Source organism: Micromonospora sp. WMMD737, from assembly GCF_049179055.1.
Lineage (GTDB): Bacteria > Actinomycetota > Actinomycetes > Mycobacteriales > Micromonosporaceae > Micromonospora > Micromonospora reichwaldensis.
In genome coordinates this window covers 688,940-746,610 of the sequence record NZ_JBMHMH010000001.1, presented here as the reverse complement: position 1 = coordinate 746,610, position 57,671 = coordinate 688,940, and the positions used below count along the sequence as shown (strand labels likewise).

Genomic DNA, 57,671 nt, shown 5'->3' with positions numbered 1-57,671 from the left:
AGCCCTTTCGTGGGGTCGCCGTCGCGCAGCGTCCAGTCGAGCGCGGCCACGATCGTGTCGTGCTCGGCGCCGATGCCGGCCAGCCACTCGGTGTGCGCCGGGCCGTCCAGCGGCGGCGGCGACGCGAGCCGGCGCTCCCAGCCGGCGACCAGCCTACCGTACGCCTCGGCCCGCTCGACCGGGTCGAGTCGTTCGCGGGCGTACTCGCGGATGGTCTCGATCAGGCGGTAGCGGCCCTGCCCGAACTCCACCATGGACCGGTCGACCAGCTGGGTCAGCGGGTCGAGCGGGTCCGCTCCGGCCACCTCGGCCGCGCCCGCCAGGTCGAAGCCGCCGGCGAACACGCCGAGCTGCCGCAGCAGTTTCTGCTGTGGCTCGTCGAGCAGGTCGTAGCCCCAGTCGATGGCCGCTCGCATGGTCCGGTGCCGGGGCACCGGCGACGTGCCGGTCAGCAGGTCGAGACGCCGGTCGAGGCGCGACATGATCTCGGAGAGCGGCACCGCGCGCAGCCGGGCGGCGGCCAGCTCGATGGCGAGCGGCAGCCCGTCGAGCCGGCGGCACAGCTCGGCGGCCACGGGCTGCTCGGCCGGGGCCAGTCCGGCGCCACCGCGCGCCGCGGCCACCCGGTCGGCGAGCAGCCGCATCGCGTCCGTGCGTGGATCGGTCGCGCCGACGGGCGGCGTGGCAAGCCCGCCCAGCGTGAGGATCACCTCCCCGCTGAGGCCGAGCTGCTCCCGGCTGGTCGCCACCAGCCGCAGGCCGGGGCAGGCGGCGAGCAGCGCGTGGGCGAGTGCCGCCGCGTCCGCCCGGACGTGCTCGCAGTTGTCCAGCACCACCAGGACGCGGCCGGTGAGCTGCCGGACGACCGTGTCGCGCACCGCCACGCCGGGCTCCTCGCGGATGCCGGTGGCCGCGGCGAGCCGGGCGTCGAGCGGGCCGTCGCGGTGCTCGGCCAGCTCGACGACGTGCACCGCGTCGTGGTCCTCGGCCACCTCGCGAGCCAGCTCCAGGCTGAGCCGGGTCTTGCCGGCGCCGCCCGGTCCGACGATGGTCAGCAGCCGGGCGGCGCCGAGCAGGTCGATCGCCCGGTCCAACTCGAAGCGGCGGCCGACGAACCGGTTGCGCCGCGCGGGCACCCCGGGCGCCGGCCGGTCGAGGGTGGGGTCCCGCCGGCGTACGGCGGCGGCCAGCGCGCCGAGTTCCGGGCCGGGGTGGGCGCCCAGCTCGCCGAGGGCGGCGGTGACTTCGTCGTACGCGGTCAGCGCGTCGCCGGCCCGGCCGGACCGGTACAGCGCGAGCATCAACTGCCGGACGAGCCCCTCGGCGGTGGGCTGTTCGGCGACCCAACCGGCCAGCTCGGTGGCCGCCGCGACGTGCCGGCCCTCCGCCAGTGCCCGCCGCGCCCAGTCGAGCCGGGCCGAGAGCCGCAGCTCGGCGAGCCGGGCGGCCGCCGCTGCCACGCAGTGTCCGGCCCGCACCCCGTCGTACGCGTCGCCACGCCACAGCCCGAGCGCACCCGTCTGCTCGAACTCGGCGGCGTCGAGGGTGGCGTCGGTCAGATCGAGCCGATAGCCGCCGGAGGTGGTGCGCAACCGGTCGCCCACCACCTTGCGAAGCGCCGAGGCGTGCATCTGCAACGTCGCCATTGCCGTCGACGGGACGCCCGCCGGCCACAGCTCGGCCAGCAGTCGTTCGCTCGTGACCGACCGGCCGCCCGCGGCGAGCAGCACGGCGAGCAGTGCCCGTGGTTTCGGCGCCAGGGCCGCCTCGCCGTCCGGCGTGCACACCCGCACCGGGCCCAGTACCTCGAACCGCACGCGCACCTCCGCCTCGTGTCTGGCGCAATCCTGGCGCGCCGGTCAAGCTTGCCGCAGGACCGGCCAGGAGTGTAGGCCGGCGCTGCGTCCGCAGGCTGATGCGACCGAGCGCCACCGCCCCTCCGCGGGCGGGTGCGGTGACGTCACCACGACGCCTTGCGCACCCCGGGCAGCTCACCGCGCAGGGCCAGCTCGCGGAACCGCACCCGGGACAGTCCGAACCGGGACAGCACGCCGCGCGGGCGGCCGTCGATCTGGTCGCGGGAGCGCAGTCGTACGGGGCTGGAGTCCCGGGGCAGGCGGTTGAGTCGACGTGCCGCGTCGGCTCGTACGTCCGGGTCGGTGTCCGGGTGGGCGACCGCCCGCTTCAGCTCGCCCCGCGCCTCGGCGTACCGGGCGACGAGGGTCTCGCGGCGCGCCTGCCGACGGCCGAGGCTCCTGCGGGCCATCAGCGTGCCTCGCGGAACTCGACGTGCCGGCGTACGACCGGGTCGTACTTGCGCAGCACCAGCCGGTCCGGGTCGTTGCGGCGGTTCTTGCGGGTCACGTACGTGTAGCCGGTGCCGGCGGTGCTGCGCAGCCGGACGATCGGGGGTACGTCGGTCTGCCGGGCCATCAGAGCCGCACTCCCCGGCCGCGCAGCTCGGCGACCACGCGCTCGATGCCCTTGCGGTCGACGGTCTTCAGTGCCCTGGCCGTCAGGGTCAGGCCGACCCACCGTCGCTCCGACGGCAGCCAGTAGCGGTGGTTCTGCAGGTTCGGGTTCCAGCGGCGGCGGGTGCGCCGGTGGGAGTGGGACACGGCGTTGCCGAAACTCGGACGCGCGCCGGTGACGTCACAACGTCTGGACACGGTGGTCGCTCCTTCTCAGGTGATGCATGGGAATGACAACGGTTTTCATTTCTACACCATTCGTCCGGGCGGATCCGCGCCGGGTCGCGACTCGCGCCAGCGACCGCCGTCTGCCTAGAATGACAATCGTTTCCATTAAGCCGAGAGGAACATGATGACGTCGTCCCCGCAGGCCCCCATCCGCGTCGAGACGGCCGACGCCGGTAACCGCCCGTCGCTGACCGTGCTGTCCGGGTTCTGGCCGGCGGCGACCTTCGCCGTCGCCCGTACGCTGCTCGCCGCCGACCCGTCGCTGCTGCTGGTGCGACACGACCTCGCCGGCATCCGCGACGGCGTCGTCCGCCGGGTGGTCCGCACCGGCACCGGCATCGTCGAGGACGAGCGGATCGCCCTGGCGCACGGCTGCGCCTCCTGCACGCTGCGGGAGGACGTGCTGCCCACCCTCGCCCGGCTCACCCGGGACAACCCCGGCCGGGACCTGGTGCTGATGCTGCCCGAGGTGGTGGAACCCGAGGCGGTCGCCGCCGCCTGCGCCCACCACCTCGTCGACGGCACACCGGTCACCGACCTCATCCGGGTCGACTCCTACGTCACCGTCCTCGACGCCGAGCACCTGCTCGACGGCCTGGCCAGCACCGACGACCTCGCCACGCTCGGCATCCAGGCCGCCGAGGACGACCACCGCGGTCTCGCCGACGTCGTGGTCCGGCAGATCGAGTACGCCGACACCCTGGTGCTCTGGGGGCGGTCCCGGGAGGGAGAGTTCGACACCGGCAGGATCGCGGTCCTGCTCCAGCGGATGGCGCCGTGGGCGGCGCACTTCCGGGTCGACGGCGATCTCGTCGACGCCGACGCGCTCACCCGCCAACTGCGCCACACCCACCGGCACCGGCCGGAGACCCCCGGCGTCCTCGCCCGGGGCCTACAGGGCTTCGCGCTGGGCACGCACGAGCCGGAGGCCGACTGCGGGGTCGTCTCCGCCGTCTTCCGCGCCCGTCGCCCGTTCCACCCGCGGCGGCTGCACGACGTCCTGGAGGACGTGAACGCCGACGTGCTCCGCTCCCGGGGCCACCTCTGGCTGGCCAGCCAACCCGACACCGTCGTGGCCTGGGAGTTCGCCGGCGGCGGCCTGGCGATGGGGCCCCTCGGGCACTGGCTGGTGAGCCTCCCCGAACCCGGCTGGGAGCACGTCTGCGATCAGCGCCGGCTCGCCGCCGCCCTGGAGTGGGACCCCTACTACGGCGACCGGCACCAGCACCTGGTCTTCATCGGCCTCGACGTCGATCCCGTCGCGCTGCACCGCGCCCTCGCCGACTGCCTGCTGACCGACGCCGAACTCGCCGACGGCGAGGAGGTCTGGCGGACCTACCACGACCCGTTCGCCGGCTGCTTCCCCCTCGGCGGGGCGGAGCCGTCCAGGCACGGCCCGGGCGGCACGGGTTGAACGCCCAGTTCACGTGCCACGATACGCATTTGACAATGGATTTCGTTACCGGGAGAGTGATTCGGCGTGACGCTCTCCACGACCGTCGGCCTCGTGGTCGACCCGGACGCCCCTGCCGCCGGCGCCCCTCGTCCGTCACGGCGAACGGGTGGCACGGTGGCCGCTCTGCTGGTCCTGCTGGCCGTCTCGCTCGTGGTGGTGATCGGCCTCGGACCGGTCGCCATCGCGCCCGGCGAGACGGCCCGGTACCTCTGGGCCGCGCTCACCGGCGGCCGCATCCACGCCGACGAGGTGACCACGTACCAGATCATCTGGCAGATCCGCACGCCACGGGTGTTGCTCGCGGCGATCGTCGGGGCGGGCCTGTCCGCGGTCGGTGTGGCGATCCAGTCCCTGGTGCGCAACGCCCTGGCCGATCCGTACGTGCTCGGGGTCTCCTCCGGCGCCTCGGTCGGCGCCGTCTCGGTCACGGTCGCCGGCGGGCTCGGCGCGCTCGGCATCTACGCGGTCTCCGCTGGCGCCTTCCTCGGCGCGATGGCCGCCGCGGCGCTTGTCTACCTGGCCGCGTACAGCCGCACCGGCATCACGCCTCTGCGCCTCGTGCTGACCGGCGTGGTCATGTCGTTCGGCTTCCAGGCACTGATGGCGGTGATCATCTACTTCACTCCGGACAGCGAGGCGACCGCCACCATGCTGTTCTGGTCCATGGGCAGCTTCGGCGCGGCGACCTGGGGCGGCCTGCCGGTGGCCGCGGCCACCGTCCTCGTCGGAGGGGTCGTCCTGCACCGGCACAGCCGCACCCTCGACGTGCTGACCTTCGGCGACGAGGCGTCCCTCAGTCTGGGCGTCGACACCACCCGGGCACGTCGGCGGCTGTTCGTCGTCACCTCACTGGTCACCGGTGCGCTGGTGGCGGTCAGCGGAGCGGTCGCGTTCGTCGGCCTGGTGTTGCCGCACCTGGTCCGGATCGTGGTCGGCGCCTCGCACCACCGGGTGCTGGTCGTCGCGCCGCTGGCCGGTGCCGTGTTCATGGTCTGGGTCGACCTGGTCTCCCGCACCCTGGTGGCTCCCCGGGAACTGCCACTGGGCGTGATCACCGCTCTGATCGGCGTACCGGTGTTCCTCGCGCTGATGCGCCGCCGTGGCTACCTGTTCGGCGGCCGGTGATGGAGCTTCGACTCGACGGCGTCACGGTGGAGATCGACGGGAACGTCATCGTCCGGGACCTGTCGCTCGACGTGCCGGACGGGCGGATCGTCGGGCTGATCGGACCGAACGGATCCGGCAAGTCGACCGCGTTGCGCTGCGTCTACCGTGCGCTGCGGCCGAGCCGCGGCGTGGTGTGGCTCGGCTCCGACGACCTGTCCACCCTCAAGCTGCGCCGCAGCGCCAGGTCGGTCGCCGCGCTCACCCAGGACGGCGGCACGGACCTCGACTTCACCGTCGCCGAGACGGTGGCTCTCGGCCGTGCCCCGCACCTGCGCGGCAACCAGCCCCTCAGCGAGCGGGAGCGGGGCCTGTGTCGATGGGCCATGGCACAGCTCGACGTGCTGCACCTGGCCGACCGGGGGATGCTCGCGCTGTCGGGCGGTGAGCGGCAACGGGTGTTCGTCGCCCGCGCCCTCGTGCAGGAGCCGCAGGTCCTGGTGCTCGACGAGCCGACCAACCACCTGGACGTCCGGCACCAGATCGAACTGCTGTCCCTGCTGCGCGGCTCAGGGCTCACCGTCCTCGTCGTGCTGCACGACCTGAACCTCGCCGCAGCGGCCTGCGACCGGCTCGGCGTGCTGTCCGGAGGCCGGCTCGTCGCCACCGGAACTCCCGCCGAGGTCCTGACCGCCGATCTGATCCGCGAGGTGTTCGGCGTCGTGGTCAGCGTCGTGACGCACCCGCTGACCGGTGATCCACAACTGCTCTATTCCCTGGACTCAGCACAATCTTCGAAAGGAATCCCCAGATGAACGTTTCCCGGCGGCGGACCGCAGTCCGTACCGCGTTGGCGTCGTTGACCGCCACGGCGCTGCTCGCCGGTTGTGGCGCCGAGGTCGAACCGAGCGGAAGCGGGGTGCGGAAGGTCACCGTCAACCGGTGCGGCGAACCGGTGGAATACACCACCCCGCGACGCGCCGTCGTCTACGAGGGCGGTAGCGCCGACAAGATGTTCGCCCTCGGCCTCACCGAGCACGTCCACGGATACGTGATGCCTCCGGCCAATCCGCCGGTGACCGAGTCCCCCTGGGCCGCCGAGTACGCCAAGGTGAAGTTCCTCAGCGACGACCTGCTCAACCGGGAACTCCTGGTGGAGGCCAAGGCCGACTTCGTCGTCGCCGGCTGGAACTCCGGGCTCAGCGACAAGCGCGGCACCTCTCCGGAGATCCTCGACGGGCTGGGCATCCAGAGCTTCATGCACGCCGAGTCCTGCTTCAACTATCCGAACCACCCCGAGCGGCACGCCCCGTTCGACGGCCTCTACACCGACCTGGAGCGACTCGGCCAGATCTTCGGTGTGCAACAGCGGGCCGCCACCGTGGTGGCCGACTTGAAGCGACGCGTCGGGGCGGTCAGGACCCAGGCTCCGAGCACCCGGACCCCGGTGTTCCTCTACGACTCGGGCACCGACCAGCCGTTCACGGCCGGCAGGCAGGTGCCGCCGAACGACATCATCTCCTTCGCGGGTGGCCGGAACATCTTCGCCGACCTCGACGGCCGTTGGACGCAGGTCGGCTGGGAGGCGGTCGTCCAGGCCCGACCGGAGGTGATCATCATCCTCGACTACCAGGATCAACCGGCCGCGCAGAAGATCAAATTCTTGAAGACGTCGCCCAAGACCAGGAATCTGCCAGCGGTGGTCAACGACCGCTTCTTCATCCTCGACTACAACGAGGGCATCAGCAGCCCTCGCAACGTCGACGGGCTGGAGAAGTTCGCCGCGTACCTGCGCGACCTGCAGTCCTGACCGTGGAGCCCGCAGATCAGCGCACGTGACGCGGACCGGCCCACGATCCGGCGAAAGGCGGTGGTGGCCCTCGCCGACCGGCGGGGGCCTCCCTCCGCCGCCGCCGTCGTCCGGGCCGAGCGGCCGAATCCACGATGGCTGACCGCGCGAGAGCTTGGCCTGATCCCCGCAGGCCAGGCTCTCGCGTTCGCGCGGGCCGGCACCCACGAGCCGTCCGGCCCCGCGGTGCCGTGGCCCCTCAGGATGCGGACTGCAGGGCCGGGTCGGTTGCTGCGGCCGTGGGGGCCGGGGCGGCGTTCCAGTCCATGCGCGACCACGGCAGCTTCATGTCGGCCAGTTCGGTGATCTGGTGGGGTTGCAGGTCGTGTGCGGCGACGGCCTGGGCGTGTCGGGTGTAGGCGGCGTCGACGTAGCGGTGGCCGGTGTCGGGGGCCAGTAGGACGACGTGCCGCCGGGGGTCCGCACGTCGCTCGAAGCGTGCGGCCAGGTAGGCGGCGCCCGTCGACAGGCCGGCGAAGACGGCGTGTTCGCGTAGCAGGGCGATACTGCCGGCCAGTGCGGCGTCGAAGCCGATCCAGTGCAGCGTGTCGTAGAGAGTGTGCCGGACGTTGGCGAAGGGGATGGCACTGCCGATGCCGGCGATGATGATCTCGGGGTCGCGGACGTGGTCGCTGCCGAAGGTGACGCTGTCGAACGGCTGGACGCCGACGAGGGAGACGTCGAGGGTGGCGTCGCGCAGGTAGGTGGCCAGCGCGCCGGTGGAAGCCCCGGTGCCCACGCCGCCGACGATCGTCAGGGGCTGCCCGTCGAGTTCCCGGCCGATCAGGGCGGCGATGGGGCGGTAGCCCAGGTAGTGGATGTCGTCGTGGTACTGCCGCATCCAGTGGTGGCGCGGCTGCGCGCGAAGGATCTCCCGCACCCGCGCGACTCGGCGGTCCTGGTCCAGCTTCAGGTCGGTCGTCGGTGGCATGGGTTCCACGGTGGCGCCGAGGATCTCCAGCTGGGTGCGCAGCGTGACGTCGACGGTGGTGGAGGCGACGATGTGGCAGCGCAGGCCGTGGCGGTGGCAGGCCAGGGCCAGCGCGTGGGCGTAGATGCCGCTGGAGCTGTCCACGAGGGTGTCGCCGGGCGCGATCACGCCCTGGTGCAGCAGGTGGCGTACCGCGGCGAGCGCGGAGGCCACCTTCATGGTCTCGAAGCGTACGCAGGTGGTGTGCTCGTCCAGCTGGATCAGTGCGGGTCTGCTCAGTGTCTCGCTGATGTGCTCGTCCACGTCTTCCCCTTGGGGTGGTCAGGACTGGGCGCGGTACCGGTACAGCACGGTCCGCTCGGCGCTGAACTGTGAGAACGGGAACGGCTCCGCCGACAGCGCGGTGACGCCTGCGCCGAGGAAGTGTCGGGCCACCGCGCTGGCGGTCTGGGCGTAGACGACCAGCGGGACGCCCCGGTCGCGGCAGGTGTGCAGGATCTCGTCGAAGGTGCCGTTGCCGATGGTCATGCCGGTGGCCACGACGGCGTCGGCGACGCCGAGGACGTCGCGCATGTCGGGGGTGACGGGGTCGCCCCACTGGGTGGTGCGCAGGGTGAGGTCGCAGGGCAGGCACTCGGCGCCGCGTGCGCGGATGGCGGCCACGAGCGGGTTGACCACGCCGATCAGCGCGACCTTCGCGCCGGGCGTGACGTCGAGGAGTCCGGCGACCGCGGCGTCGCGCGCCCGCGCCCGCGCCTCCGGCGTGCCGGCGGGCAGCACGACGGGCTCGGCGTCGGAGTCCCGGTGGGGACGCACGTGGGCCAGGTACGCGTCGAGGGCCGCCACCCGCACCGCAGGCGGCGCGTCGGTGAGCAGGTGGGCGACGGGCGCGCCGGAGTATCGGGCGCACACCGCCGGTTCCACCTCGCCGTCGGCGAAGGCGCACCCGCCGATGGCGGTGCCGACGCGGGCGAGCACGTACTGGTTGCGGTAGGTGGTGTTCCCGCCGGCGAGGCGGGTGCCGTGGTGCACCCAGAACACGCTGGTGGCCGCGACGGCTGCGGGGTCGGGGCCGTGCTGGCCGTCGAGGACCGCCGTCACCAGCCCGGCCAGGGCCGTCATCGCTGGTTGCGGGTGAGTCGGAACAGGAACGTGACGACGCCGTCGTGCCAGTCGTGGCCGACGGCGGGCGGGTTGAAGGTCACGACGTCGGGCCGGGTGCCGTCGGGCAGCGCGTCGAACAGGTCGGACACCAGCGGGACGAAGCGGGTGTCGGGTCGCGGCAGTGCCGGTGGCAGGTCGGCCAGGCTGATGTTCATGGTCCTCCCTCGGGTCAGCGGGCGGGCTGCGGTCGGTGCGGCGTGCTGGAGAAGGTCGGTCGTCGGCGGCACCTGTCGGCCGCCGGGACGAGACCAACCGCGACCGTTACTATAATGACAATCATTGTCAGGTCAAGGCCGAGGAATCGATGCGTATGCTTGACGACACCGTGCAGACCCGCCCGGAGCCGCACTCGATGCTGCGGAGCACGTCCTTCGTCCGGCTGTGGACGGGTACGACGGCCTCGGGCATGGCCACGTGGGCCCTGCCGTTCATCCTCGGGTTGGCGGTGCTCGACCGGTCGCTGACCGCCATCGAACTGGGCGTGCTGCTGGCCGCACGGACCGTGGGGTTCCTCGTCGCCGTCCCGATCGGCGGCGTGCTCGCCGACCGGCACTCGCGCCGGCGAGTGGTGCTGTGGTCGGGCCTGCTCGGCGCCCTCGCCGCCCCGGTGATGGTGCTCGGCATGGGCCGGTCGCTCGCCCTGACGGCCGTGGCGGCAACCGTGATGGGTGCGGGACAGGGCGCGTGCCGGCCCGCCTTCCAGGCGCTGACCGCCGAGGTGGTCCCCGAACCACGACGGCAGCAGGCCAACGCCGCGATCACCCTCGCCGTACGGGTCACCACCCTCGTCGCCCCGGGCCTGACCGCGCTACTGGCCCTGGTCGTTCCCGTTCCGATGCTCCTGCTCGGCGTCGGCGGCCTGTGGCTGGCAGCCGCCCTGATCCCACCCGCCGGGATCGGCCGACCCGACACGCCCGTCGCCAGGCCCGGAATCCTGACCGAGTTCACCGACGGCGTACGCGAGGCACGCCGCCACCCCTGGTTCCTCGCGGGCCTGGCCGCGCTGACCGCGGTCATCGCCACCGGATACTCCGCCACCGGAGTGGTCCTGCCACTGGTCAGCCGCGACCGCTACGGCACCGAGGCCGTGCTCGCCGCCGCCATGACCGCGTACACCCTCGGGGCGCTCGCCGGCGCCGTGCTGATCGGGCGCTGGCGCCCGCCGGCACCGGGCTGGACCGCCCTGGCCGGGCTCGCCCTGTACGGGCTCGTACCGCTCAGCCTGCTCCTGCCGGTGCACCCCGTGCTGGTCGTCTCCGCCTACGTGCTCGCCGGACTCGGCATCGAACTGTTCAACGTCCCCTGGTTCACCGCCACCCAGCGCGAGGTCGAGCCGACGAAGCTCGCCCGGGTGTCCTCGCTGGACTTCCTCCTGTCCTACGGACTCGCGCCTGCCGGGCTGGCGCTCATCGCTCCCGCGATCGACCGTTTCGGCGCGGCCGGCATCCTCGCCGGGTGTGCCGTGGTGTGCTTCGCCGCGCCCGCCGCCGCGGCGCTCGTGCCTTCCTCGCGTCGGTTCACCGTGCGGCCATGATCGCCGACCGCGGGGTCGACCGACCGGGGCGGCCGGCACGGACACCCCGAAGCGGTGGCTGTCGGTCCGCTTCGGCATGCCGGTCGGGGGTATCGCCACATACTGGAGGGCCCGGGTCGGGGCGACGACCCGCGGTGACGGCGGGGCAGGTGTGACGACCGGGATCCGGAGGGGAGCGCGTCGTGGTGGACCGGATCGCCGACCCGTGGGGTGAACGGACCCCGTACGGGCCGGGGCAGGAGTGGCCGGTGCGGGTGGACCGGTTCCTCGACGGTGACCTGACCGAGGCGGACGTGGACCGGTGGGTGCAGTCGGCGTCGGTGCTGCACTCCAACGGCGACGCGCTGGACATCGCGGTCGCCGACGGCTCTGGAACGTCGATGTCGACGTCATCCCGCACTGGGCGCCCCCGACGCACGCCATGCAGGTGGGACGGCCATCCAGCTCACGTGGCTGCGCACCCGGATGAAGGCCGCCGCGCCCCAGGCGCTCGTCGTCGCCGACTGACCGCCGCCGAGCCGCCTCCAGATCGCGGCCCCGCGCCCGATCGGCGGGGCCGCCGCGGGGCAGTAGGTGGCGATGGACGAACAGGTGATGGTGTTCGCCCGGCACCGGCCACCCGTGACGCCGCCGGATGGGCGGCGGGGCGGGTGGCCGGTGCTCGTCGGGTCAGGTCGGGAGCCGTCGGTCAGCTGTTCAGCCTGGCCAGCAGCGCGTTGGCCATGCCCTGCTCGCCCCTGGCGTTCGGGTGGAAGGGGGCGGCGGCGTTCTGCGGGACCAGCCCTTCGACCCAGCGGGTGCCGCTGCTCTTGCACGTGTCGCGGCCGATCGACGGGGCGTAGACGTCGGCGTAGGTGGCGTTGTTCGCGGCGGCGGTGCTGGCGAGCATCCCGTTCAGGGACTTGTGGACGCTGCGCAGGTACGGCACGTCCTGGTAGGCGATCGGGACCACCGGCCAGCAGCCGTAGCCGCTGTCCGGCACGATCGCCGGGTAGCCGAGCACCACGACCCGGGCGCCCGGCGCGGCGCGGTGGACGGCCTGCAGCACGGCGGTCACCTTCGGCGCCGTGGCGGCGATCCTGGCCTGCAACTGGTCGACGCCACCGGCGGTGTACCGGTTCTTGCACGGAGACCCGAGGGGGCTGCTCAGGCTCGCCTCGGCGCAGTCGGTGATGATGCCGGAGAAGCCGATGTCGTTGCCGCCGATCTGCACGGTGACCAGCGTCGTGTCCGGGGTGATCGCGCTGAGCTGCGGCGGCAACGAGATGCCCAGTGCGCCGCTGCCGCCGACGAGGATGTCCTCGGTGGTGGCGCCGGAGCAGCTCACGTCGGCGAACGCCGACGAGCCGACGGACGTGGCGACCAGCGACGGGTAGTTGCGGCTGGAGCGCAGGCAGTTCAGGTCGACCTGGGTGGGGATCAGCGGGCCGGAGGTGTACGAGTCGCCCAGGGCGACGTAGCGCCCGGTGGGCGCGGCGGCGTTGGCCGGTGCGGCGAGGGTGAGCAGCACACCGGCGGTGGCCGCGGCGAACGCGGCCAGCCGGCTGGCGGCCCGGAGGAACGGCAGGCGGGGACGGGTCATGGCATCTCCCAGCGGGGATCATGGTGGGTGCCGTGATTCTGTCCGCGCCGTCGTCGCACGTCAATATCGACGTCCTTTGCTGCCGCAGGCCGCCGGGCGGGACGCGGCGGCGACTCGGCCACCCCCTTCCGCGCGCGGGAAGGTCCGACGCACTAGCATTGCCGCAGTCCGGGACGGCTCTGCTGAAACGAGGCGAAATGCGTTGGCTCCAGCGACTGCTGGGCGGCGGGCGGGTCCAGCTCGATCCGGAACGGCAGCAGGCTCTGCTCCGCGACGTCCAGCACCGGTACGGCGCCCACGCGCAGCTCCGGTTCCCCGAGCAGGTCCAGGCCGTCGCCGGGATGCTCAACGGCGACGACGACGGCGTGGTGGTGGCGGCCCGGATCGTGAGCCAGGTCGCCGACGAGGCCTACGTGGACCTGCAGGCCCAGGCCCAGGACGTCCACCGACGAACGGGCCGCCGGCTCCTGGTGCACCGCCGCAACTACCGGCCGCTGTGGCTGGAGGCCGGCCGAGCCCTGCGCTGGCCGCTGTTCGCGTTGCCGAGCGGCTTGCACCCGTACGCCCAGGTGGCCGCCGCCGTCGCGGTGCTCGGCCGCCAGGCGGACCGGCTCGACCGGGTGACCGACCCGAATCCTCTCGTGACCCACGTGTTCGAGGTGCTCGACCTCACCACCGCCGGCTGGGAGTACGGCCGGGTGCGGGTGGACACCGACGCCGCCGCCCTCGCCGACGGACTGATCACGAGCGCCGGACAGATCCTCGCGGCCATGGACGACCCGCCCCGGCTGCCACCTCCGGTGCGTGAGCTCATGCGCCGCAACAACACCCTCGACGTGCACGATCCGGCCAGCCCTCGGGTGGTGGGCGGGTTCAACCCCGGCGCGCGGATGCGCGAGCAACTGCTGGCCTGAGGACATCGCGGCGCGGCCTCGCCCGGGCCCGCGCCACCGGGGCCGGGCGAACGCCGATCACCTGTCGGCGCTGGCGCCACTCCGGCCGCAGCGGACGGACGCGCGCGGCCGATCACACATTGACATCCGGCGTCCCTCCACTCCAGACTGGCGCCACAACTCCACCAACGCGCGTGCGTGCGGGGGAAGTCCGGTCGAAGTCCGGCGCTGGCCCGCAACGGTAGGCCGTCGAGATTCACCTCCGACGGCGAGCCCGAATACCCGACGTACACGCAGCATCCGCTCCCCACCCGTCGTGGCCCACGGGTCGGAGTCCCGGTCGACCCCCGCGCTGCGACGGTCGTCCGGGCTTCTGACGACCGCCGGGCCGGAAAGGCGCTTCCGATGGTCGTCCGCCTGAGCCGGCACCGCCTGCTCACCCTGTTCTGCGGTGTGCTCGCCGCCCTCACCCTCGCCACCTTCACCGTTGCCGCACCGGCATCCGCCCACGTCTCCCCCGCCCCGACCGCCGGGATCGGCCGGTCGGAGGCCGCGGCCGGCTGGCTGGCCCGCCAACTCGTCGACGGCGAACGCCTCGAGGTCGTCTTCGACGGTGTCACCTACCCCGACCAGGGCCTCACCCTCGACGCGGTGTTCGCCTTCGCCGCTGCCGGCGTCGCCGACGACTCGGGGGCCCGGGCGCTCGCCTGGGTCACCCGGCCGGACATCCGCGACGCCTACCTCGGCGACGGCACGACCGAGGCGTACGCGGGCGCGACCGCCAAGCTCGCCCTCGCCGTCCAGGTGCGCGGCGGCGACCCCACCGACGTCGGCGGCGTGGACCTGATCGCCCGGCTGCGCTCGCTGCAGGCCCCCACCGGCCGGTTCACCGACCGCTCGGCGTACGGGGACTACAGCAACACCTTCAGCCAGTCCTTCGCCCTGCTCGCCCTGGGCCGCACCGCGCAGGGCACGCCTCCGGCGGCCGCCGCCTGGCTGGCCGCCACCCGCTGCCCGGACGGCGGCTACCCGCTGCTGCCCGCACAGCCGGTCTGCACCTCCGACGTGGACGCCACCGCGCTCGCGGTGCAGGCGCTGCGGGTCACCGGCCGCCCGACCGACGCCACCGCCGGGCTGCGCTGGCTGCTGTCCGTGCAGCGCGCCGACGGCGGTTTCGCCAACGCCGCCGGCATCCCGAACGCCAACAGTACCGGCCTCGCCGCGCAGGCGCTGCGCGACGGCAACCGGCCGCTGGCCTGGGCCCGCGCGCGGGTGTTCCTCGCCGGACTACAGGTCGGCTGCGCCGGGGCGCCGGCCGACCGGGGCGCGGTCGACTTCGACGGCGGCGCCTTCGACCCCGGCACCGCCGCCCGGGCCACCGGCCAGGCCGTCCTCGGCCTGACCGGCATCGGGTACGCCCGGCTGTCCGCGGCCGGCGCCACCCCGGGCGCACCGGTCCCCGCCTGCCCGTGACCCGTCCCGTCGCCCCACCGATTTCAGGAGGAACCGTGTTCCGTCACCGATCCACCGTCCGCACCCGGCTCGCCGGCCTGTTGGCAGCCGCCGTCGCCGCCGTCGCCCTCACCGCCGTCGAACCCGCCCCCCGGGCCGGGTACGCCGCGGCCTGCACCGGCACCTCCGGCGTCACCGTCGTGGTCGACTTCGCCGCGCTCGGCGGTGGCGTCCAGGTCGGTTGTGCTCCGGGCGACCCGGCCACCGGGCTGGCCGCCCTCCAGGGCGCCGGCTTCACGGTGACTGGCACCCAGCGCTGGGGGCTGGCGTTCGTCTGCCGGATCAACGGCAAGCCGACCGCCACGGCCGATCCGTGCGTCAACACCCCGCCCGCCACGGCGTACTGGTCGTACTGGCATGCCCCCGGCGGCGGCGCCTGGTCCTACAGCACGTCCGGCGCGAGCAGCTACAACCCGGCCCCGGGGACCGTCGAGGGCTGGTCGTTCGGCGCGGGCGCCCCGCCGAGCATCGCCGCGCCCTGACCGTAGCCCACACGGGGTGTCACCGTAGTGGTGCACCGGGTGCCGGCCACCTCCCCTGGCGTCGCGCGACGTGCGGGCGGTACGGTGTCGGCACCCGGTGCACGCCGGGCTACAACTGCATACGTCCCGAGTGGGGGGAAGCCGGTGCGAAGCCGGCGCTGACCCGCAACCGTGAGCGAGGCCCCGGCCTCGCGAGCCGGAATGCCTCGCCCGGGACGAGCGGCTTCCACTGTCGAGGTTTACAGGGTGAAGTCCGGGCCACCGAGGTCCGCTCCACCCCGCTCATCGCATCACGCGAGCGGGGTGTCGCTGTCCCCGGGTGCTTTCCGGAGCTTCCACCGACCGCTCTGCGAAAGGCACCCCTCATGTCCCGGTCCCGTTCCCGGCGTCTCGGCGCCGGCGTCGTAGCCGCCACAGCGGCGACGATCGCCGCGCTCACCGCCGTACCCCTGACTGTCGTGGCCGCGCCCGCCCCGGCCCACGCCGCCGCCGCGCGCGACGCCGCCTCCTGGCTGGCCGGCGAGTTTGCCGACGGGGTGCTGCCCGGCCCGTTCGGCGGTCCGGACTGGGGTCTGACCATCGACGGGCTCCTCGCCCTCTCCGCCACCGGGGTGGACGCGCCGGTCCGTCAGGCCGCGACGGCGCAGGTCGCGGCGCACGTGCGGTCCTACAACAGCCTCGACGACTGGGGCATCCCCGGCTTCATCGACGGCGGGTCGACCGCGAAGCTGCTGTACGCCGCCTCCGCCGCCGGAGCCGATCCCACCGACTTCGGCGGCTTCGACCTGCGGACGGAGACCCTGTCGCTGGTCGCCGGGGCGGACGCCGGACACCAGCGGGGGCGGATCACCAGCCGCACCACCGCCGACACCGGTCCGGACGCCAGCAACGCCTTCGACCAGTCCTTCGCCGTGCTCGGCCTGGCTCGCAGCGGCGACGTACCGCAGGACACCGTCGACTTCCTCATCCGCCAGCAGTGCGCGGCCGGTGGGTTCCGGCTCTACCCCGACACCGCCGACGGCCCGTCCCCGTCCTGCGACGAGCAGGCCGGTGCCACCCTCGACGTCGACTCGACCGCGATGGCCGTGCAGGCGCTGCTCGCCGCCGCTGCCGACGGCGCCGCCGGCGCCACCGCGGCGGCCGCCAAGGGCGTGGCCTGGCTGGTGGATCAGCAGCGCGCCGACGGTTCGTTCGGCGGCTCCGGCCCGACCACCGGCGCGAACTCCAACAGCACCGGCCTGGCCGGACAGGCCCTCGCCGCCGCCGGCCGCGACGCCGAGGCCGCGCGGGCCGCCGGCGCGTTGGCCGCACTCCAGCTCACCGCGGCGAACGGCGGCGCGGCCGCCGCCGATGCGGGCGCCGTCGCCTACAACACCGACAGCCTGACGACGGCCGTCGCGTCCGGGATCACCGACACCGACCGGGACCAGTGGCGTCGAGGCACCGCGCAGGCCGTGCTCGGCCTCGTCCAGGTGCCGCTGGGTCGCATCGGCCTCGACCCGCCGCCGTCGTCGCCCGGGCCGACCCCGACCGGCACGGCCCCGCCCACCGCCACCGCCTCCCCCAGCGCCACCACCTCCCCGGTGCCCACCGGGTCACCGACGCCCACCGCGACGGCCGTCCCGACACCGAGCCCGTCCGCGACCACCGTGCCGTCGACCCCGTCCGCCACGGCGTCGACGACCGCCGCCCCGGGCCCGACCCCGACCACCCCGGGCCTGGGCGGGCTGCCGACGACCGGCGCGGCGATCACCAGCTACGTGCTGATCGCGTTGCTGCTGGTCGGCGGCGGGGTGCTGCTCGTCGTCCTCGGCCGTCGGCGGGCGGCGTGACCGTCCGGGCCGCCCGCGCCGTTCTGGTCGTCGCCCTCACCGCCGCCGGCACGATGGTCGGATCGGGCACCCCCGCGAGGGCCGCCGGATCGGCCGGTTACTGCCCCGACGCCTCCGGCGTGACAGTGGTGGTCGACTTCAACGAGCTCGGCGGCGGGACCGTGGTGCGGTGCGCCCGGGGCGAGCAGTCCACCGGGCTGGCGGCGCTCAAGAACGCCGGGTTCCAGATGACCGGCACGCTGCGCTGGGGCGAGGGGTTCGTCTGCCGGATCGAGGGCAAGCCGTCGACGGCGTCCGAGAAGTGCGTCGACACGCCTCCCGCCAGCGCCTACTGGTCGTACTGGCACGCGACCAGCGGCGGCAGCTGGACGTACAGCGACAAGGGTGTGCTCAACCGCAAGCCGCCGGCCGGCAGCTTCGAGGGCTGGTCGTTCTCCCTCAACCGCAACGCCAGCGACGCGCCCCGACCGGGCGCCGCACCGAGGCGTCCCGCGCCACCGCCGCCTCCACCGTCCCCTCGGCCCCCGGCACCGCCCACCCGGGGCGGCCCGGTCGCGCCACCGCCGGCAGGAGACGGTCCACCGGTCGCGCCACCACCCGCCACCGCCGGCCGCCCCGGCGCGGCAGGACCGGTGCCGGGCTCCGCCGGGCCCGCGCCGCTCCCCACCGGTACGCCGACGGCCGGCGGCCCGCTCCCGACAACGGACGCGGGCGTCGCCACGCCACCCGCGAGCGCTGCCGTCAGCCCACCGGCGGGCGGTACCGTCGACCAGCCGGTGGTGACCGAGGTCGCCGCGCCCCGTGCCGCTCGCGGGATCCCGCTGGGGACGGCGGCCGGCGTGCTGCTGCTGGTCGCGCTCGGCGTGGGCGGCCTGCTGGCCGCACGGCGGCGGCGGACCGTCGAGCCGGATGACTGACCCGAGCACCCGCCACGTGGAGAGGCCCGCCGGAGCGGACCGGGCACGGTCGGTGGGACGGGCGACGCGCCTGCCCCGGGCGCTGCACCCCGGCGCATGGTGGCTGTGGGCGCTCGGCCTGGCCACCGCGGCCAGCCACACCACCAACCCGTTGCCGCTGGGCCTGCTCGTCGCCGTCGCCGCGCTGGTGGTCGTCCGGCGGCGGGGAGACGCGCCGTGGGCGCTGGCGTTCCGGATGTACCTGGTGCTCGGCGCGGTGATCGTGGCGATGCGGGTGCTGTTCCGGATCGTGTTCGGCGGCGGGCAGGGCGACCACGTGCTCGTCCGGCTACCCGAGATCCCCCTGCCCGCGTGGGCGGCGGGAATCCGCCTCTTCGGGCCGGTCGCCGCCGAGCAGCTCCTCGGCGGGTTCTACGACGGGCTGAGGCTGGCCACGATGCTGGTCTGCCTGGGCGCGGCGAACGCCCTGGCCAACCCGAAGCGGCTGCTCAAAGCCGTGCCCGGGGCCCTGTACGCGGTGGGCACGGCCGTGGTGGTGGCCCTGTCGGTCGCCCCGCAACTGGTGGAGAGCGTGCTGCGGGTCCGCCGGGCGCGGCGGCTGCGGGGCGCCTCCGGCCGGGGAGTACGGGCGTTGCGGGGCATCGCGCTGCCGGTGCTGGCCGACGCGCTGGACCGGTCGCTGGCACTTGCCGCGGCGATGGACTCCCGGGGCTACGGCCGCACCCCGGCGGTGCCGGCCGGGCAACGCGCCGTCACCGGTGCGCTGGTGCTCGGCGGGCTGGTCGGCGTCTGCGCCGGCACGTACGGGCTGCTCGACGCCACCGGCCCCGCGTACCTGGGTCTGCCGATGCTCCTCGTCGGCCTGTCGACCGCCGTGGCCGGCATGCTGCTGGCCGGCCGTCGGGTGCGGCGCAGCCGCTACCGGCCGGACCGCTGGCGGAGCGCGGAACTGCTCGTGGCCGGCTGCGGGGTGGGCGCCGCCGCGCTGACGGTGCTGGCCGGTTCGGTCGATCCGGAGCTTCTCTACCCGCCGGTGAGCCCCCTCACCTGGCCCGAGCTGACGCCGCTGACGCTGCTCGCCGTCGTGGTCGCGGCGGCGCCGGCCTGGTTGGCGCCGCCTCCCGCGCTCGCGCGGACGTCCGCCGCGCGCACCGCCGGCACGCCGACCGCACCCCGCGGTCCGGTCGACGCCGCGCCGGCGGACGGAGCGGGTCGGCTGGCGTCGTCGTCCCCCGCACCGGGAGGCCCTTCGTGATCGACTTCGACCGGGTGACCGTCCGCTACGCCGGGAGCGACCGCCCGACCCTGCGGGACGTGACGCTGCGCATCGACGAGGGCGAGCTCTGCCTGGTCGTCGGTCGCACCGGCACGGGCAAGTCCACGCTGCTGCGGGCGATCAACGGGCTGGTGCCGCACTTCACCGGCGGCACCCTGCACGGCAGCGTGACGGTCGACGGCCGGGACACCCGCCGTCATCCGCCGCGCGACCTCGCCGACGTCGTCGGCGTGGTCGGGCAGGATCCGCTGTCCGGGTTCGTCACCGACACCGTCGAGGAGGAGCTCGCCTACGGGATGGAGCAGCTCGCCCTGCCGGCGCCGGTGATGCGCAAACGGGTCGAGGAGACCCTCGACCTGCTGGGCATCGCCGAGCTTCGCGACCGGCCGCTGCGGACGCTGTCCGGCGGGCAGCAGCAGCGCGTCGCCATCGGGTCGGTCCTCACCGCCCACCCGCGGGTGCTGGTGCTCGACGAGCCCACCTCCGCGCTGGACCCCACCGCGGCGGAGGACGTGCTCGCCGTGGTGACCCGGCTGGTGCACGACCTCGGCGTGACGGTGGTGCTGGCCGAGCACCGGCTGGAACGGGTCGTGCAGTACGCCGACCGGCTGCTCTACCTGCCGGGCGACGGTCGGGTGGTGGACGGGGAGCCGGCCGCCGTGCTCGCCGACGTCGACATCGCACCGCCGCTGGTCGAGCTGGGCCGTCTCGCCGGCTGGACGCCGCTGCCGCTGTCCGTACGCGATGCCCGCCGGCGCGCGGCCGCCCTGCGCCACCGGCTCGCCGACGCCGCCGTGCCGGCCGCGGCGACGGTCCCGGACGCGCCCCCCGTCCTGACGGCCCGCGACGTCGTCGTGCGCTACCCGGGGACGGTCGCCGTGGCCGGCGTCGACCTGGAGCTGTCTCCCGGGCGGATCGTGGCGTTGATGGGGCGCAACGGCTCGGGCAAGTCGAGCCTGCTCTGGGCGGTGCAGGGCAGCGGCCCCCGCCAGGGCGGCACCGTCGCCGTCGTCGGCGCGCAGGGCACCGTCGACCCGAAGGCCCTGCCGCCGGCCCGGGCCCGCCGGCATGTCGGTCTGGTCCCGCAGACCCCCGGTGACCTGCTGTACCTGGAGACGGTGGAGGCCGAGTGCGACCAGGCCGACCGGGAGACCGGAGCACCGGCCGGCACCTGTCGGGCGATGCTCGACCAGCTCACCCCGGGGCTGCCCGCCGACCGGCACCCACGTGACCTCTCCGAGGGGCAGCGGCTCGCGCTCGCGCTCGCCGTCCAGCTCACCGCCGCCCCGCCGGTGGTCCTGCTCGACGAGCCGACCCGCGGCCTGGACTACCGCGCCAAGCGGCAGTTCACCGCCGTCGTCCGACGGCTGGCCGCCGACGGCCGGGCGGTGCTGATCGCGACGCACGACGTCGAGCTCGTCGCGGCCCTCGCCGACCAGGTCGTGGTGATGGCCGAGGGGGACATCGTCGCGGCCGGCACCACGGCGGAGGTCATGCTCGCCTCGCCGGCGTTCGCCCCGCAGGTGGCCAAGGTCCTCGCCCCCGCGCCGTGGCTGACCGTGGAGCAGGTCGCGGCCGCACTGGCCACGACCGAGGAGCCGGGGTGAGCGTGCTGCGGGTCGCCCCGCGTACCGCCGTCGTGCTGGTTCTGGCCTCGGCCGCCGCACTGGCGACCTTCACCTGGCCGTTCTTCGTTCCCGCCCAACCCGAGAGCACCGCCCGCACGGGCGAGGCGCCGCTGGTGTTCCTCGTGGTGCTGCCGGTCCTCGTGGCGCTGGTGCTGGCCGAGCTCAGCTCCGGAGGCATCGACAGCAAGGCGTTGGCGATGCTCGGGGTGCTCGCGGCCGTCAACGCCGCGCTGCGCCCGCTCGGCGCCGGCACTGCGGGCATCGAGACGGTGTTCTTCCTCCTCGTACTCGCCGGCCGGGTGTTCGGGCCCGGATTCGGCTTCCTGCTCGGCTCGACGTCGCTGTTCGCCTCCGCGCTGCTCACCGCGGGGGTCGGGCCGTGGCTGCCGTTCCAGATGCTGGCAGCGTCCTGGATCGGTCTCGGCGCCGGCCTGCTACCGGCGAGGCTGCGGGGCCGGGCCGAGATCGCTGCCCTGGCCGGCTACGGCGTCCTCGCGGCCTACGGCTACGGACTGTTGATGAACCTGTGGTTCTGGCCGTTCAGCATCGGCGCGGACACCCAGCTCTCCTACGTCGCCGGAGCGCCGCTGCTGGAGAACCTGCACCGCTTCGCCGTCTTCACGGCGGTCACCTCCACCTTCGGCTGGGACACCGGACGCGCGATCACCACCGCCGTGGCGATCGTCCTCGCCGGCCCCGCGGTGCTCGCCGCGCTGCGCCGCGCCGCCCGGCGGGCCGCGTTCGACGCACCGGTCACCTTCGCCGCGCCCGAACCACAGCCGGATCCACCCCGCACGGGTGGGGACGACCGGGCCGGTCCGTTCCGGCCGGTGGCCGGAGCCGCAACCACCGACCCACCGGGCGACGTCGCCTGATCTGGCCCTAGACCGCGCGGGCCACGCAGATCCTGGCGTCGAGGCGGGGCCCGGCCTCGTAGAGCATGTACTCCACGCCGCCGTCGGTGCCGAACGTCGGCGACGCCACCCGGCCGTTGTCCGACGCGATCGGCCGGTGGAACACGCCGAGGTGGACCTCCCCGTCGAAGTTGTTGCCGACCTCGGTCAGGTACATGTTGCCGCTGCTGCCGTGGTACGCCACGTACGCGGTGCCGTTGCGCTTCACCAGGTGCGGCGCGGAGATGTCGGTGAGCCCGTCGCCCGACGGCGACACCAGCGGGTTCGGGGAGAACTGCCAGCCGCTCCACCCGTTCGGCGACCAGCCCCAGAAGATCTTGCGGGTGCCCGGCCGGATCGTGTGGGCGCCCATGAACACCATCACGTAGCGGTTTCCCTTGCCGGCCACCGAGTGCTCGAAGACCCGCGCGTACGAGGTCTCGGTCGTGTTGGGCACCAGGTTCGTCGACAGGATCGGCGTCTCGTCGGTGAAGCGGACGCCGTCGGCCGAGCGGGCGACCCGGGTCGTGTGGTTCTCGCCGTGGAAGTACAGGTAGAACTGCCGGGTCGGCGCGTCCCACACGACGTGCGGCGACGACACGTGGCTCACCGTCGTGGACGGCAGCACCCGGTCGACGACGGGATTGTTGGCGTACTCGGTGTAGGGGCCCTCGAGCCGGTTGGCGTAGGCGAGGCAGATCCCGCCGGGCGCGTCGTGCGGCGCGTAGTAGAGGTAGTAGCGGCCGAGGGCGCCGCTGATCTTGTCGTAGACCCCGCGCACGCAGGGGAAGATGAACTCGCCGGTCGGGTTGTAACGCAACGGCCTGTCGAACGCGTCGCGCACGTACCGGTAGTTGGGGAAGCCGGCCGGTGCGGCGAGCGCCGGCGTGGAGGCCGTGACGAGGCCGGCGCCGGTGGTCGCGGTCGCGAGGCCGGCGACCGCCGCGCCACGCAGCAGGGTGCGTCGGGAGAAGGAGCCTTCCGGGGTACGCGGCATCGCGTTCCCTCCGTTCGTGGGGCGCGCCGACGGGCGCAGGGGGTGCGGGCAGGCGTCACTCGACCCCGCGCGGAGCGACCGGACGGTGTGGACGCTCGGCGCGGAACGGGTTCGTCGATCGATGAGTCTGCGCGCGCCGTCTCGGCGGCGTCAAGATGCTAATACGAATTAGCAAGCGCTCCGGCGGGTCTTGGCCGGGCCGGCCGGCTCGGTCACCTGACGGGAGACCCGCCGTCGACCGGGATGGTGTGGCCGTGGATGAAGGAGGCGTCGTCGCTCGCGAGGAAACAGACCGCCCGGGCCACCTCGTGGGGTTCGCCGTACCGGCCCGCGGGGGCCTGCATGGTCAGGTCGTAGAACGGGAAGTCGCTGGTGATCTCCGCGCCCTCGAACGCTGCCGTCTTGATCACGCCGGGCCCGATGCCCACGGCGCGGATGCCCCGGTGGCCGTAGTCGTAGGCGATCTGCTTGGTCAGCCCGATGACGCCGTGCTTGGCCGTGGTGTATTCGGCCCCGACCTCGCTGGCGACCAGACCGGAGGCGGAGGAAACGTTGATCACGACGCCGCTGCCGCGCTCCAGCATGTGGGGAAGCACGGCCTTCGTCGCGAGGAAGACGCCCTTGAGGTCGACGGCCATGACGCGCTCCCACTGGCTGGTCTCGATCTCGAGCAGCGGGAGGTAGGCGCCGAACACGCCGGCGTTGTTCACCAGCACGTCGACGTGGCCGTACGCGTCGACGGCGGCCCTCACCATGGCGTCGACCGAAGCCTCGTCGGTGACGTCCGCCGCCACCCCGGTCGCGTCTCCCCCGGCGTCACGAATCCGCTCGACCGTCGCGTTGGCGCGTTCCAGGGAGAGGTCGGACACGACGATCTTCGCCCCTTCCTGGGCGAGTTCCACGCACATGGATTGGCCGAGACCGGAACCGACCTGCTCGGGGCTGTATCCGCCCCCCGTGACGAGCACGACCTTGTCCGTGAGTCCACGCACGACCCGTCCCCCGTCCGTTTTCGACCATGCGGGTTCAATCTAGTCCCGCGTCACGGACGCCCACCGGGTTTCCCCGATGTGCCCGAGGATCGCCCGGCGGGCGGGTCGTGGACGTGAGAGTTGCCACGCGTGCGTTCCCCTCGCCCGAGAGCCCCGGCACCCGCCCGGGTTCGGACGGGTGCCGGGGCTCTCGGCCAGGTGGCGTAGGTGGCGACCGGACCACCCGCCGCCACCGGCCCGGGTTCCCGCAGGTCAGCCGAGCGGCGGGGCGGTCCAGGAGGAGCGGATCAGCTCCCGCTCGGCGGCGGCGAGGTGGGCGGTCGCGGCGAGCCAGGCCCACGCGTACCGGTCCGGGTCGGGATCGGTACGCCGGCCGAACGCGTCCCGGCCGCGCCGGTCGGACTCGTCGGCCAGGGCGGTGGTGAGGGCGGCGGCGGTGGTGAAGCCGGCGCGGCGCAGCGGGCCAGCCAGGCCGGTGCCGTCGCCGCGGGCCGCCTCGGCGACGGCGCGGCGACCGCCCGAGACGGCCAGCTCCACCAGCCGGCGGACCCGCCACAGCGGGGACTCCGCCACCGCGTCGGCGCCCATGGCCAGGACGGGTCCGGCCGTCTCCGCCGGGTCGCGCGGTGGCAGGTGGCCGCCCTGGAGCTCGTCGTAGCCGAGGTCCGCCCGGCCGTGCCAGTCCGTTGGCAGTCGCAGCGTGGCGGCGGCACCGGGCACCGGGCCGACCGCGAGCGGTCGCAGCGTGCTGGCCCGGTCCGGGTCCAGCCGGCCGACCACCCGGACCCGCAGGCCGGGCCGGGAGGCGAGCCGCCGCAGGTTGGCCACGTGGGCCAGCATCGGGTGGGCGTCGACCGGCACCAGCCGGATCAGCGGCCCGTCCGGCACCGGCGCCCGCTCGCCTCCTTCGTCGGTGGCGGGGGCCAGCTCGCGGGCCAGCACCTGGTCACCGACGGCGCCCACCACCATCAGGTCACCGCCGAACAGCGCGGTCCCCGCCCGGGCCGGGTCCTCCGGGTCGTCGGTGGCGAGTTGCGCGGTCACCACCTCGGCGAGCGGGCGGGCGAACAGTCGCGCCAGCGGCCCGGTGGACCAGTCGGCCCCGGCGAGCGGGGTGGCGCGGACCCCCTTACCGGCGCCGAGCCGGCCGTCCGGGGAGACGGTGGTGCCGGTGATCCGCAGGCCGCCACGGGCCAGTACCGCGTGGTTGACCGCGACCGCGCCCATCTCGGTGACCGCCCGGGCGCAGTCGCGTGCCCGGTCCGGGCCGCCCGGTTTCACGTCGCCGAAGGAGAGCTGTCGCCCGTCGGCGGCGACCAGGTGGGTGACCACCCCGGCGTACCCGGTCGCGCTGATCACCGGTTCCCGGCAGACGCCGTGCACCTCCAGGGTGCCGTCCGGCTGGTAGGCCCGCCGCAGGACGCCGACCAGCGCCGGGTCGGCGTCGCCGGCGGCCAGCCGGCCCGCGACGTACAGCAGGTCGTGCAGCACCTCGACCAGCTCGGCCAACCGGTGGCCGTTCTGCCGTCCCCGGTGTGCGCGCAGCCCACGTACCGTGCGCAGCGCGGCGCTCTCGGCCCGCGGCAGACCGGCCAGGCGGGCGCCGTGGGCGGCCCGCAGCAGTTCGGCCTGGGGCACCGCCCCGGCCGCCGGCACGCCGGCCGCGAGCACCGCGGCGGCCGCCCGCCACAGCGCGCCGGCCGCGGCCCGCTGCGCCTTCGTCGGCGCCGCGCCAGCCGACTTCCTGGTACGCGCGGTGCGGCCGGTCCTGCCGGACGCCGTACCGGCGCTGTCCGGCGTCGGGGACGCCGCGGCGGTGGACGCCGGATCGGGGTGGGCGGCCGGGTCGGCGACGGGGCAGGCGAGCAGGACGGCGGTGCGGTGCAGGCAGCGGGGCGCCAGCAGGCAGCTGCACCGCGCCTGGTCCGGGTCGATGACCGCGCCCGTCGCTCCGAGCGTCAGGGTGACCAGCGACTCCGGGCCGCAGTCGACCGACACGCCGCCGTCGACCGGGCCGACCGGTACGCCGGCCAGCCGTTCGACGGCGGCGTCCAGTCGCCGGTGCAGCCGGGGCGGCAGGGCCGCCACCGCCGCGGCGGCGACCGCCGGCAGCACCGGCGGCAACCGGTCGGTGTCCACGGCGGTGGCTGTGCGGTCCGTCAACGTGATCCTCCGCGGATGCGGTCGCCCACCCAGCGGGCGAGTTCGAGCGGGCTGAGAGCGGCGACCGGCATCCCGGCCGCGACGAGCTGCTCGGCGACCGGCACCGAGTAGCAGGGCGCTCCCCTGTCGTTCAGCGCGGCGCAGCCGAGCAGGTGCACGCCGGAGTTGACAAGCGTGCGGACCTCGCCGAGCAGCCCGGCGAGCGCATACCCCTCCTCGAAGTCGCTGACCACCGCGACGATGGTGCGGCTCGGCACGGTCACCAGCGAGCGGGCGGCGGCCAGCCCGGCGGCGATGTGCGTACCGCCGCCGACGCGCACCTCCAGCAGCAGCGACAGCGGGTCGTCGACCCGGTCGGTCAGGTCGACCACCTCGGTGGAGAAGGCGAGGAAGTGGGTGGACAGGGTGGGCACCCCGGCCAGTACGGCGGCGGTCAACGCCGACCACACCACCGACGCCTCCATCGAGCCGGACACGTCGACCACCAGCACCAGCCGCCAGTCGGCCTCCTTGCGGGTGCGGCTGTTGAAGACCGGGCGTTGCGGCACCACCACCGTCCGGCCGTCGCCGAGCCGCTGGGTGTGCGCCAGGTTCGCGCGCAGCGTACGGGCCAGGTTGATCCGGCCACCGGGACGGCTGGTCGGACGCGGGTTGGTCAGCCCGGTCAGCGCCGGACGCACCTGGGTGGCGAGCTGCCTGGTCAGCTCCTCGACCAGCCGCCGCACCAGTGGCCGCAGCTTGGCCAACTGCCCCTCGGGCAGGCCGCCGGCCAGCGACAGCACCGAGGTCAGCAGCTCCATCGAGGGGCGTACGGCGGCCGAGTCGAGTTCGGTGAGCACGTCGGTACGGCCGCTCTCGGCCGCCCGGGCGATGACCTCCTCGCGTACGGCGGTGCCGAACAGCGCCTCGAGTTCGTCGGCCCACTCGCGGGCGGTCGGGAAGGAGGCATCCTGGCCGCCGCCGACCCCCTGACCGAGGTCGGTGGCGCCCTCGCCCTGGCCCGCCCCGTACAGCTCGTCCAGGGCGCGGGCGTAGCGGCGGGCGTCGGCCGGCAACCGGTCGGGCTGGCGGCCGAGCAGCAGCCGCCACCGGTCGCTGGCGGTGAGCCGGGCGTCCGGGGTGTCCGGCCCGGGCGGAGCGCCGGCATCGGCGTCGACCTCGGTGGGGCCGGTCGGCGTGCCCGGGACGGGGAGGTGGCGGGCGAGCAGGGCGGCCCGCCCGGCCGCGTCGGCGGCGGCCCAGCGGGCCAGCAGCTCCGGCGGGGCGGACAGGCTCAGGTCGAGCCGGTCACCCAGCCGTTCGGTGACGGTGTGCAGCAGCCGGTCCCGGGCCGCCGGGGTGAGCACGTCGAACCCGCCGCGCAGCGCGGGCAGCCGGTCCAGGAAGTCGGCGTCGGGGAGCCGCTCGATCCGTTCCAGCAGCGGATCCAGCGCGGCCGGGGCGGACTGCAACAGCGGGTGCGCCCCGGTGAGCAGGCCGCCGAGCAGCCGGTGCAGGTGCCGTCGGGTGTCCGGTCCGGTCGCCGCGTCGATCCAGCCGGCCACCCGGGTGCCCAGGGTCTCCAGGTCGGTCAGGTCGAGCAGCACCCGCGCGGCCAGGGCGGCGCCCTGGATCAGCGGCGAGCCTGCGCGGGCCAGGTGGTCGAGGGCCTCGTCGAGGCGCAGCCCGATGCGGTCCTCGCCGGCCCGGACCGCGAGGTCGACGAGCGCAGCGGCGTCGGCCGGGGTGTCGCTGCCGGCCAGGCCGGGCAGCCCGCGTACCGCCGCGTCCAGCAGCACGACGGCCAGCTCGGCCGCCCGGGCCCGGCCGTCGGCGGTGGTGCCGGGCAGGTGCTCGCGGCGTAGCGCCTCCAGCAGGTCCAGTGCGGCCAGCAGCTCGGGCAGCGTGCCGGTGCCCGGCAGCACCGTGGCGGCCAGGTCGAGCCGGTCGGTGACCAGCTCCGGCAGGTCGCACCGGGCGGCGTCGCGCAGCCCGGTGAGCAGCTGCGCGGCGGTGGGGCCACCGTCGGCGGCCTCCCGGCGGAACCGCTCCCGCAGGGTGCCGGCCGCGGCCAGCGCGGCGGTCACCCCGCGTACGCCGACCAGGTCCAGCCGGGCCGCCACGGACGGTGTCCAGGCCAGCTGCCAGCGGGTGGTCAGGGCGGCGCCGTCGCCGGTGCCGGAGACCGCGACGGGCTCGCCGTAGCCGACGCCGCAGACCTGGAGGCGTTGCAGCAGGATCTCCCGCCGCCCGTCCAGCTCGGTGCGCAGCGGATCCAGCCGGACCTCGCGGGCCTTGGGGCTGCCCGGGTCGGGCAGCCGCAGCGTGGCGAGTTCCGCCTCGACCGCCGGGCCGAGCCCGGAGCGCGGCGTGCCGGGGGCGATGCGGCCCCGTTCGGCGCCGACCAGCACGTTCTCCAGGGCCCTCGCCAGCGCCCGGCCCCGGCCGAGCAGCTCACCCTGGCCGAGCACGGTGGTCACCGCCTCCAGCACCTCGCCCCGGCCGGGGGCGGGCAGGTTCCGCAGCCGGGCCAGGTCGTCGGCGAGCCGTACCGTCTCGGTGGCCTCGCCGGTGCCGGCGGTGTGACCGGCCGCGCGGAGGTCCCGGCACACGTCGGTGACCGCCCGGGCGGCGGCGGCCCGGATCCGTTCCGGGTCGCCGGCGGCGGCGAGGACGGACTGCTGCCAGCGCGGGTCGCGGATCCCGGCCGGGTAGCCGGAGCGGGAGTCGAGCAGGTCGAACGCGTACGGCACCAGCGAGGTGACCGCCGTGCCGCCGCCGTCGGTGGCGGCCGGTCCGGGCGGGGTCGTCACGGACCGGACCGGATCGGCCGGGGCGGTACCGGGCCGGGTGGACGCGGCGGCGTCGGCGGTCGACGGGGCGGCGACCAGGGCCGGGGCGTGGAAGGCGCCGACGACGGCGGCGACCCGCCGGCCGTCGACGCCGGCCTCGGCCAGCACCCGGCGCATGTGCCGCTCGCGGGCCAGGTCCCGGGCCGGTACGCCGTCGCGGTGGGCGCTGTCGGTGCGCATCGCCCAGCCGACGCCGAGCGCGGCCCGGCGGACCGCCTCGGGCGGGCAGCCCGGGGCGCGCACCTCGACCACCCGGTCCCACAGGTCGTCGCCGTCGCGGCCGGTGCCGCTGGCGCTGAGCGCGGCGGCGTAGGACCGGCGCAGGCCGGGCACCGGCTCCCCCGCGTCCGGTGCGGGCTCGGCACCGGCAGTCGGGTCGGGGTCGGGGTCGGCGGCGCTCCAGCCGGGGTCGGCCAGCGGCAGGTCGCAGCAGAGCACCTCCACGCCGTGCCGCCGGGCCCAGCGGATCGCGGCCAGTTCCGGGGAGAAGTCGGCGAACGGGTAGAAGCCCATCGGCCCGTCCGCGCCGTGGCTGCCGACCAGGGCCAGCGGGGCCCGGGCGGCCGGATCGGACAGGTGCGGCAGCCAGCGCTGGAAGTCGGCCGGCAGCTCGATGCAGACCACCTCGGCCCCGGCGGCGTCCAGCAGCGCCGGCACCACCGCCGCCAGCGCCGGGCTGTGGTGCCGCACCCCGATCAGGTACGGCCGCACCGAAGCGGCGAGCGCGTCGACCACGGCGCGCGGATCGGCCGACGTCGCATCGGCCCTCGCCGGTTCGGCGGCCGGCGTGGCCGCAGTCGTGCTGGAGAGAGTCGTCACCGCAGGCTCTCCCGCAGGTCCCAGAGCCGGCGCCACATCGCCGAGCCGTCCTCGGCGCGGCGACGGACCGGCCCGTCCCAGTAGCCGAGCAGCCGGGCGTGGTCGTTCTGGTCGTCCTTGCGGACCACGCCGAGCAGGTGCCCGGGCACCAGGTCGAGCGCCTCCCCGCCGGGCAGGTACGCGGCGGCCAGGCCGAGCGACACCGCCACCTGCACCGCCTCGGCGGTGGACATCACCGTGCCGGGCCGTTCCACGTCCCAGCCCTCGCCCGACCGGCCGGAACGCAGGTCGCGGAACACGGTGACCAGGGCGTCCAGCACCGCGTCGTCCACCGTGTACGCCGCGCCGGCGCGCTGCACGGCGGCGGTGGCCTGCTGGCGGACCAGGTCGGTCTCGACGTCCGCGTCCGAGATCGGGTGGATGGTCTCGAAGTTGAACCGGCGCTTGAGGGCCGAGGACATCTCCGACACGCCCCGGTCCCGGAGGTTGGCGGTGGCGATCACGGTGAACCCCGGCACGGCGCGGATCAGCCCGTCCTCCGTGCCGGACAGCTCCGGCACGTTCATCCGCCGGTCGGACAGGATGGACACCAGCGCGTCCTGCACCTCGGGCAGGCAGCGGGTGACCTCCTCGATCCGGACCACCCGGCCGGTGCGCATCGCGGTCAGCACCGGCGAGTCGACGAGCGCCTGCGGGGTCGGCCCCTGGGCGAGCAGCAGGGCGTAGTTCCAGCCGTAACGGAAGGCGTCCTCGGTGGTGCCGGCGGTGCCCTGCACGGTCAGCGCGCTGGTGCCGCAGACGGCGGCGGCCAGCAACTCGGAGAGCATGGACTTGGCGGTGCCGGGCTCGCCGACCAGCAGCAGGCCCCGTTCGCCGGCCAGGGTGACCACGCACCGCTCGACCAGGCTCCGCTCGCCGACGAACTTCGCCGGGATGGTCATGCTCGCCGGCAGGTCGGTGCCGTCCGGGCCGGTGCGCCGCTCGGCGGGCAGCTTCAACGCCTCGCCGTCGCTGCCCTGGATGAAGGTGACCACGGCGCGCGGGGTCAGCGCCCAGCCCGGCGGCCGGGCCCCGTCGTCGTACGCGGCCAGGAAGGCCAGCTCGTCGGCGTACCGTTGCTCGGCCGAGAGGACCTGAGCGGCGTTCTCCGGCGCCTCGGAGGGGCGGACGTCTTCCGTCACGGTCACGGGTGTTCCTCGATCTCTCTCTTGGGGTGTTTCGGGACAGGGGTGGGCGGGGCGACGGCGCCGTGACGGCCGGGAAGGGTCGTCGCGGGCACCACCACCCGCCGGACAGGAGTCAGCGACCGGGCAGGTCGGCGAGGCGGGGCAGGTCACCGTCGCGGAGGCGTTGCCAGGACCGCCGGTAGAGTTCCGCGGCCGGTTCGAACGGCACGGTCACCCCGAGCGCGGCCGTGCCGTCGGGGGCGAGGTCGAACAGGGCCAACTTCCAGCCTTCGATCGGCACCTGCCCGGCGCCGCGCTCCAGCCACGGGCCGGGCAGGAACAGCGACCGGCCGGCCCGAGACCGGCTGGCCTCGACGACCAGGTCGGTGCCGGCCAACTCGGCGCGCGCCGCCTTCAGCCGCGCCGGCTTCCAGCCCGTCCACCTCGCCGTGTTGCGGTCCGTCGGGTCGGGCATGGCCAGCAGCATCAGGTACGCCGCCGCCGCGTCGGTGCCCAGGCCGTACGCCTCGGCGACCTCGGCGACCACGTCGGACGCCGACCGGGTGGGATCCTGCGGCCACCAGGTCCCGTCCGCCGCCCGCGCGCCGTCGGCGGGCTCCCCCGGGTCGGCGAGCAGCGCCGCGAAGCGCGGGTCGCGCACCAGCCGCAGCGCCACCTCCACCGGGTACGGCTTGGCCACGTCCCTGCGCAGCGCCGGCAGATACGGGTCCGTGCCGTCGGCGTCGAGCAGCTCCGGCCGCAGCGCGGGCACCGGTCGGCTGTCGTGGGTGGACAGTACGATGGCGCCGTAGCGTTCCCAGCCCGGGCCCGTCTCCGACGGGGTGCCCGCCACCTGCCGGAACTCGGGCAGATAGACGTACTGCTCCAGGTCGAGCATGAGGTCGGGGTTGGCCAGCCGGTCCCGGATCGTGGCCAACGCGGCCGGCAGCGCCGCCCGGCACGGGTCGCCGACCGGCGTGTGGTGCGCGACCCAGGCCGCCAGGGCGATGGTGGAGTGCAGCACGTGCCCGGTGAAGCCCGCCGGGCGCTTGGCGACGGGCCGGGCCCGGTTGCCCCGGACCTCGAAGGCCACATCGGTGCTCAGTTCGGCCGAGCGGGCCGGGTCGAGCAGCGCCGGCAACGCCTTCGCGGGCGCCCAGCCGGTGCGGATCGCACGGGTCGCCTCGGCGAGCAGCTGTTCGGGCACGACCGCCCGGCGCCCCAGAGCGGCGTTCCATACCGCCGCCGCGGCGGCCACGTCCGGTCCGTCGGTCCACAGCCGGGCCGGGTCGGCCGGCAGCAGCGCCGAGACCACAGCCAGCCGCAGTGCCGGCCTCGCCTCCCGCAGGACCCCGAAGGCCAGCTTGACCTCGCCGACCTGCCTGATCCCGAGCGCCCTACGCAGCTCGGTCGGCACGGTGCCGGCCGAGTCGGCGTACGGCAGGCCGGCCAGCACCAGCTTCGCGGCGGTGGGGGTGATGCCGGTCAGCTCGGCGAACCGTTCAGCCGCCTCCGGCCGCCAGGGCAGCGGGCCACGCGCGGCCCACTCGGTGCGGAAGGCGGCCAGCCAGCCGGCCGGCCGTTCGTCACCGACGGGCTCCAAGGAGTGCAACGTGTACGGCTCGGGCAAGGCGAAGACGCCGGCCGGGTCGTGGTGCAGCGCCTCGAAGAAGTAGCCGGTGCTCGTGCCGCTGGAGTTGAGCACCGCGAGGAACGCCCCGTCGGGCAGCGGCAGGATGCCCGGCCGCGGATAGCGGCGCGAGCCGTCGGGGTTTCTCATTTCGCCGTCCAGCACGTGCAGTATGCACCGGCGCCACCGCCCCGGCTCGGCCGCCGCGCCCAGGTCGAGCCCGTCCAGCTCCGTGAGCAGCGCGCGCAGCGACTCCCGGTGCTCGTCGGGGGTGACCGCCGCGACGGCCCGGTAGGCGACGGCGGCGACGCCGCCGAGCAGCGCCCACCAGTTCAGGGTGGACGGCAGCGCCGGCCCGTCCAGGTGCAGCCGTACGGCGGGATCGCCCCCGCCGGTGACGGAGCGCTGAATGGCCAACGCCCGGAACTGGGTGAAGGCGTGCGCCACGGTGCCCGCTCCGTAGATCGAGCCGCGCAGGCCGTCCAGCGCCGCGCTGAGCTGCCGGTCGGTGGGTCCGGTCACGGTGGCCGCCGGCGCCACCGCGACGGGGGCGGACAGCGACCTGGTCAGCCGCTCGGTCACCGCCTCCAGGTCGGTGCGCACCCGGGCGGCCAGCCGCAGCGCCCCGGCCACCCCGGCCAGCAGGGCGTCGTGGCTGAGCGCCGGCACCGTCGAGCGGACCAGCTCGACCAGCGCGTCCGTGTCGTCCTCGGCGGCGGTCGCGCCGGTGGTGGCGGGCGCGTGGCCGGCGCCGACCGTGGACGCGGGAACGGCGATGGGAAGGCCGGTGACGGCCTGGGTGGCCACGGTCAGCCCGGCCCGCGCCGCCGCGCGGGCCGCGGCCCGTGCCGCCTCTTCGGCCAGGACGGCGCGGCGCTCGTCGAGGGCGACCTTCAGCAGTGCGGCGGCGGTCTCCCGGTCCATCCGGCGCAGGGCGGTGGAGCCGGCCGGGTCGCGGGGCAGCAGGTTGCCGAGGAACTGCCGGGCCGGCAGCGGAACCCGGCCGGGACGGTAGTCCCGGCTGGACGGCCCTCCCGCGGCGGCCGACACCACCCCGTCCGGGTCGACCAGGACGGGACCCTTGAGCACGGCCCGGGGCCGGTCGTCGCCGGGCAGCACCAGCGCCGCGATCGGCTCCTGGCCCGCGGCGACGGTGACGGTACGACCGGCCAGGTCCGTGCCGCGTACCGAGCCGTCCGGCAGCGTGACCACCCGCCAGCCGAGCAGCCCGTCCACGGGGACGGCGGCCGGGGTGGCCCGGTCGGACAGGGCCGGCCGCAGCCAGCTGGCCGGTTCCTGGAGGCGGCTCCCGTCGACCGGGAGGTCGGCCAGGAACCGGGGCAGGCCGCGTCGGCCGTGGGTGTTGGCGACCGGGTCGTACTCGCGCCAGCCGTGGGTGTCGTCGTCCTCGCCGTGCCGGTACACCCAGTGCGAGGTGCCGTCGGTGATGACCGGCAGCTCGGACGGGACAGCGGTGTCACCGGCGTGCAGCACGCCGTCGCCGGTGGTCCGGCCGCCGCCGGGCAGCGGCAGGGTGATCTGCTTCCCGCGCGGCTGGCTGCCGTGGTGGCGGCCCTGGATGAGCTGCGGTTCGCCGGGCGACGAGTGCCAGTAGCCGCGCAGGTCGTAGTCGAGCGTCTTGGAACGCCAGTAGACCAGCAGTTGGCCGTCGACGTAGTGGTAGCCGGGCTGGCCCCACATGTCGCCGGCGGGGATGCGCAGGTCGTGGCGGAGCACGATGCCCTCGGCGCCGATCACGCGCACCGTGGTCGGCCCGCCCAGGATCGCATACGGCCAGGCCTCCTGCCGGATCACCTCGACCTGCCGGTCGCCGCCGGTCACCTCCTGCCAGGCCAGCTCCCAGTCCGGCCAGCCCAGCTCGTCGAGGAACCCGCCGCGCAGGCTGCGGGCGACACGCTCGGCGAGGTCGACGCCGAGGGCCTGCCCGAGGTCGCCGCCCCGGCCGGGCTCGCCGGGTCCGTCCAGCTCGTCGGAGACCAGGCGCAGCGCCTCGACCGGGAGCCGGCCCAGCCAGTCCACCGACGCCGGCAGGTACGGCAGCCCGGCGGCGAACCGGTCGCGGATCCGGGTCCGCAGCCAGTCGATCAGCATCGGCCGGACGCCCGGCGTGTCGACCATCCGGCGCAGGGCGGCCTGCTGGTCGTCGAGCTGGTCGAGGCCCCGGCGCAGGGCACCGGTGAACCGGTCGTCGCCCGCCACGGCGAGCAGGTCGCGTTCTCCCCCGCGCGTGACCCAGTTCGCCAGGTCCAGGGCCTCGTGCTCCTTCGGCGCGGGCACCGGCAGGTCGAGGGCGAGCAGCAGGTCGAGCAGTTCCAGGTCCCCGTCCGCACCGAGGGTCTCGCCGCTGTCGGCCAGCTCGACGCGCAGCCGATCGGCCATCCGCTCGACGAGCGGGTACAGCTGCGGCAGCCGGCGGCGGTGGTGGCCGGAGTTGGCCCGGGCCACGAAGCGGCGCAGCCAGCCGACGGAGCCGTCCTGCGGGCGGGCCGGGTCCGGCACGTCCGCGTCGGAGAGCCCGGCCAGCGCACCGGTGTCGGTCAGCAGGGCCAGCCACGTGACCAGGTCGTCCCGGTCGGTGGGCATCAGGTCGAGCAGGCTGCCGCGGATCGCCGGGTCGCGCCCGGCCAGCGCCGTCACCGCCGGCAGGTGCGCCTTCCACCAGCCGGCCGGCGCCTCGGCGGCCACCGGCAACCGGAGCAGCTCGGCCAGGTAGGCCGCCTCGCGCTCGGCGACGGCGGCCGCGCCGGCCTTACCGGCTGCCTTGGTGGCGGCTCGGACCAGCCGGTTCACCACCCCGGCCGACTGGGTGGACGGGACCACGCCGGCGGTCGCGGCCCGCAGCGCCAGCCGGCAGAACCGCTCCAGCGCCTCGCCTGCCGGCAACTGGGCGGACAGTTCCTTGGCGTAGCCCGCCAACGCGGTCGCGGACACGACCTTGGCCGAGGCGAACTCCACGTAGACCTCGTCCAGCCGGTTGAGGTCGACCGGCAGGCCGTGCTGCGCCTCCGCCTTGCGCGCCTTGTTGAACAGCTGCGTCGCGTACGCGTCCTGTCCGGCGCCCAGGAACACCCGCGCCGCCTGCTCGAAGAACGTCGGCAGGAAGTGCGGCAGCGTACGGGCGAGCCGGTCGGCGACGCTCTGGTGCCCGTCCAGGGCGGCCTTGGGCCGCGACCGCACCTGCTTGGCCAGCTTCTGCAACTCGGGCACCACCGCCAACGCGTGCCGGCCGTCCGCCGGATGGTGCACCAGCACCCACTCCGGGAACGCCAGCGGCCGGCGGGGGCCCAGCCCGACGACGACCGGCTCGGCGCCCGGCGTCAGGCCCAGGAACTCGACGGCGATGTCCTCGCCCTCGCCGAGGGCGGCGTCGACCAGGCGGACCACCGGTCGGTCGTCGAGGGTCGGATGCCGGTAGGTGCGGGCGGTGAGGGGCACCGCCCGGTCGCCGGCCCCGGCGGTGTCGGCCGGCAGCACCGCGCCGGCGGTCAGCAGGCTCTCGACCGACTCGTCGCCGGTGGTCGTCGTCATCCCGGTCACGCCTTCTTCCCCGTTCCGGTCACGGCGCCGGACAGGGCCGTCGCCATCCGCATTCCTTCCGACCAGGCCACCGGCCCGACCTCGGTCAACCGCAACGTCGGGCCGTCCACCGCCGACCAGGAGAGGTTGCCCAGGGTCGCCTCGGAGTCCCAGTAGTCCTCGTCGAACCGCATGGCGGCCTCGACCGCGCGGCCGGCCTCCCAGACCCGGCACCTGATCTGCGAGCCGGAGACCCGGTAGCCGAGCGTGGCGGCCCGGGCGGCGAGCCGGTTGGGGACCGTGGTGCCGCGGAAGTCGGTGATGGCCGTGTCGCGCTGCTTCAGCTCGTCGGGCTTGCCCCAGGTGCCCCGGTGCAGTTGCTCGATCCGCTGGGTGACGTCCAGTTCGTCGGCGAACTCGCGCAGGTCGGGCAGGTCGGGCAGGCGCACCGGGTGCGGCAGGGTGGCGGTCGCCGGCGAGAGCCGGACGGTGTCCCCGTCGAGGTTGACCACGCGGAGGTCGCCGGTGTCGGTCACGTCGCGCAGGAAGCCCGGCTCGGCCGGGTCGTCCCCGAGGACCACGAGGTCGCGCAGCGCGTCCTGCCAGGCCGGGTCCGGCCAGACCCGGGCCAGCAGCCCCGTCGGCACCGGCAGCGAGGACACCACCCAGGCGTCGACCCGGGCCAGGCATTCGGCGGCGTGCCGGTCCAGCCACTGGGCGAGCTGGCGCAGCCGGTCCACCTCGGGGTCGTCGCGCAGCGCCTTCGGCAGCGTCTTCAGGGGACGACCACCGGCGCGCGGGCCGGTGGACCGGGCCGCCACCTTTCCGTCCACGAGGGAGATCTCGTACGAGTCTCCCACCGGTAGCCAGGCCATCAGGAATACCCTCCGCAGCGGCAGAACAGCCAGATTTCGTGAGGAATCGGCCGTGATCGACAACGAGGGCACGCTAACAGTAGTGACCGACACGACAGCGACCCATCGGCCGAGCAGCCGAGGCGCGGTCAGCGTGACGAGCGACCGCGATTCACGGAAGCCGCAGGTCCAGCCGGTCCGAGCGCACCGCGACCGGTCAGTCGTGGCCCCGACGGGAAACGAGGCGATGATCTAGGTCACACCAACCGGCCCGCGGTTGGCGCCTGCGTCGACACGTCGGGGCAGACGCTGGCCGCCCATCGGCGGCGCGGGCCCGTGGCCGTGCCGGATCAGGAGCGTGACCGGCGGGTGCGGCCTGGCGGCCCTCAGGCCGGATCACGACGTCGGCGCGCCGCCGTGGTGGTCGAGCACCTTGCCGAGCAACGCGACCAGGGCCTGCCGTTCGGTGGCCGACAGCGGGGCGAGCAGCTCGTCCTGCACGGCGTCGAGCGCGCGGTCCAGCCGCCGCAGCTGCCGCGCGCCCGCCTCGGTGCTGGTGACGATGTTGCGTCGGCGGTCCGCCGGGTCGGCGCTGCGCTCGACGAAGCCCTCCCCCTCCAACTCGGTCACGGCCGCGACGACGTCGCTGCGGTCCATCCGGCAGCGCCGCCCCAGCTCCGCCTGGCTCGTCGGACCGAACTCCCGCAACGCCGCGAGCACCCGGTAGTGGTAGCCCCGCGCGCCCGCGGTGGCGAATCCCTGGGCGACGAGCCGCCGCGCGTGCACCGCGGTCTGCGTGATCAGCCAGCTCGCCTTCGTCGCGAGACGATCCGGTGTCGGTTCCACGGGTGACCACGCTAACAGGCCGTTGGCGACGCCAACGCTCTGCCATATCGTTGGCGGCACCAACGATATGGAGGATCGAGATGTCACCCGTGACCGACCGCGCCGAGATCGCCGAACTCGTCGCCCGGCTCGCCCAGGCACTGGACGAGCGGCGCTTCGAGGACCTGCGGGGCGTCTACGCCCCGGACGCCGAGACCAGCAGCCCGCGCGGGGCCCTGCACGGCATCGACGACATCGTCGACGTCCTACGGCGGACCAGCCCCGAGGAGGAGTCGACCCAGCACCTCAACACCGACGTGGTGGTGGATCTCGACGGCGACCACGCCGAGGTCGGCACCCATCAGCTCGTGTACTTCTTCCGCCGGGGCGAGGCCCCGCACCGGGTCGCCGGCGTCCAGGCCCGCTACACCGCCACGCGTACGCCGGCCGGCTGGCGCTTCGCGCGGGCCCGGATCTCCCCGCTCTGGCAGCACGTCTCGTGACCGCCGGGAATGGAGTCACTTCGCCGCCGGCGGCGAGGTGACCGGCGAATACTCGGCTGCGCACGACGCGGCCCGCCCCTAGGCTGCCGAGCTACGCGCCGGCGAGGCGTGCTGTCGACAGCGGTCACACCGCCGATCGGAGATGCGCAGGAGATGACGAGTCAACTGTTCGCGCTCAGCTTCGATGCGAACCACCCTCTGCGGCTCGCCCGGTTCTGGTCCGGGGTGCTGGGCTGGGACCTGGCCGACGACCCACCCGACGGTGTCGCACTGCTGCCCACCGACGACACCGGGTTCCGGATCCGTTTCCTGCCGACCGAAAGGCCGAAGGTCGGCCCGAATCCGATGCACTTCGACCTGACGAGCACGTCCCTCGAGGACCAGCGGCAGACGGTGACCCGGGCGCTGGAACTCGGCGCGGAGCACATCGACGTCGGCCAACGGCCGGAGGACGGGCACGTCGTGCTCGCCGATCCCGACGGCAACGAGTTCTGCGTCATCGAGCCGGGCAACGACTTCCTCGCCGACTGCGGATTCGTCGGGGCGCTGGCCTGCGACGGCTCGCAGGAGGTCGGCTACTTCTGGAGCGAGGCGCTGGGCTGGCCGCTGGTCTGGGACCAGGACCAGGAGACAGCGATCCGTTCACCGCTCGGCGGCCCGAAGATCACGTGGGGTGGTCCACCGCTGGACCCGAAGACAGGCAAACAACGACTGCACTTCGACCTCGCTCCGCCAGCGGACGGCGACCAGCAGGCGGAGGTCGACCGGCTGCTCTCCCTCGGGGCCACCCGGATCGACATCGGCCAGGGCGAGGTCAGCTGGGTGGTCATGGCCGACCCCGACGGCAACGAGTTCTGCGTGCTGACGCCCCGGTAGCCACCCCGAGAGGGCGAGCGGGAACGACAGCGCCGGGTCGGTCACCGGGTCGGCTGCACGGACGACCGGAGTCGGCATGGTCAGCGGCTTCCGGCTGCCACCGTGCGCCGGGACGGCAGCGGTCGGCGGCCGTCCCGGCGGGACTGCTGGTTCAGCAGGTGGTGTTGCGGGCCGGGACCCAGCCGTCCACGGACGGGTACTCAGCGCCGTGGCCGTAGATCCAGGTGTCGTCGTCGACCGCCGAGACCTGACCGTGCCAGCGGAACCCGCGGCCGGCAGTCAGGGTGAGCAGCACGTGGCCGTGCGGATCGGTGCGCAGCCAGGTGTTCTCCCGGAGGTTGCAGACGATGCCCCACGCGTCGCTCGCCGAGGCCGGCGCGGCCACCACAGCCGTACCGGAGAAGACGACGGTCGCGACCGTCAGGATGTGCAGAAGGCGGCGTTTCACTCGTGTCCCTTCGACCGTGGATGTTGACGGCCTCCGATTGTGGTCGATGGGTACGCCCCCGACGCCACGGGGGGCGGCATCGGCGCACCGCTCGGCAGCCGCCGCTCAGTGGAAGGAGTCGTAGAAGTCGTTCAGCACGTCGTGCACGTTGTCCCGGTCGAACTTCTCGACGCCCAGGATCAGGGCCAGCAGTTGCGCCCCGTCCTTGGGGATCTGGCACTTCGCCTCGGCGACGAGTTCGTCCAGCATCCAGTGCAGGAGCTGGGCCACGGGCGTCCGGGCGGCGAGGTCGGAGTTGATGGTGAACCGGATGGTGCCGTCCGCGTTGACGACCGTCGAGTGGTTGAGCATCTTCGGCTCGGCCCGCACCACCAGCCGCTCCTCCGCCCGCATCAGCGCCAGCATCGCCGCGTGCAGCGCCTCCATGTAAGCCCCGATCAACGGCGCGTGCGCCCGGTCCTGCGGCAGGTCGGTGAGCACGAGAGCGACCGGCTTGGGCAGGTCGGTCCTGGTGAAGTCGAGGCGGGTGAAGTCGTAGGTGCGCACCCACGCGCGGGTGATGCGGGAGGCGAGCACGGTGTGCAGCGAGTCCATCCGGGGCGCGGTGCGTCCCCGCATGGCGGCCACCTGCTCGTCGGTGGGGAACGGGCCGCCCTGGCCCAACGCCTCGCGGACGGTCTGCTCGAAGTTGGCGGCGTTCTGCAGGGCGATCTGGCCCTGCAGGTAGTAGGCGGCGTTGCGGTGGCGGTAGACGATGTCGACCGTCGGATTGTCCGCCAGGATGTGCGTGCCCTCGTGAGCGAGCGTGGCGGCGAGCTCCCACAGGTGCATCGTTCCGTCGAGCGCGGAGCGACCCACGTTGATGATGGCGGTGTCGCCCTGACCGCTGGCCAGTGCGCCCATCCCGTCGGGCAACGACAGGTTGCACACGAATCCCGACCGCCGGCCGTCGGTGCGCTTGAGCACTGCCTGCAGGGCCGTGACCGTCTGCGCGAAACGCGCCTTGGCCACCGACGAGGTGGACCCGAACAGACGCGCGAACGCGGTGTTGACGGCGACGTGCGTGGGACTCGTGTCGTCGTTCATGACGTCGACGATCCTGGTCTTCAGTTCGTCCACAACGGCGATGAGGTACGGATTGCCGACGGCGGAGGGCACGACCCCGTCGAGCGAGTCCTGCACCTCCTTGAACAGGGTGGCCGCCCGATGCATCGTCGCGCCGCGTTCCGCGATCCGTTGCAGCCAGGTCCCGACGGCCAGGGCGGCGACCTTGTCGAGCCGGGCGGTCAACTGGTCGCGGCGCAGCCCTGCCGGCAGCGCCCCGACGATGGGGCGCAACCGCTGGAGTTCGCAGGCCATCAGCACCCGGTAGGTCTGGAACACCTCGCGCCGGCCGAGATCGAGTGCCTTCCTGGTCGCTTCGTCGGGAAACGGGAACATGTGGAGGGCCCCTTCGCTCTGCCGGCCCGGCCCGGTCGGCCGAACGCCCGCAGAGAGGTAGCACCCGGAAGGCAGTGGCAGTCAGTAGCGCGTCGGTCATCGGGCAGTGAGTGCGCCCTCATTCGCGCGCCGCGTCCGAGCGCTCTGCGGCTTTCGCCGGCTTGACGGCAACTCCCGCCATCTGACATCACCCGTCGGCGCCAGATGTATCTACTCGCATCGATCGGACTCCGTAAGGATGTCCACCCGCCCACGCCACCACCCCGGGGCGAACGGCGATCCCCCATCATCGGGAGGAAATGTGTCTACCAGACTCGCAGGAAGAGCGCGCCGTTCGACGCTCGCCCTGCTCACCGGCGCGGCACTGGCGACGCTGCTGTCCGTCACCGCGGCCGGCGCCGCACCACTGGCCGGCGCGGACGGCCCCGCCACCGCCGCCGCCGTCGACGTGTACATGAAGGACACCGCCGCCGACGTGGGGCTCGAACCGCACGCGCTGAACCCGCTCTGGCAGAGCCCGGACATCAAGGTCTGCCACACCGCCATCGAGTGCGCGACCAGCCAGAACCCGATCGTCGGCCAGCGGAACTACATCTTCATCAAGCTGCGCAACCCCGGCCCGTACGGCGACAGCGTCATGGAGGAGGGCACGATCTGGGTCTACCGGACCACGCCCGGCGGCGGGGCGGGCTGGCCCGGCGCGTGGACGCAGATCGGGGCGATGGCGGTGCCGGTCTACCCGGGCGTCACCACGGTCACCATCCCGTGGGACAACGTGCCCGGCCCGGGTCACTTCTGCCTGCTGGCCCGCTGGATCTCCGCCAACGACCCGATGACCTTCGAGGGACCGGACATCGGCGTCAACACCCGCAACAACAACAACATCGCCTGGCGCAACGTGGACTCGGTGGCGGTGACCGCCGGTGGCCTGGCGCAGATCCGGCCGTTCGCCATCGGCAACACGCTGACCCGGCCGGCCCGCAGCAGCGTGGTCTTCAGCCAGACCGGGGCACCGTTCCAGGCCGCCGGTGGCCGGCTCGTCGCCGACCTCGGACCGACCCTGTTCGAGCGCTGGGCCAAGGGCGGCAAGGCCGGCAAGGGTGTCCGCGAGGTGGGCCGCAACCAGGTCGAGATCGTGGACATCGGCCAGGCCAGCCTGGACAACCTGGAGCTCAACCCCGGTGAGCGGCTCGCCTTCTCGCTGAACTTCACGGCGACCGTGCCGACCCGGGAGCAGATCGCCGTCAACGTGACCCAGATCGGCCCGGACACCACCGGCGCCGCACGGGCCGACCTCGGCGGCGTGCGGTACGACATCACGGTGGCCCAGCGGGCCGGATAACGCCCTCGAGGGGCAGGGACGGAGGTCGCGGACGGGGCCCGCGACCTCCGTTCCGCCCGTCCGGCCGGTGTCCCGGGCGGACCCGCCTCGGTGTCCGCTCAGCGCAGCGTGACCCAGGTGGTCGCCACCGCGTACCCGACGGTGCGGGCGCAGAACTGGACCGGACCGGCGGGCGGCACCCCCATCGAGAAGTAGCCGACCGCGTCCACCGGCACCTCCTCGTACGGGCCGACGGCGGTCCGGGCGGCGACCCGCCCGCCCCGGGCCGGTGAGAGCTGCCCGACGATGCCGGTCGGGGTCAGCTCGATCTCGACCACCACCGCACCGGCGCGGAACGTCAGCGTGCGGGCCGAGCCGGCGGAGCGGGTGGGACCGGCCGGTTCCGGATCGCAGACCGAGTCGAAGGTCAGCTCGGCGAGGGCCAGCTCGGCGTCGACGGTCCGCCAGCTGAACGCGGCGAGGGCTGCGGCCAGGAACTCCTCCGGCACCGGGCCGGAGTCCCGCAGGGCGGCCCTCAACTCGGCCAGCAGGGCGTCGTCAGCGGCTGGCGGCCACGGCTCCATCCCGGTCACCTCCGCTCCCTTCGTCACCCGGGCGCGCCCTGAGGAAAGGGGCGAGTGCCGGACAGTTCCGCAGCTTGTGCAGGCACCGGGCCTGGCTCGGACCGACGCTACCCACCGGCATGCCCAACCGCGCGCCGATCTCGCGGTAGCTGACCGGCGGATCGGCCAGCAGCAGGGCCAGCAGGTCCCGGCAGCGCGGCGGCAACTGCGCGAACGCCTCCCGCAGCGCCTGCTGCCGCTCGGCGCGCAACAGGTCCTCGTCCGGGGTGACCGGGTCCACCAGCAGATGGGCACCGACGTGCCGGTCGACCGAGTCGTCGTACGGGTCGAACGGCTGGGTCCGCCGGCCGAGGCGAAGCAGCCGGTAACACTCCCGCCGGGTGGTGGTGACCAGCCAGGCGGGCAGGGCGTTGGACTCCCGCAGCCGTCCCAGGTGCTCCACCGCGCGGAGCCAGACGGTCTGGTTCACGTCCGCCGCGTCGACCTGGTCGAGTCCGTGGGATCGGATCACCGAGAGCACCAGGGGGGTGTAGCGGCGCACCAGCTCGCCCCACGCCCGCTCGTCACCGCAGGAGGCGGCGGCGACCAGCCCGACGGTGCTGCGCTCGCTCACCGGTACGACGCCCCGCGCGCCGGTGCCGACGACCTCACGCGACGAGTACGCCGTAGTCGGGATGCCAGCGGGGGCCGGCGACCAGCGCGGCCCGGGCAGCCTCCGCGCCGAGCCCGGCACTGGTCATCAGCGCGGCCAGCCGGCCGGCGACGTGGCCGGTGGCGAACGAGGTGCCCGTCCAGGCCGCGAAGCCGTCGAAGTACCGGATCGGCTGGCCCGGCAACTGCAACCGGCCCCTGACGTAGGTGCTGCTCCGGTCCCCCAGGGCACAGGCGTCCACCCACGACCCGTAGCTGCTGTACGGCGCCGGCACCGGGCCGGTGGCGCCGGCACTCACCGCGCCCACCGCCAGGACCCGGTCCAGGGCGGCCGGCCAGGCCCGCCGGCTGGTGCCGGCATTGCCCGCCGACGCCACCACCGCCCGGCCGGGCAGCCCGGCCAGGGCGTTGACCAGCGGCAGCGGAGGCTGGTCGTCCTGGGTGAAGTAGCCCAACGAGAGGTTGACGACCGACACCTGCGGGCCGAGCCGACCGAGGGCGGCGACAAGCATCTCCTCGTCGCCGACGCCGGTGGCGTTCAGCGCGACCTCGGGATCGAGACGTACGCCCGGCGCGGCCTGCCGGACCACCCCGGCGACGAACGTGCCGTGGCCGCCCTGGAGTGCGAGCACGTCGGCGCCGACGTAGAGGGCGTCCTCGTCGTCGACCTCGGGGAGGTAGCTGCCGGCCAACCACTGCGGATGGCGGGAACCGGCCAGCCGCCAGATGCCGGTGTCGCAGATCCCCACCGTCACCCCCGCCCCCTCACCCGCGCGCGCCGGATCCGGTGCCGGCAGGGCAGCGGCGACCCGGGGCGGACCGCCCGGGTTGCCCATGATGTTGCCGAAGCCGAGCAGGGCGTGGTGCGGCTGGACCAGGGGCACCGGCTGCCCGGGCCACTGCTGCGGGTCGCGGAGCCTGGTCACCACCGACGGGATGTCGGTCTCGGTGGCGAAGAGGAGTCGGGCGACCCCGCCGAAGCCGACGCCCTCGGTGACCGGGTGGCCGTAGCTGCGCAGCCGACCCACGACCCGCTGCACGTCCGGGTGGGCCACCAGCAACTGCCGGGGCCGGTAAAGGAATTCCCGGCCCGCGACGGCATGGCGGCGCAGGTCGGGGTCGGCGGCCAGGGCCTCCAGGAAGGCCCGCTGGTAGGTCTCGTCGGGCGACTCGCCGGCGGCGGCCGGGGCGCCGCGCCCGACGAGACCGAGCGGCCCCGCCGCGGCGACCAGGGTGGACCAGGCCATGACCTGCCGGCGGGACAGCCCGGCGGGCGGGCGCGACGCGACGGAGTCGTCAGACGGCACCGGTCCTCCAGGCGGTCGAAGATGCGTGGTCGGCGGCGGGCCGGGCAGCCACGGAAGCGCTCTCCGAGGCACCGGACGATTATTTCAAAGGATAGTCGGGTGTCAATTGATCGTCGGTCAGGCGATTGACGTCCGATCCGCCTCGAGGCGATTGACCGGGGAGCGTGACTGCGGGATTCTTCTTGGCATGGCCGACAGCGCCGATCCCGGTGCCGTCCAGGCCCAGGCCGCGCTCGACGCCGTCCAGCGCTACCCCCGCGAGGCGATCGCGATCGCCCGGCAGGTCCTCGCCACCGGGCAGCCCGACGCCGACGAGCGGTCCACCGCCGAACGCGCCATCGGGCTGGCCCTGCGGGAACTCAACGACCTGCCGGGCGCCCTGCGGCACCTGCGCCGGGCGGTGCGCGTCACCGACTCGCCCCGGGCACGGGCACTGGCCCGGATGAGCCTCGGGTACGTCCTGGCCAACGCCGGGCGCACCGGCGCGGCGCTTCGCGCGGTGACCCTGGCACTGCCCCGGCTGACCGGTGCCGACGCCGGCCGGGCCCGGATGCAGCGGGGCGTGGTGCTGCACTACCGGGGACGGTTCGACGAGGCGGTCCGGGACTACGGCATCGCGGTGGAGATCGCCCAGCGCGAGGGTGACCTGCTGCTGGAGGCGCGGGCGCGCAACAACCGTGGGCTGCTCAACGCCCACCGGGGCACCAGCCGGGACGCCGACGACGACCTGTTCCGCTCCGCGGCCATCTTCAGCCGGCTCGGGCTCGACCTGGCCGCCGCCGACGCCCGCTGGAACATCGGCATCGCCGCCGGCCAGCGCGGCGACGTCGCGGGCGCGCTGCGCAGCTTCGCCACCGTCGGCGACGAGTACCGCCGGTTGTCGGTGCCCCGGCCGGCGCTGCTGTTGGACCGCTTCGAACTGCTGCTCTCCGTACCGCTGGTCGACGAGGCGGTCGAGGTCGCCACGTCCGCCGTGACGGAGTTGCGGCGGCGCGGCATGGCCTCGGATCTCGCCGAGGCGCTGCTGGCGCGGGCCCGGGCGGCGCTGCTCGCGGGTGACCTGGACACCGCTGCGGCCGCCGCCGCCTCGTCCCGGGCCCGGTTCCGCCGCCAGGGGCGCCGCATCTGGGCCGCCTTTGCCCGGCACGTCGAGCTGCGCGCCGAGTTCGCCCGGGGCACCCGGTCGACGGCCCTGTTCACGGCCATGGTGCGCACCGCCGGGCAGCTCGACGCCACCGGCTGGCCCTCGCCGGCACTGACCACCCGGATCGAGGCCGCCCGGCTGGCCGAGGCGATGGGCCGACCCGCGCGGGCGGCCGAGCTGCTGGCGGTGGCGGCCCGCGCGCACCGCCGGGGCACCGCGCCCCACCGAGCGCAGGGCTGGTACGCGCTCGCGCTGCGGCGCCGGCTCGACGGTGACCTACGCGGTGCGGCCCGGGCCCTGCGCCGAGGGCTGGGGGTGCTCGACGGCCACCGGGCCTCCCTCGGCGCCACCGAGCTGCGCGCACACAGCGGGGCGTACGGGCACGAACTCGCCGCCGAGGGACTGGACATCGCCGTGCGCACCGGCACGCCCGCCCAGGTGCTGGCCTGGGCGGAACGCTGGCGGGCCAACGCCCTGCGGATGCGCGCGGTGCAGCCGCCGCAGGACCCCGAGTTGGCCGCCGCCCTGGCCGAGCTGCGGATGGTCAGCACCGCTCTGGAGGACGCGCTGCTCGCCGGGCACCCCGGGTACGCGCTGCGGCGCAGCCAGGCCCGACTCGAACAGCGCATCCGCGAACTGGCCCGGGGCGCGCACGGCGGGGCCCGGGGCGCGGACGGCGGGGACCTGGTGGCACCGCCGACGGTTGCCGCCCTCGCCGCCGCGCTCGGTGACGCCGTGCTGCTGGAGCTGGTGGCGCACGGGCCACGGCTGCGCGCGGTACTGGTCCGCGACGGCCGGACCAGCCTGCACGACCTCGGCCCTCTCGACGAGGCGCTGGGCAGGGCCCGCCTGCACCGGTTCGGCCTGCGCCGGCTGGTCACCACCGGCGACTCGGCCAGCGCCCGGGCCGGGGTCGAGTTCGCCACCACCGCGCTGGACCAGCAGCTCTTCGACCCCGTACGCCGGCTGCTGCGCGACCGGCCACTGGTGATCGTCCCGATCGCCGCGCTGCACGCCGTGCCCTGGTCGGGCCTGCCGACCTGCGCCGGCCGGCCGGTGACGGTGGCGCCCTCGGCGACGGTCTGGTTGCGCGCCGTCGGGCGGACCGTCCCGGCAGGCCCGCCGGTGCTGGTGGCCGGCCCACGACTGCCCGCCGCCGAGACCGAGGTACGTCAGCTCGGCGCGGCCCTGCCAAGCTCCCGCACCCTCACCGGCTGCGCCGCCACCGCCGACGCGGTCACCGACGCGCTGAACGGGGCCGGGTTGGCGCACATCGCCGCGCACGGCGCCTTCCGCGCCGACAACCCGCTCTTCTCCACCCTCGAACTGGCCGACGGGCCGTTGACCGCGTACGAGTTGGAGCGGCTGACCCGCCCACCGGGCTGCGTGGTGCTCTCCGCCTGCGACTCCGGCCTCTCCGGCGTCCGGCCGGGCGACGAGGTGATGGGCTTCACCGCCGTGCTGCTGGCCCTGGGCACCCGCAGCCTGATCGCCACCGTGTTGCCGGTCCCGGCCGACCTGACCACCGCGCTGATGCTGGACCTGCACCGGCGGATGCGTGCCGGTGCTCCGCCGGCGGTGGCGCTCGCCGAGGCCCAGCGCGCGTTCGGCACCGCCGGTGGTGGTGCCGCCCAGGCCACCGCCGCCGCCTTCGTCTGCTTCGGCGCCGGCTGAGAGCAGCCCAATCCTGTGCGAGCCGCCTGCTGTCGAGCGACCGGCAGGAGAACGGCGACCAGGCAGACGGGTCGCACCGGGCGGTGACGCGGATCCCGTCACGGGTCCGCCCGTGCCGGTCACCTGACTGTCGGCCGGCCGCGGTCGAAGTAGCGGGCATGCCAGTCGCGAGCAGCAGGGCGGCGTCTACTGCCGGCCGGTGAAGTCCTCCACGTGGTCGCGGGCCCACTGCGCGAACGTCAGTGCGGGCCGGCCCAGCAGATGCCGGACGGTGTCGGTGACCGGCTCGGGTTGCGTGATCATCGCCGCGTGGCCGGCGATGATCGCGGCGGCCACGCCCGCCGGCATCGTGGGGAACAGCTCGGCGGCGGCCTGTGCGGAGTCCATCTCCTCGTAACGCAGGGTCCGGCCGAGCGCGGCACCGATCGCCGCGAGCTGCTCGACCTGCGTCAGTTGCTCGGGGCCGGCCAGGTGGTGGGCCGCGCGCTGGTGCCGGTCGTCCGTCAGCAGCCGCGCCGCCACGGCCCCGAGGTCCGCCTCGTGCACCAGGGCCCGTCTGGCCTGGGGAACGAACCACCGCAGTACATCCGACTGCTGGATCTGCGGCGCCCACGCCAGGGTGTTCGCGGCGAAGCCGCTGGAGCGCAGGAAGGCGTACTCGGCGGCCGATCCCGCGAGCAGGCCCTCCAGTCGGGCGTGGGAGCCCAGGATGGTCCCGTCCGGTTCAGCGGCGCCGTCGGGGTCGTCCGGCACGCCGTGGGCAGACAGATAGACGATGCGCCTGACCCGCTCGGCGAGCGTCGCCACCAACCGACCTGCCGCCCGGTCGGCGGTGACCGACGGGAAGACGAGGAACAGCCCGTCCACACCGTCCAGCGCGGCGCTCAGGCTGTCGGGCGCGGTGAGGTCACCGCCGACCACCTCCACCTGCGGCCCCAGGACCCCCGATGCCCTCGCCGGGTCGCGGGACAACACGCGCACCCGCACGCCCTCGGCCTCGACGAGCCGGGCGACGACCTGCCCGCCCACTCGCCCGGTCCCCCCGGTCACCAGTACCGTCCGCTGCACGCTCATACCGACCACGCCCTGATCCGCTCGACCGAACCTGCCGGGTCGACGGTAGAAGTTGAAGTGGACTTGAGGGCAAGTGCCGGAGGACGGCCCATAGTGGTCGGCTGGGACTCCGGTAGCCCCGACGACCGTCCAGGGCGGAGACCGCAGAGCCCGTGCGGGCGGCGTCGGCGGCCCGGCGCGGATCGTTCCCCACGCCGGGCCGTCGGACGGGTCAGCTCGCGGTGCAGGTGGGCGTGCCGGTCGGGCCGGTCCCGGTGCCCTGGAAGCCGAACTCCGTGGTGGCTCCGGCGGAGAGCCGACCGTTGTAGTCGACGTTGCGGAACGTCACGGCGCCGCTGGTCCCGGTGGCGCGCGCGCTCCACGTGTTGGTGACCGTCGCGCCGCCCGGCAGGGTGAGGGCGACCGCCCAGCCGTTGATCGCCGCGGCGCCTGCGGTGACGCGTACCGTGGCGACGAAGCCGCCGTTCCACGAGTTCAGCGACACCGTCGCGGCGCAGTCGCCGGACGGCGGCGGGGTGGTGGGCGGCGCGGTGGTCGGGGGCGCCGTGGTGGGCGGCGGAGTGGTGCCGCCGTTGAGGGCGTCGAGAGTGGCGGTGTAAGCCGGCTTCTTGTTGCCGCTGCCGTCGAAGAGCAGCGGGGTGCCGCTGGCTCGCCAGGAGTCCGTGTCCCGGATGCCCCACACGGTGATGCCGTTGCAGCGGGCCACGGCGAGGCAGTCGTTGACCACATTGCGGTACGCGGTGGCCTGGCTGGCGCCGGAGCCCTCGATGTCCAGCTCGGTGATCTGCACGTCGACGCCGAGCGCCGCGAAGCTGGACAGCGTGGTGCGGTAGTTGCCCGGGTAGGGCGAGGCGCTGTTGAAGTGCGACTGGAGGCCCACGCAGTCGATCGGCACGCCCCGGGCCTTGAAGTCGCGGACCATGTTGTAGACGGCCTGGGTCTTGGCGTGCGACCAGTCGTCGGTGTTGTAGTCGTTGTAGCACAGCTTCGCGGTCGGGTCGGCGGCGCGCGCGGCGCGGAACGCCACCTCGATCCAGTCGTTGCCGGTGCGTTGCAGGTTCGAGTCGCGTCGGGCCCCGCTGCCGCCGTCGGCGAACGCCTCGTTCACCACGTCCCAGGAGTGGATCTTGCCACGGTAGTAGGTCGCCACCTGGGTGACGTGGTTGACCATCGCCTGGCGCAGCGCGCTGCCGCTGAGGTTCTGCGCCCACCCCGGCTGCTGGGAGTGCCAGGCCAGGGCGTGGCCCCGCACCTGCATCCCGTTGGCGCGGGCGTGGTTGACGATCCGGTCGGCGTTGGCGAAGGTGAACTGGCCCTGGGACGGCTCGGTGGCGTCCCACTTCATCTCGTTCTCCGGGGTGACCGAGTTGAACTCCCGGTTGAGGATCCCGACGTACGTGGCGTCGGAGAGCTTGTGGGCGGCGACCGCGGCGCCGAAGTAGCGCCCCTTCTCGGCGGCGGACGCCCCCAGGGTCGTGCCGGCGCTGGCGCCGGACGCCACCGCGACCGTCGTGGCGGCGACGGCGAGACCGACCACGACCGACGCCAGCGCGACGCGTGGCCGCCGGCGGGTCACCGGGCGCCCGCTGGCACGGGCGAGCATGTTGTCCATGGCAGAGCCTTTCGATGAGCCGAATGGAGGAGAAGGCCGCCTCGGCAACCGCCCGCCACGGCGTGGGCCGGTGGAGTGGTCGCCCGGAGACCACGCCGCCGTCAGCATCCTCGACACCGTGAGTTGATCGAAGCCCTTCCATACGGACCGTATCGGAACATGTCCGGAACCTCAACGCCCGGTTATCGGATTCTTTCGACAATTGAATGCCGCATCGTCGCCTCGGACAGGCTCACACCCTGCCCTTGAGTCGGACCGGCGTCGGTCGGAGCACCGGAAGTTTCGGAGGTCAGGATCCGCGCCGCAGGACGTCGACCAGAGCGGCCGGGTCGATGGTGGATGGTCGGTCGCTGACCTGCCCGTCACCGAGTTCGACGATCCGCCAGACGCCGTCGGCGCGCAGTGCCAGGTCCACGGTCACGAACGGCAGCCCCAGCGCCGCCACCGCACCGCTCACCGGGCCCGCGTCGAACGCCTCCGGCGGCGTGTCGTGCGGACTGTCGGGGTGGGCGCCGACGAGGACGCAGACGCCGTCGACCCACCACGTGCGGACCTCGGCGGTGGTGAACCGCTCGAACCGGCGCAGGACCAGGCCGCCGACGAGATCGTCGCCGCGCAGGTCGAGGAAGCGGCTGGCGACCCGCCAGGCGGCGTCGCCGTCGTCGAGATCCGGGATGAACGCCGCCTCGTGCCAGTGGTGCTTCATCGACTTGGTGTAGTCGCGCAGCACCGCCGCCCCGCCGCCGAGCGCGCGCCTCGCCCGGTCGAATTCGACACGCTCGGTGCCGACCGTCCACGCCGAGCGTGGCGTCAACTCGACCAGGTCCGGATACCAGCCCGGCAGCTCGTGGGCGCGCCGGTACTGCTCGCCGCTCGTACGCAGGCTGACGCCCCGTCGGGCCAACGCGTCCGCGAAGGCGGCGTACCGCTCGCTGCGCAGCATCCAGCCGCGGTAGACCGCGACGCCCTCGGCCGTCACCCGCGACACCGCCTGCGACACGTCGTCGCCACGGGCCAACGCGTCGTGGTCGACGACGGCGACCTCGACGCCGGCCTCCCGGGCGGCGCGGGCCTCCGGCGCGAAGTGCGCGTCCGGGTGGCGCGGTCGCAGCGGGTCCGATGGAACGATCAGGAGCACGGAGGAATGCTGCCCCATCGGCGCCGGCGACGCGAGTGCCGCCGGGCCGGCGGGCGCGCGGGTTACCGCGAACCCGGGCTCGGTCTCCGGCTGCCCGGCCAGGTCGCCGGCGTCGCCGAGCGGCGCATCACCCGTCCGAAAGAGTCGGTCCCCGTTCCTATGCTGGGCCGATGGACCTGGAGTTGAGCGGCGAGCTGTGGTTCTGGAGAGGCCCCGCGCCATGGCACTTCGTCACCGTTCCGGAAGAGGGCTGCCAGGAGCTGGCCGCGAGGTCCGCGGGGGTGAGCTACGGCTGGGGCATGATCCCCGTCGCGGCGCGGATCGGGAAAACCGGCTGGAGCACGTCCCTGTTCCCCAAGGACGGGCGATACATCGTGCCGGTGAAGGCGGCCGTGCGACGGGCCGAAGGGCTGACGGTGGGCGACACCGTGAGGATCCGCCTGGTCGTGGACGGGTAAATGGCCGGTCCCGCCCCCCGACCGGATCACGGAGGCGACAAGACGTCGGAGGCGGTCGGTAGCGTGCCGGGGCGCGACGGGGAGGAATGACGGTGGCACTGTTACGGGCTTTCGAGGACCGCGAATACTGGCCGGAGTACGGCACGTTCCTGCTGCGCGAGGCGGACCCGTGGGGTCCGGCGCGGGTGCGGGTCGACGAGTTGCTGCGGGAATACGCGGTGAAGACGCAGCCGTGCGGCTCAATCGCCCGCGCCGGGGACGGCTGGATCGACGGCCGCGCGTCGGACCACTACCACGAGGTGCGGCTCGAAAGCCACGACGCACCCGCGCCCGAGGACGACGGCTGGGCCGATGTCGTCGAGACGCCCTTCGCCACCGGCGGGACGGTCGGCCTGGCGATGGTGACCGGCGGTTCCCCCCGCGACTCGTTCCGCCTGGGGGAACCGGGCCTCTACCGGTTGCGTTTCTGCCGGCGACCGGCCGACGAGGGCGACAGCTACCTGCTGCGGTTCTGGCCCGTGTCCGCCAGCCCGGAGCCACCTCGGTGGATCGCGCGCAGCAGCCCGCTGCTCAGCGAGGACGACCTCGCCCAGCCGGCCCTGCGCACCCGCGGCGGCGGTCCCTCCGCACACTTCCGGTACGCCACCTCGGACCTGCTGTCGTTGCTGCTGTGGGCGCGCGAGGGCTCTGCGACCGTCACCATCGACTGGCTCGCCGATCGGCTGCTCACCACGCCGGACGCCGTCCGGGCGATCCTGCGCCACGCCGTCGGCGACGGGCTGCTCGCCCCCTTCGACAGCACCGACGGGCCGTTGACACTGGTCGTCCAGCCGACCCCGCGCGCGCCCCGGCAACCACCGCCGCAGCCGGTGAGCCGACCGACCGGCCTCGGGCGGCTGCGCGGCACCGTGGCCACCGCGGCGAGCGATGCCGGGCCCGGCCCGCACGCCGGGCCCTGCGGCACCGTACGGCCGCCAGGGGTCAGCGGTCCGACCATGGCGTGGGTCACGACGAGGAGCCGCCTGTCGTCCACCCAGGAGACCCGTCCGCCGGCGGCGCTACCTTCCGGGCCACCGCCCCGCGCCGGATTCGTCGGCTCCGGGGGCGAGCTTGTCGTGTGGCGCGACGACACACCGGTGGTGCTGGCGCGCTGGCCGGGGGTCCAGGTGACGCAGGCCATGCAGAGCCGACACGGCACCGTGCTGCTCGGCAGCACCCAGACCGCGCTGGTGCGCCCCGACGGCGAGTTCGCGCTGCTCGGCACGAGCATGGGCTGGCGGGCCGTCCTGGACGCGGCCGGCGAGCGGCTGGCCGTCGTGGAGTTCCACGTCGGCCGACGGTCCCGGAACCGGCTGCACCTCGTCGACCTCGCCGACGGTTCCCGGCAGAGCATGCCGTGGGACGGGGCTGACAACCTTTCCGCCGTCGGGATCCACGACGGGGCCGTGTACGCCAGCGTCGACGGCGGCGCGGCCTCGGTGCGCTGGGCGCCGGGCGAGAAGCCGGAGCCGCTGCCGCACGCGCTGCGCCAGGTCGACCCGTACAGCGGTGTGGCGCTGGCCCGTGACCGGAGCCACCCGGCGCTACTCGTCCGGCCCGACGGCGGTGTCGTTCCGCTGCCCGTGGACCCGGCCGCCGCCCTCGTGCCCGGCGGCCGGCAGTTGTACTCCTGGGTGTACGCGCCGCCGAGCCTGCGTCTGTACGACCCGGCACAGCCCGACCGGCCCCGGGTGCTGCCGCTGCCCGGCGGCAGCGCGACCAGCCCAGTCCCGGGCGGGCCGGTCTGGGAGAGCCCGGAGCACGTGCTCGTCCCGGCCGACCACGGACGCAACGAGTTCGGTCTGCCCCTGGTGCGGCTGCACCTTCGCAGCGGCCTGGTGGAAGGCGTGGCGTTGCCGCCCGAGGCCGGGTACCGACCGGTCCTCGTGCAGCCGCTCCACCGGCCGACCGGGCACGGCTGACCCGCCACCGGCCTGTCGGCCGCGTCTGGCGGGAGCGGGATCCGTCAGCACGCAGCGGTAGCGCCCGGCGGATCGACAGGGTAGAAACATGCCAACCCTTCTTTCACGCCGTGATAGAAGTCGCGATGGCGAGAGAGCGCTCTCACGAGGGCGTCGCCCCCGCCGCCGCCCCCATGAGGCAGGTCGACGACGACCGCGCCCCGGCCATCGGCGCGCCCACCCCGCGCCGCACCGGAACGCCTCCCCACCACGTCGCCGAGCCCGGCACCCGCCCCGGCCGGCGGAGAGGACGAACGATGAGAATGCAGTCCCCCGACGCGCGACGGCGGCTCCGCCGGACGCTCGCCCTCGGCCTGGTGCTGACGGCCGTCGCCAGCACCACCGGCACGGCCGCCGCCGCCGGACCGGCCCGGCACGGCGCCCCGGACTTCGGGCCCAACGTGACGATCTTCGACCCCGACACACCGGTCGCCGAGATCCAGGCGACCCTCGACGCGGCGCACGCCCGGCAGGTCGACGCCGAGATGGGCACCGCGCGGCACGCGTACCTCTTCAAGCCCGGCAGCTACGGTACGGACACGCAGCCCCTGCACGTGAAGGTCGGCTACTACACCGAGGTCTCCGGCCTGGGCGCCTCCCCCACCGACGTCACCGTCAACGGCAAGATCGAGACCTACAACCGCTGCCTCGAAGGCGGCGGGACCGGCAACTGCATCGCCCTGGTCAACTTCTGGCGCACCCTGTCCAACCTGTCGCTGTCCGTCAACGCCACCGGCCAGGACGGCTGCCGCTCCTCGGCGAACTTCTGGGCGGTCTCCCAGGCGGTCTCCATGCGCCGCCTCGACATCAGCGGCGGCGGCCTGTCCCTGATGGACTACTGCACCGCCGGCCCGCAGTACGCCAGCGGCGGCTTCATCGCCGACTCCCGGCTGCCCGCCACCACCAACGGCTCCCAGCAGCAGTGGCTGACCCGCAACAGCGAGGTCGAGAGCTGGTCCAACGCGGTGTGGAACCAGGTCTTCGCGGGCACCGTGGGCGCCCCCGACGACGCCGACTTTCCCGACCCGCCGTACACCACGCTGGACACCACGCCCCTGAGCAGGGAGAAGCCGTACCTGTTCGTCGACGACCGGGGCCGCTACCAGGTCCGCGTCCCCGCCGTCCGGCGGGACAGCCGGGGCATCTCCTGGGGCGACGGCACGACGCCGGGGCGCACCATCGGCATCCGGGACTTCTTCATCGCCAAGCCGTCCGATCCGGTGCACGTCATCAACGCCCAGCTCGCCCGCGGCAAGCACCTGCTGCTCACCCCCGGGGTGTACGACATCGCCCGCAGCATCGAGGTCCGGCGGCCCGACACCGTGGTGCTCGGCATCGGGCACGCCACGCTCACCGCCGTGGGCGGCGCCGTACCGCTGGACGTCGCCGGCGTGCCCGGCGTCGTCGTCGCCGGGGTGACCATCGACGCCGGCCTGACCGAGTCGCCGGTGCTGCTGCGGGTGGGGCGCGAGCACGGCCGCAACGCCAGCACCCCGCGCAACCCGATCACGCTCTCGGACGTGTACTTCCGCGTCGGCGGGCCGCACGTCGGCAGGACGCACACCGCGCTCGAGGTCAACGCCGACCACGTCCTGATCGACCACACCTGGGTGTGGCGCGGGGACCACGGCGTCGAGGGCTTCACCGAGGGCGTCAACGGCGACACCGACCGCTGGCGGACCAACACCGGTCGCTACGGCGCCGTCATCAACGGCGACCACGTGACGGCCACCGGCCTGTTCGTCGAGCACTTCCAGCGGTACAACACGGTCTGGAACGGTGAGCACGGCACGACGATCCTCTACCAGAACGAGCTGCCGTACGACCCGCCGACGCAGGCCGACTGGATGAACGGCGCCGTCGAGGGCTGGGCCGGCTACAAGGTCGGCGACCGGGTGCGGCACCACACGCTGCACGGCGGCGGGGTGTACGTGTTCAACCAGAACAACCCGTCGATCCGCACGGAGAACGGCTTCGAGGTCCCCGTCGCGCCGGGCGTCAGGCTGCACCACGTCATGACCGTGAACCTGAGCGCCGGCACGATCGACCACGTGGTCAACGGCGTGGGCGCGGCGGCCGACACGACGCGGGTCGGCGAGCCCGTCTACGTCACGCGGTATCCCGCTGCGTAGCCCTGCGGGAGTCCGGGTCGGACGGGGCGCGCACCCCGCCCCGTCCGACCCGGTCGTCAGCCGGCGCAGTTGTTGTTGCGCGCGGGCTGGGTCAGCTTCTCCTGGGTGCCGAACTTCGCGTAGACCCGCAGGTAACACGGCAGCTCGACGTCGCCGTAGTAGCTCTGCACCTCGTTGGCGTAGTGCGTGGTGCCGCTCTGCGCGACCTGCCAGCCGCCGGCGTCGCCCGACTGGATCTCCCAGTAGACGTCGCCGGAGCAGCCCTGCAGGCCCTGCGACCAGGCGATGATGTTGGCCCCGTTGTAGATCTCGGACTGCACGAGCGTGCAGCTCGCCGCCTGCGCCGGGCTCGCGCCGGCGAGCAGCCCCACGGTCAGCATCGCTCCGGCTCCGACCGCCGACATCAACTTACGCATGCTCGATCTCCTCCACGATGGACGGCAGGTGTCCACCGGAGGGTATCCCGATCCGGAGATTAGCTCCACGGCCATAGTCGATATTGGCGAAAAGTTTTACCGTCCTCCTCCGGCAGCCGCCGGCCGCCCCGCGACGGCCTCACCGGCACGCCCGCCTACGCCCCGACGCTTACATTTAACAAAGTTAATTGATAGCCTCCCGCCATCGACGAGGAGGAATGCCATGCGACTTCGACGTACGATGCCCGCGCTGCTGGCCGGCGCGGCGCTCACCGCCACCCTGGCGGCCATGCCCGCCGTGCACGGCCGCGCTGCCGCGGAGACCGCCCCGGACGTCGCCGCCACGGCCTGCACCGCGCCGGCCTGGGCCGAGGGGACGACGTACGCCGCCGGCAGCCGGGTCAGCTATGCCGGTCGCTCCTACCAGGCGCTGGTGACGCACACGCCCCCGCCGGGCGCCGGCTGGAACCCCGCCGCGACGCCCTCGCTCTGGACCGACCTCGGCGCCTGCGACGGCGGTGGCACACCCGCACCCACCCCGACCGCCACGTCGGGGCCCTCCCCCACCCCGACCCCGACGCCGACCGCGACGCCCACCCCGCCCGGCCCGGGCACCTGCGCCGGCAAGCCGAAGCCGGCCGGCAAGGTGCTCCAGGGCTACTGGGAGAACTGGGACGGCGCGGCCAACGGAGTCCACCCACCGCTGGGCTGGATCCCGATCACCGACGCCCGGATCCCCGCGCACGGGTACAACGTGATCAACGCGGCGTTCCCCGTCATCCGCGCCGACGGCACCGTGCTCTGGGAGGACGGCATGGACGCCACCGTCAAGGTGCCCACTCCCGCCGAGATGTGCCGTGCCAAGGCGGCCGGCCTGACCATCCTCCTGTCGATCGGTGGCGCGACCGCCGGAATCGACCTCAGCTCGGCCGCGGTCGCCGACCGGTTCGTCGCGACCGTCGTACCGATCCTCCAGCGGTACAACTTCGACGGCATCGACATCGACATCGAGACCGGGCTCACCGGCAGCGGGAACATCTCCCAGCTCTCCCCGTCGCAGGCGAACCTGATCCGCATCATCGACGGGGTGCTCGCGCGGATGCCCGCCGGTTTCGGCCTCACCATGGCGCCGGAGACCGCGTACGTCACCGGCGGCAGCGTCACCTACGGCTCCATCTGGGGCGCGTACCTGCCGATCATCAAGCGGTACGCCGACAACGGCCGGCTCTGGTGGCTGAACATGCAGTACTACAACGGCAGCATGTACGGCTGCTCCGGCGACTCCTACCCGGCCGGGACCGTGCAGGGCTTCACCGCCCAGACCGAC

General features: G+C 74.3%; 46 protein-coding genes and 1 riboswitch (2 of these 47 running past the window's edge). Of the genes, 21 read left to right on the top strand and 25 right to left on the bottom strand.

Features of this window, described 5'->3' with window-relative positions; genetic code table 11:
• The 4 genes from ACN27A_RS02595 to rpmB all read right to left on the bottom strand — a co-directional run.
• A protein-coding gene (locus tag ACN27A_RS02595) for a BTAD domain-containing putative transcriptional regulator (protein ID WP_421449520.1) crosses the window boundary here: on the bottom strand, positions 1–1,817 show its 5' portion. The gene continues 853 nt to the left of window position 1, outside the view; only the first 1,817 of its 2,670 coding nucleotides appear in the window; it begins with the start codon at positions 1,815–1,817; its stop codon lies beyond the left edge, outside the window.
• A gap of 143 nt (positions 1,818–1,960) precedes the next feature.
• Entirely contained in the window at positions 1,961–2,266 is a 306-nt protein-coding gene (gene rpsN / locus ACN27A_RS02590) for a 30S ribosomal protein S14 (RefSeq protein WP_421449518.1), read from the bottom strand.
• Positions 2,266–2,433, bottom strand: coding sequence for a 50S ribosomal protein L33 (gene rpmG, locus ACN27A_RS02585; protein WP_421449516.1), 168 nt, complete (start codon positions 2,431–2,433; stop codon positions 2,266–2,268). The genes rpsN and rpmG overlap by 1 nt, the downstream gene beginning before the upstream one ends.
• Positions 2,433–2,669: a 50S ribosomal protein L28 gene (rpmB, locus tag ACN27A_RS02580; protein ID WP_421449514.1), complete on the bottom strand. Its 237-nt coding sequence runs from the start codon at positions 2,667–2,669 to the stop codon at positions 2,433–2,435. The genes rpmG and rpmB overlap by 1 nt, the downstream gene beginning before the upstream one ends.
• A 154-nt stretch (positions 2,670–2,823) precedes the next feature.
• Between rpmB and ACN27A_RS02575 the strand changes: the two genes are divergently transcribed.
• The 4 genes from ACN27A_RS02575 to ACN27A_RS02560 all read left to right on the top strand — a co-directional run bounded on the left by ACN27A_RS02575 (position 2,824) and on the right by ACN27A_RS02560 (position 7,069).
• Positions 2,824–4,113, top strand: a complete 1,290-nt coding sequence (locus ACN27A_RS02575; RefSeq protein WP_421449512.1) for a CobW family GTP-binding protein — start codon at positions 2,824–2,826, stop codon at positions 4,111–4,113.
• A 156-nt stretch (positions 4,114–4,269) separates the two neighbouring features.
• Positions 4,270–5,280, top strand: coding sequence for a FecCD family ABC transporter permease (locus ACN27A_RS02570; protein WP_421449510.1), 1,011 nt, complete (start codon positions 4,270–4,272; stop codon positions 5,278–5,280).
• Entirely contained in the window at positions 5,280–6,074 is a 795-nt protein-coding gene (locus ACN27A_RS02565; RefSeq protein ID WP_421449509.1) for an ABC transporter ATP-binding protein, read from the top strand. Before ACN27A_RS02570 ends, ACN27A_RS02565 begins: the two co-directional genes overlap by 1 nt.
• Positions 6,071–7,069, top strand: a complete 999-nt coding sequence (locus ACN27A_RS02560) for an ABC transporter substrate-binding protein (protein ID WP_421449507.1) — start codon at positions 6,071–6,073, stop codon at positions 7,067–7,069. The genes ACN27A_RS02565 and ACN27A_RS02560 overlap by 4 nt, the downstream gene beginning before the upstream one ends.
• A gap of 238 nt (positions 7,070–7,307) precedes the next feature.
• Here the strand turns inward: ACN27A_RS02560 and ACN27A_RS02555 are convergent, their stop codons facing one another.
• From ACN27A_RS02555 to ACN27A_RS02545, 3 genes are read right to left on the bottom strand one after another with little or no spacing between them, the layout of a single operon-like run.
• The gene (locus ACN27A_RS02555) at positions 7,308–8,342 is read right to left on the bottom strand and encodes a pyridoxal-phosphate dependent enzyme (RefSeq protein ID WP_421449505.1); all 1,035 of its coding nucleotides are present in this window, start codon (positions 8,340–8,342) and stop codon (positions 7,308–7,310) included.
• Between the two features lie 18 nt (positions 8,343–8,360).
• The gene (locus ACN27A_RS02550; RefSeq protein WP_421449503.1) at positions 8,361–9,161 is read right to left on the bottom strand and encodes a Rossmann-like domain-containing protein; all 801 of its coding nucleotides are present in this window, start codon (positions 9,159–9,161) and stop codon (positions 8,361–8,363) included.
• Positions 9,158–9,358, bottom strand: a complete 201-nt coding sequence (locus tag ACN27A_RS02545; protein ID WP_421449502.1) for a hypothetical protein — start codon at positions 9,356–9,358, stop codon at positions 9,158–9,160. Before ACN27A_RS02545 ends, ACN27A_RS02550 begins: the two co-directional genes overlap by 4 nt.
• Before the next feature lie 149 nt (positions 9,359–9,507).
• Between ACN27A_RS02545 and ACN27A_RS02540 the strand changes: the two genes are divergently transcribed.
• Positions 9,508–10,737, top strand: a complete 1,230-nt coding sequence (locus tag ACN27A_RS02540; RefSeq protein ID WP_421449500.1) for an MFS transporter — start codon at positions 9,508–9,510, stop codon at positions 10,735–10,737.
• A 688-nt stretch (positions 10,738–11,425) separates the two neighbouring features.
• Here the strand turns inward: ACN27A_RS02540 and ACN27A_RS02535 are convergent.
• Complete coding sequence (locus tag ACN27A_RS02535) at positions 11,426–12,319, bottom strand: SGNH/GDSL hydrolase family protein (RefSeq protein WP_421449498.1); 894 nt, start codon at positions 12,317–12,319, stop codon at positions 11,426–11,428.
• Between the two features lie 197 nt (positions 12,320–12,516).
• Here ACN27A_RS02535 and ACN27A_RS02530 point away from each other — a divergent pair, with 197 nt between their 5' ends.
• The 8 genes from ACN27A_RS02530 (at position 12,517) to ACN27A_RS02495 (ending at position 21,734) form a co-directional block, all read left to right on the top strand.
• Positions 12,517–13,233 (top strand): hypothetical protein, encoded by a 717-nt coding sequence (locus ACN27A_RS02530; protein ID WP_421449496.1) that lies wholly within the window; start codon positions 12,517–12,519, stop codon positions 13,231–13,233.
• A gap of 384 nt (positions 13,234–13,617) precedes the next feature.
• A complete protein-coding gene (locus tag ACN27A_RS02525) occupies positions 13,618–14,685 on the top strand; it encodes a peptidase (protein ID WP_421449494.1) in 1,068 nt (355 codons plus the stop codon).
• A 35-nt stretch (positions 14,686–14,720) separates the two neighbouring features.
• The gene (locus tag ACN27A_RS02520) at positions 14,721–15,206 is read left to right on the top strand and encodes a hypothetical protein (protein WP_421449492.1); all 486 of its coding nucleotides are present in this window, start codon (positions 14,721–14,723) and stop codon (positions 15,204–15,206) included.
• Positions 15,207–15,317: 111 nt separating this feature from the next.
• Positions 15,318–15,434: riboswitch (cobalamin riboswitch) on the top strand.
• Positions 15,435–15,571: 137 nt separating this feature from the next.
• Positions 15,572–17,038, top strand: coding sequence for a cell wall anchor protein (locus ACN27A_RS02515; protein ID WP_421449491.1), 1,467 nt, complete (start codon positions 15,572–15,574; stop codon positions 17,036–17,038).
• Positions 17,035–17,955 carry a hypothetical protein gene (locus ACN27A_RS02510; protein ID WP_421449489.1) on the top strand — a complete coding sequence of 307 codons (921 nt, stop codon included), beginning with the start codon at positions 17,035–17,037 and terminating at the stop codon, positions 17,953–17,955. Before ACN27A_RS02515 ends, ACN27A_RS02510 begins: the two co-directional genes overlap by 4 nt.
• On the top strand, positions 17,948–19,210 hold the full coding sequence (locus ACN27A_RS02505; protein WP_421449488.1) for a CbiQ family ECF transporter T component: 1,263 nt from the start codon (positions 17,948–17,950) through the stop codon (positions 19,208–19,210). The genes ACN27A_RS02510 and ACN27A_RS02505 overlap by 8 nt, the downstream gene beginning before the upstream one ends.
• Complete coding sequence (locus ACN27A_RS02500; RefSeq protein ID WP_421449486.1) at positions 19,207–20,838, top strand: ABC transporter ATP-binding protein; 1,632 nt, start codon at positions 19,207–19,209, stop codon at positions 20,836–20,838. Before ACN27A_RS02505 ends, ACN27A_RS02500 begins: the two co-directional genes overlap by 4 nt.
• Entirely contained in the window at positions 20,835–21,734 is a 900-nt protein-coding gene (locus tag ACN27A_RS02495) for an ECF transporter S component (protein ID WP_421449484.1), read from the top strand. Before ACN27A_RS02500 ends, ACN27A_RS02495 begins: the two co-directional genes overlap by 4 nt.
• A 7-nt stretch (positions 21,735–21,741) precedes the next feature.
• Here the strand turns inward: ACN27A_RS02495 and ACN27A_RS02490 are convergent, their stop codons facing one another.
• The 8 genes from ACN27A_RS02490 to ACN27A_RS02455 all read right to left on the bottom strand — a co-directional run bounded on the left by ACN27A_RS02490 (position 21,742) and on the right by ACN27A_RS02455 (position 37,587).
• Complete coding sequence (locus tag ACN27A_RS02490) at positions 21,742–22,749, bottom strand: hypothetical protein (protein ID WP_421449482.1); 1,008 nt, start codon at positions 22,747–22,749, stop codon at positions 21,742–21,744.
• Positions 22,750–22,961: 212 nt separating this feature from the next.
• The gene (locus tag ACN27A_RS02485; RefSeq protein ID WP_421449480.1) at positions 22,962–23,741 is read right to left on the bottom strand and encodes an SDR family NAD(P)-dependent oxidoreductase; all 780 of its coding nucleotides are present in this window, start codon (positions 23,739–23,741) and stop codon (positions 22,962–22,964) included.
• 252 nt (positions 23,742–23,993) lie between these two features.
• Positions 23,994–25,904: a hypothetical protein gene (locus tag ACN27A_RS02480; RefSeq protein WP_421449478.1), complete on the bottom strand. Its 1,911-nt coding sequence runs from the start codon at positions 25,902–25,904 to the stop codon at positions 23,994–23,996.
• Positions 25,901–29,554, bottom strand: a complete 3,654-nt coding sequence (locus ACN27A_RS02475; protein ID WP_421449476.1) for a DUF5682 family protein — start codon at positions 29,552–29,554, stop codon at positions 25,901–25,903. Before ACN27A_RS02475 ends, ACN27A_RS02480 begins: the two co-directional genes overlap by 4 nt.
• Complete coding sequence (locus ACN27A_RS02470) at positions 29,551–30,741, bottom strand: ATP-binding protein (protein ID WP_421449475.1); 1,191 nt, start codon at positions 30,739–30,741, stop codon at positions 29,551–29,553. The genes ACN27A_RS02475 and ACN27A_RS02470 overlap by 4 nt, the downstream gene beginning before the upstream one ends.
• Positions 30,742–30,853: 112 nt before the next feature.
• On the bottom strand, positions 30,854–35,899 hold the full coding sequence (locus ACN27A_RS02465) for a hypothetical protein (protein WP_421449474.1): 5,046 nt from the start codon (positions 35,897–35,899) through the stop codon (positions 30,854–30,856).
• Positions 35,900–35,904: 5 nt separating this feature from the next.
• Positions 35,905–36,762, bottom strand: coding sequence for a DUF4132 domain-containing protein (locus ACN27A_RS02460; protein ID WP_421449473.1), 858 nt, complete (start codon positions 36,760–36,762; stop codon positions 35,905–35,907).
• Between the two features lie 375 nt (positions 36,763–37,137).
• Entirely contained in the window at positions 37,138–37,587 is a 450-nt protein-coding gene (locus tag ACN27A_RS02455) for a MarR family winged helix-turn-helix transcriptional regulator (protein WP_421449471.1), read from the bottom strand.
• 80 nt (positions 37,588–37,667) lie between these two features.
• Here ACN27A_RS02455 and ACN27A_RS02450 point away from each other — a divergent pair, with 80 nt between their 5' ends.
• Complete coding sequence (locus ACN27A_RS02450; protein WP_421449469.1) at positions 37,668–38,069, top strand: nuclear transport factor 2 family protein; 402 nt, start codon at positions 37,668–37,670, stop codon at positions 38,067–38,069.
• A 153-nt stretch (positions 38,070–38,222) separates the two neighbouring features.
• Entirely contained in the window at positions 38,223–38,945 is a 723-nt protein-coding gene (locus ACN27A_RS02445) for a VOC family protein (RefSeq protein WP_421449467.1), read from the top strand.
• A 151-nt stretch (positions 38,946–39,096) separates the two neighbouring features.
• Here ACN27A_RS02445 and ACN27A_RS02440 read toward each other — a convergent pair whose 3' ends face one another.
• Positions 39,097–39,393, bottom strand: a complete 297-nt coding sequence (locus ACN27A_RS02440; protein WP_132237811.1) for a hypothetical protein — start codon at positions 39,391–39,393, stop codon at positions 39,097–39,099.
• A gap of 105 nt (positions 39,394–39,498) precedes the next feature.
• The gene (locus ACN27A_RS02435) at positions 39,499–40,833 is read right to left on the bottom strand and encodes a hypothetical protein (RefSeq protein WP_421449466.1); all 1,335 of its coding nucleotides are present in this window, start codon (positions 40,831–40,833) and stop codon (positions 39,499–39,501) included.
• 301 nt (positions 40,834–41,134) lie between these two features.
• Between ACN27A_RS02435 and ACN27A_RS02430 the strand changes: the two genes are divergently transcribed.
• Positions 41,135–42,175 carry a hypothetical protein gene (locus ACN27A_RS02430; protein WP_421449464.1) on the top strand — a complete coding sequence of 347 codons (1,041 nt, stop codon included), beginning with the start codon at positions 41,135–41,137 and terminating at the stop codon, positions 42,173–42,175.
• Positions 42,176–42,273: 98 nt separating this feature from the next.
• Here the strand turns inward: ACN27A_RS02430 and ACN27A_RS02425 are convergent, their stop codons facing one another.
• The 3 genes from ACN27A_RS02425 to ACN27A_RS02415 are packed head-to-tail and all read right to left on the bottom strand — an operon-like array spanning position 42,274 to position 44,696.
• Positions 42,274–42,738: a hypothetical protein gene (locus ACN27A_RS02425; protein ID WP_421458354.1), complete on the bottom strand. Its 465-nt coding sequence runs from the start codon at positions 42,736–42,738 to the stop codon at positions 42,274–42,276.
• Complete coding sequence (locus ACN27A_RS02420; RefSeq protein WP_132237817.1) at positions 42,713–43,351, bottom strand: RNA polymerase sigma factor; 639 nt, start codon at positions 43,349–43,351, stop codon at positions 42,713–42,715. The genes ACN27A_RS02425 and ACN27A_RS02420 overlap by 26 nt, the downstream gene beginning before the upstream one ends.
• A gap of 34 nt (positions 43,352–43,385) precedes the next feature.
• The gene (locus ACN27A_RS02415) at positions 43,386–44,696 is read right to left on the bottom strand and encodes a S8 family peptidase (protein ID WP_421449462.1); all 1,311 of its coding nucleotides are present in this window, start codon (positions 44,694–44,696) and stop codon (positions 43,386–43,388) included.
• A gap of 187 nt (positions 44,697–44,883) precedes the next feature.
• On the opposite strand from ACN27A_RS02415, the gene ACN27A_RS02410 reads away from it, so the two are divergent.
• Positions 44,884–47,514, top strand: coding sequence for a CHAT domain-containing protein (locus ACN27A_RS02410; protein ID WP_421449460.1), 2,631 nt, complete (start codon positions 44,884–44,886; stop codon positions 47,512–47,514).
• Between the two features lie 186 nt (positions 47,515–47,700).
• On the opposite strand, the gene ACN27A_RS02405 is transcribed toward ACN27A_RS02410, so the two are convergent.
• From ACN27A_RS02405 to ACN27A_RS02395, 3 genes are all read right to left on the bottom strand, one after another.
• Positions 47,701–48,588: an SDR family oxidoreductase gene (locus ACN27A_RS02405; protein WP_421458353.1), complete on the bottom strand. Its 888-nt coding sequence runs from the start codon at positions 48,586–48,588 to the stop codon at positions 47,701–47,703.
• Between the two features lie 211 nt (positions 48,589–48,799).
• Complete coding sequence (locus ACN27A_RS02400; protein WP_421449458.1) at positions 48,800–50,200, bottom strand: endo-1,4-beta-xylanase; 1,401 nt, start codon at positions 50,198–50,200, stop codon at positions 48,800–48,802.
• A gap of 289 nt (positions 50,201–50,489) precedes the next feature.
• Complete coding sequence (locus ACN27A_RS02395; RefSeq protein ID WP_421449456.1) at positions 50,490–51,338, bottom strand: ATP-grasp domain-containing protein; 849 nt, start codon at positions 51,336–51,338, stop codon at positions 50,490–50,492.
• 170 nt (positions 51,339–51,508) lie between these two features.
• Here ACN27A_RS02395 and ACN27A_RS02390 point away from each other — a divergent pair, with 170 nt between their 5' ends.
• The 3 genes from ACN27A_RS02390 (at position 51,509) to ACN27A_RS02380 (ending at position 55,928) form a co-directional block, all read left to right on the top strand.
• Complete coding sequence (locus ACN27A_RS02390) at positions 51,509–51,796, top strand: DUF1905 domain-containing protein (RefSeq protein WP_421449455.1); 288 nt, start codon at positions 51,509–51,511, stop codon at positions 51,794–51,796.
• Positions 51,797–51,888: 92 nt separating this feature from the next.
• Positions 51,889–53,757 (top strand): hypothetical protein, encoded by a 1,869-nt coding sequence (locus ACN27A_RS02385; protein ID WP_421449453.1) that lies wholly within the window; start codon positions 51,889–51,891, stop codon positions 53,755–53,757.
• A gap of 302 nt (positions 53,758–54,059) precedes the next feature.
• On the top strand, positions 54,060–55,928 hold the full coding sequence (locus tag ACN27A_RS02380) for an adenylyl cyclase (protein WP_421458352.1): 1,869 nt from the start codon (positions 54,060–54,062) through the stop codon (positions 55,926–55,928).
• Between the two features lie 56 nt (positions 55,929–55,984).
• Here ACN27A_RS02380 and ACN27A_RS02375 read toward each other — a convergent pair whose 3' ends face one another.
• Entirely contained in the window at positions 55,985–56,344 is a 360-nt protein-coding gene (locus tag ACN27A_RS02375; protein WP_311412262.1) for a hypothetical protein, read from the bottom strand.
• Between the two features lie 223 nt (positions 56,345–56,567).
• Between ACN27A_RS02375 and ACN27A_RS02370 the strand changes: the two genes are divergently transcribed.
• Positions 56,568–57,671: the 5' portion of a carbohydrate-binding protein gene (locus ACN27A_RS02370; protein WP_421449452.1), read on the top strand. Its footprint extends 240 nt past the window's final position; only the first 1,104 of its 1,344 coding nucleotides appear in the window; its start codon is at positions 56,568–56,570; its stop codon lies beyond the right edge, outside the window.

Excerpts from the sequence above, each read along its gene's own strand:
- rpsN (WP_421449518.1), bottom strand. The coding sequence starts at position 2,266 with ATGGCCCGCAGGAGCCTCGGCCGTCGGCAGGCGCGCCGCGAGACCCTC.
- rpmG (WP_421449516.1), bottom strand. The coding sequence starts at position 2,433 with ATGGCCCGGCAGACCGACGTACCCCCGATCGTCCGGCTGCGCAGCACC.
- ACN27A_RS02575 (WP_421449512.1), top strand. The coding sequence starts at position 2,824 with ATGACGTCGTCCCCGCAGGCCCCCATCCGCGTCGAGACGGCCGACGCC.
- ACN27A_RS02565 (WP_421449509.1), top strand. The coding sequence starts at position 5,280 with ATGGAGCTTCGACTCGACGGCGTCACGGTGGAGATCGACGGGAACGTC.
- ACN27A_RS02560 (WP_421449507.1), top strand. The coding sequence starts at position 6,071 with ATGAACGTTTCCCGGCGGCGGACCGCAGTCCGTACCGCGTTGGCGTCG.
- ACN27A_RS02550 (WP_421449503.1), bottom strand. The coding sequence starts at position 9,161 with ATGACGGCCCTGGCCGGGCTGGTGACGGCGGTCCTCGACGGCCAGCAC.
- ACN27A_RS02545 (WP_421449502.1), bottom strand. The coding sequence starts at position 9,358 with ATGAACATCAGCCTGGCCGACCTGCCACCGGCACTGCCGCGACCCGAC.
- ACN27A_RS02540 (WP_421449500.1), top strand. The coding sequence starts at position 9,508 with ATGCGTATGCTTGACGACACCGTGCAGACCCGCCCGGAGCCGCACTCG.
- ACN27A_RS02535 (WP_421449498.1), bottom strand. The coding sequence starts at position 12,319 with ATGACCCGTCCCCGCCTGCCGTTCCTCCGGGCCGCCAGCCGGCTGGCC.
- ACN27A_RS02530 (WP_421449496.1), top strand. The coding sequence starts at position 12,517 with ATGCGTTGGCTCCAGCGACTGCTGGGCGGCGGGCGGGTCCAGCTCGAT.
- ACN27A_RS02525 (WP_421449494.1), top strand. The coding sequence starts at position 13,618 with ATGGTCGTCCGCCTGAGCCGGCACCGCCTGCTCACCCTGTTCTGCGGT.
- ACN27A_RS02515 (WP_421449491.1), top strand. The coding sequence starts at position 15,572 with ATGTCCCGGTCCCGTTCCCGGCGTCTCGGCGCCGGCGTCGTAGCCGCC.
- ACN27A_RS02505 (WP_421449488.1), top strand. The coding sequence starts at position 17,948 with ATGACTGACCCGAGCACCCGCCACGTGGAGAGGCCCGCCGGAGCGGAC.
- ACN27A_RS02490 (WP_421449482.1), bottom strand. The coding sequence starts at position 22,749 with ATGCCGCGTACCCCGGAAGGCTCCTTCTCCCGACGCACCCTGCTGCGT.
- ACN27A_RS02465 (WP_421449474.1), bottom strand. The coding sequence starts at position 35,899 with ATGACGACGACCACCGGCGACGAGTCGGTCGAGAGCCTGCTGACCGCC.
- ACN27A_RS02460 (WP_421449473.1), bottom strand. The coding sequence starts at position 36,762 with ATGGCCTGGCTACCGGTGGGAGACTCGTACGAGATCTCCCTCGTGGAC.
- ACN27A_RS02450 (WP_421449469.1), top strand. The coding sequence starts at position 37,668 with ATGTCACCCGTGACCGACCGCGCCGAGATCGCCGAACTCGTCGCCCGG.
- ACN27A_RS02445 (WP_421449467.1), top strand. The coding sequence starts at position 38,223 with ATGACGAGTCAACTGTTCGCGCTCAGCTTCGATGCGAACCACCCTCTG.
- ACN27A_RS02435 (WP_421449466.1), bottom strand. The coding sequence starts at position 40,833 with ATGTTCCCGTTTCCCGACGAAGCGACCAGGAAGGCACTCGATCTCGGC.
- ACN27A_RS02425 (WP_421458354.1), bottom strand. The coding sequence starts at position 42,738 with ATGGAGCCGTGGCCGCCAGCCGCTGACGACGCCCTGCTGGCCGAGTTG.
- ACN27A_RS02410 (WP_421449460.1), top strand. The coding sequence starts at position 44,884 with ATGGCCGACAGCGCCGATCCCGGTGCCGTCCAGGCCCAGGCCGCGCTC.
- ACN27A_RS02405 (WP_421458353.1), bottom strand. The coding sequence starts at position 48,588 with ATGAGCGTGCAGCGGACGGTACTGGTGACCGGGGGGACCGGGCGAGTG.
- ACN27A_RS02400 (WP_421449458.1), bottom strand. The coding sequence starts at position 50,200 with ATGGACAACATGCTCGCCCGTGCCAGCGGGCGCCCGGTGACCCGCCGG.
- ACN27A_RS02390 (WP_421449455.1), top strand. The coding sequence starts at position 51,509 with ATGGACCTGGAGTTGAGCGGCGAGCTGTGGTTCTGGAGAGGCCCCGCG.
- ACN27A_RS02380 (WP_421458352.1), top strand. The coding sequence starts at position 54,060 with ATGCAGTCCCCCGACGCGCGACGGCGGCTCCGCCGGACGCTCGCCCTC.
- ACN27A_RS02375 (WP_311412262.1), bottom strand. The coding sequence starts at position 56,344 with ATGCGTAAGTTGATGTCGGCGGTCGGAGCCGGAGCGATGCTGACCGTG.